At 66.9% G+C, this 53,809-nt stretch carries 57 protein-coding genes and 1 tRNA gene (2 of these 58 cut by a window edge); 27 read left to right on the top strand and 31 right to left on the bottom strand.

The features are described 5' to 3' along the window. Together ade and C0V75_RS18425 are read left to right on the top strand one after the other, a co-directional pair. Positions 1-1,462, top strand: partial view of an adenine deaminase gene (ade, locus tag C0V75_RS18430; protein WP_101922422.1) — the 3' portion only. Its footprint begins 251 nt before the window's first position; only the last 1,462 of its 1,713 coding nucleotides appear in the window; its start codon lies off the left edge, out of view; the stop codon is at positions 1,460-1,462. 86 nt (positions 1,463-1,548) lie between these two features. Next, a complete protein-coding gene (locus C0V75_RS18425; RefSeq protein ID WP_101922421.1) occupies positions 1,549-2,208 on the top strand; it encodes an exopolysaccharide biosynthesis protein in 660 nt (219 codons plus the stop codon). Here C0V75_RS18425 and C0V75_RS18420 read toward each other — a convergent pair. Both C0V75_RS18420 and C0V75_RS18415 read right to left on the bottom strand, forming a co-directional pair. Further along, complete coding sequence (locus C0V75_RS18420; protein ID WP_101922420.1) at positions 2,205-3,593, bottom strand: sensor histidine kinase; 1,389 nt, start codon at positions 3,591-3,593, stop codon at positions 2,205-2,207. The genes C0V75_RS18425 and C0V75_RS18420 overlap by 4 nt on opposite strands. Beyond that, complete coding sequence (locus C0V75_RS18415) at positions 3,590-4,264, bottom strand: response regulator transcription factor (protein WP_101922419.1); 675 nt, start codon at positions 4,262-4,264, stop codon at positions 3,590-3,592. The genes C0V75_RS18420 and C0V75_RS18415 overlap by 4 nt, the downstream gene beginning before the upstream one ends. A 76-nt stretch (positions 4,265-4,340) precedes the next feature. Here C0V75_RS18415 and C0V75_RS18410 point away from each other — a divergent pair, with 76 nt between their 5' ends. The 4 genes from C0V75_RS18410 (at position 4,341) to C0V75_RS18395 (ending at position 8,464) form a co-directional block, all read left to right on the top strand. Then, positions 4,341-5,402, top strand: a complete 1,062-nt coding sequence (locus tag C0V75_RS18410) for an ABC transporter substrate-binding protein (protein ID WP_101922418.1) — start codon at positions 4,341-4,343, stop codon at positions 5,400-5,402. 113 nt (positions 5,403-5,515) lie between these two features. Then, positions 5,516-6,460 carry a tripartite tricarboxylate transporter substrate binding protein gene (locus C0V75_RS18405; protein ID WP_101922484.1) on the top strand — a complete coding sequence of 315 codons (945 nt, stop codon included), beginning with the start codon at positions 5,516-5,518 and terminating at the stop codon, positions 6,458-6,460. Beyond that, complete coding sequence (locus C0V75_RS18400) at positions 6,457-6,945, top strand: tripartite tricarboxylate transporter TctB family protein (RefSeq protein WP_101922417.1); 489 nt, start codon at positions 6,457-6,459, stop codon at positions 6,943-6,945. Before C0V75_RS18405 ends, C0V75_RS18400 begins: the two co-directional genes overlap by 4 nt. 1 nt (position 6,946) lies before the next feature. Continuing rightward, the gene (locus tag C0V75_RS18395; protein ID WP_101922416.1) at positions 6,947-8,464 is read left to right on the top strand and encodes a tripartite tricarboxylate transporter permease; all 1,518 of its coding nucleotides are present in this window, start codon (positions 6,947-6,949) and stop codon (positions 8,462-8,464) included. A gap of 251 nt (positions 8,465-8,715) precedes the next feature. On the opposite strand, the gene C0V75_RS18390 is transcribed toward C0V75_RS18395, so the two are convergent. The 3 genes from C0V75_RS18390 to C0V75_RS18380 all read right to left on the bottom strand — a co-directional run bounded on the left by C0V75_RS18390 (position 8,716) and on the right by C0V75_RS18380 (position 10,266). Beyond that, a complete protein-coding gene (locus tag C0V75_RS18390; RefSeq protein WP_101922415.1) occupies positions 8,716-9,447 on the bottom strand; it encodes a hypothetical protein in 732 nt (243 codons plus the stop codon). A gap of 256 nt (positions 9,448-9,703) precedes the next feature. Then, a tRNA-Ala gene (locus C0V75_RS18385) sits at positions 9,704-9,779 on the bottom strand. Positions 9,780-9,930: 151 nt separating this feature from the next. Continuing rightward, positions 9,931-10,266: a TIGR02300 family protein gene (locus C0V75_RS18380; RefSeq protein ID WP_101922414.1), complete on the bottom strand. Its 336-nt coding sequence runs from the start codon at positions 10,264-10,266 to the stop codon at positions 9,931-9,933. A gap of 178 nt (positions 10,267-10,444) precedes the next feature. Between C0V75_RS18380 and C0V75_RS18375 the strand changes: the two genes are divergently transcribed. The 3 genes from C0V75_RS18375 to C0V75_RS18365 are packed head-to-tail and all read left to right on the top strand — an operon-like array spanning position 10,445 to position 12,947. Continuing rightward, positions 10,445-11,131, top strand: a complete 687-nt coding sequence (locus C0V75_RS18375; RefSeq protein ID WP_101922413.1) for a M48 family metallopeptidase — start codon at positions 10,445-10,447, stop codon at positions 11,129-11,131. Positions 11,132-11,164: 33 nt separating this feature from the next. Then, a complete protein-coding gene (locus tag C0V75_RS18370; RefSeq protein WP_101922412.1) occupies positions 11,165-11,815 on the top strand; it encodes a GntR family transcriptional regulator in 651 nt (216 codons plus the stop codon). Between the two features lie 4 nt (positions 11,816-11,819). After that, the gene (locus C0V75_RS18365; protein ID WP_101922411.1) at positions 11,820-12,947 is read left to right on the top strand and encodes an MFS transporter; all 1,128 of its coding nucleotides are present in this window, start codon (positions 11,820-11,822) and stop codon (positions 12,945-12,947) included. 99 nt (positions 12,948-13,046) lie between these two features. Here the strand turns inward: C0V75_RS18365 and lpdA are convergent, their stop codons facing one another. From lpdA to mdh, 14 genes are all read right to left on the bottom strand, one after another. Then, on the bottom strand, positions 13,047-14,435 hold the full coding sequence (gene lpdA, locus C0V75_RS18360; protein ID WP_101922410.1) for a dihydrolipoyl dehydrogenase: 1,389 nt from the start codon (positions 14,433-14,435) through the stop codon (positions 13,047-13,049). 86 nt (positions 14,436-14,521) lie between these two features. Then, positions 14,522-14,917, bottom strand: a complete 396-nt coding sequence (locus C0V75_RS18355; RefSeq protein WP_101922409.1) for an MAPEG family protein — start codon at positions 14,915-14,917, stop codon at positions 14,522-14,524. Continuing rightward, positions 14,914-15,915 carry a glycosyltransferase family 2 protein gene (locus C0V75_RS18350; protein WP_101922408.1) on the bottom strand — a complete coding sequence of 334 codons (1,002 nt, stop codon included), beginning with the start codon at positions 15,913-15,915 and terminating at the stop codon, positions 14,914-14,916. The genes C0V75_RS18355 and C0V75_RS18350 overlap by 4 nt, the downstream gene beginning before the upstream one ends. Before the next feature lie 112 nt (positions 15,916-16,027). Beyond that, the gene (gene odhB / locus C0V75_RS18345; RefSeq protein WP_254216521.1) at positions 16,028-17,254 is read right to left on the bottom strand and encodes a 2-oxoglutarate dehydrogenase complex dihydrolipoyllysine-residue succinyltransferase; all 1,227 of its coding nucleotides are present in this window, start codon (positions 17,252-17,254) and stop codon (positions 16,028-16,030) included. Between the two features lie 77 nt (positions 17,255-17,331). Then, positions 17,332-20,298: a 2-oxoglutarate dehydrogenase E1 component gene (locus C0V75_RS18340; RefSeq protein ID WP_101922407.1), complete on the bottom strand. Its 2,967-nt coding sequence runs from the start codon at positions 20,296-20,298 to the stop codon at positions 17,332-17,334. Between the two features lie 88 nt (positions 20,299-20,386). Beyond that, positions 20,387-21,691, bottom strand: a complete 1,305-nt coding sequence (locus tag C0V75_RS18335; RefSeq protein WP_143710451.1) for a glycosyltransferase family 4 protein — start codon at positions 21,689-21,691, stop codon at positions 20,387-20,389. Between the two features lie 43 nt (positions 21,692-21,734). Continuing rightward, complete coding sequence (locus tag C0V75_RS23070; RefSeq protein ID WP_158241879.1) at positions 21,735-21,887, bottom strand: hypothetical protein; 153 nt, start codon at positions 21,885-21,887, stop codon at positions 21,735-21,737. A 14-nt stretch (positions 21,888-21,901) separates the two neighbouring features. Continuing rightward, positions 21,902-22,786, bottom strand: coding sequence for a succinate--CoA ligase subunit alpha (sucD, locus tag C0V75_RS18330; protein WP_101922405.1), 885 nt, complete (start codon positions 22,784-22,786; stop codon positions 21,902-21,904). A gap of 73 nt (positions 22,787-22,859) precedes the next feature. After that, positions 22,860-24,053: an ADP-forming succinate--CoA ligase subunit beta gene (gene sucC / locus C0V75_RS18325; RefSeq protein ID WP_101922404.1), complete on the bottom strand. Its 1,194-nt coding sequence runs from the start codon at positions 24,051-24,053 to the stop codon at positions 22,860-22,862. Between the two features lie 210 nt (positions 24,054-24,263). Further along, on the bottom strand, positions 24,264-24,932 hold the full coding sequence (locus C0V75_RS18320; RefSeq protein ID WP_101922483.1) for a class I SAM-dependent methyltransferase: 669 nt from the start codon (positions 24,930-24,932) through the stop codon (positions 24,264-24,266). A 25-nt stretch (positions 24,933-24,957) separates the two neighbouring features. Beyond that, positions 24,958-26,196, bottom strand: coding sequence for a peptidase T (gene pepT / locus C0V75_RS18315; protein ID WP_101922403.1), 1,239 nt, complete (start codon positions 26,194-26,196; stop codon positions 24,958-24,960). Between the two features lie 253 nt (positions 26,197-26,449). Further along, the gene (locus C0V75_RS18310) at positions 26,450-27,646 is read right to left on the bottom strand and encodes a hypothetical protein (protein ID WP_101922402.1); all 1,197 of its coding nucleotides are present in this window, start codon (positions 27,644-27,646) and stop codon (positions 26,450-26,452) included. A gap of 22 nt (positions 27,647-27,668) precedes the next feature. After that, positions 27,669-27,836 carry a hypothetical protein gene (locus C0V75_RS23185; protein WP_173861096.1) on the bottom strand — a complete coding sequence of 56 codons (168 nt, stop codon included), beginning with the start codon at positions 27,834-27,836 and terminating at the stop codon, positions 27,669-27,671. Between the two features lie 73 nt (positions 27,837-27,909). After that, positions 27,910-28,872, bottom strand: coding sequence for a malate dehydrogenase (gene mdh / locus C0V75_RS18305; RefSeq protein WP_101922401.1), 963 nt, complete (start codon positions 28,870-28,872; stop codon positions 27,910-27,912). 175 nt (positions 28,873-29,047) lie between these two features. On the opposite strand from mdh, the gene C0V75_RS18300 reads away from it, so the two are divergent. The 12 genes from C0V75_RS18300 (at position 29,048) to C0V75_RS18245 (ending at position 37,777) form a co-directional block, all read left to right on the top strand. Continuing rightward, on the top strand, positions 29,048-29,791 hold the full coding sequence (locus C0V75_RS18300) for a sulfite exporter TauE/SafE family protein (protein ID WP_101922400.1): 744 nt from the start codon (positions 29,048-29,050) through the stop codon (positions 29,789-29,791). 96 nt (positions 29,792-29,887) lie between these two features. Beyond that, positions 29,888-30,736 (top strand): CoA ester lyase, encoded by an 849-nt coding sequence (locus tag C0V75_RS18295; RefSeq protein ID WP_101922482.1) that lies wholly within the window; start codon positions 29,888-29,890, stop codon positions 30,734-30,736. A gap of 40 nt (positions 30,737-30,776) precedes the next feature. Then, the gene (locus tag C0V75_RS18290) at positions 30,777-31,325 is read left to right on the top strand and encodes an NnrU family protein (protein WP_101922399.1); all 549 of its coding nucleotides are present in this window, start codon (positions 30,777-30,779) and stop codon (positions 31,323-31,325) included. Positions 31,326-31,341: 16 nt separating this feature from the next. Continuing rightward, on the top strand, positions 31,342-31,545 hold the full coding sequence (locus C0V75_RS18285) for a DUF1737 domain-containing protein (protein WP_101922398.1): 204 nt from the start codon (positions 31,342-31,344) through the stop codon (positions 31,543-31,545). A 39-nt stretch (positions 31,546-31,584) separates the two neighbouring features. Beyond that, complete coding sequence (locus tag C0V75_RS18280; RefSeq protein WP_101922397.1) at positions 31,585-32,616, top strand: MaoC family dehydratase; 1,032 nt, start codon at positions 31,585-31,587, stop codon at positions 32,614-32,616. 61 nt (positions 32,617-32,677) lie between these two features. Next, positions 32,678-33,484, top strand: coding sequence for a DUF4344 domain-containing metallopeptidase (locus C0V75_RS18275; protein WP_158241878.1), 807 nt, complete (start codon positions 32,678-32,680; stop codon positions 33,482-33,484). A gap of 195 nt (positions 33,485-33,679) precedes the next feature. Next, entirely contained in the window at positions 33,680-34,063 is a 384-nt protein-coding gene (gene sdhC, locus C0V75_RS18270) for a succinate dehydrogenase, cytochrome b556 subunit (protein WP_101922395.1), read from the top strand. Between the two features lie 12 nt (positions 34,064-34,075). After that, positions 34,076-34,447 (top strand): succinate dehydrogenase, hydrophobic membrane anchor protein, encoded by a 372-nt coding sequence (gene sdhD / locus C0V75_RS18265; protein ID WP_101922394.1) that lies wholly within the window; start codon positions 34,076-34,078, stop codon positions 34,445-34,447. Between the two features lie 14 nt (positions 34,448-34,461). After that, positions 34,462-36,264: a succinate dehydrogenase flavoprotein subunit gene (sdhA, locus tag C0V75_RS18260; protein ID WP_101922393.1), complete on the top strand. Its 1,803-nt coding sequence runs from the start codon at positions 34,462-34,464 to the stop codon at positions 36,262-36,264. 122 nt (positions 36,265-36,386) lie between these two features. Further along, positions 36,387-36,704, top strand: a complete 318-nt coding sequence (locus C0V75_RS18255; protein ID WP_101922392.1) for a hypothetical protein — start codon at positions 36,387-36,389, stop codon at positions 36,702-36,704. Then, positions 36,701-36,997 (top strand): hypothetical protein, encoded by a 297-nt coding sequence (locus C0V75_RS18250; RefSeq protein WP_371410706.1) that lies wholly within the window; start codon positions 36,701-36,703, stop codon positions 36,995-36,997. Before C0V75_RS18255 ends, C0V75_RS18250 begins: the two co-directional genes overlap by 4 nt. A 3-nt stretch (positions 36,998-37,000) precedes the next feature. Beyond that, positions 37,001-37,777, top strand: a complete 777-nt coding sequence (locus tag C0V75_RS18245; protein WP_101922391.1) for a succinate dehydrogenase iron-sulfur subunit — start codon at positions 37,001-37,003, stop codon at positions 37,775-37,777. Between the two features lie 121 nt (positions 37,778-37,898). Here C0V75_RS18245 and C0V75_RS18240 read toward each other — a convergent pair whose 3' ends face one another. The 3 genes from C0V75_RS18240 to C0V75_RS24155 all read right to left on the bottom strand — a co-directional run bounded on the left by C0V75_RS18240 (position 37,899) and on the right by C0V75_RS24155 (position 41,224). After that, the gene (locus tag C0V75_RS18240; protein ID WP_101922390.1) at positions 37,899-38,414 is read right to left on the bottom strand and encodes a DUF6653 family protein; all 516 of its coding nucleotides are present in this window, start codon (positions 38,412-38,414) and stop codon (positions 37,899-37,901) included. A gap of 71 nt (positions 38,415-38,485) precedes the next feature. Beyond that, positions 38,486-39,790, bottom strand: a complete 1,305-nt coding sequence (locus C0V75_RS18235) for a UDP-glucose/GDP-mannose dehydrogenase family protein (RefSeq protein ID WP_101922389.1) — start codon at positions 39,788-39,790, stop codon at positions 38,486-38,488. 132 nt (positions 39,791-39,922) lie between these two features. Next, entirely contained in the window at positions 39,923-41,224 is a 1,302-nt protein-coding gene (locus tag C0V75_RS24155; RefSeq protein ID WP_143710450.1) for a DUF2793 domain-containing protein, read from the bottom strand. A gap of 142 nt (positions 41,225-41,366) precedes the next feature. Here C0V75_RS24155 and galE point away from each other — a divergent pair, with 142 nt between their 5' ends. Continuing rightward, on the top strand, positions 41,367-42,344 hold the full coding sequence (galE, locus tag C0V75_RS18225) for a UDP-glucose 4-epimerase GalE (protein WP_101922388.1): 978 nt from the start codon (positions 41,367-41,369) through the stop codon (positions 42,342-42,344). Positions 42,345-42,361: 17 nt separating this feature from the next. Here galE and C0V75_RS18220 read toward each other — a convergent pair whose 3' ends face one another. After that, positions 42,362-43,405 (bottom strand): aldo/keto reductase, encoded by a 1,044-nt coding sequence (locus C0V75_RS18220; protein ID WP_101922387.1) that lies wholly within the window; start codon positions 43,403-43,405, stop codon positions 42,362-42,364. A gap of 109 nt (positions 43,406-43,514) precedes the next feature. Here C0V75_RS18220 and C0V75_RS18215 point away from each other — a divergent pair, with 109 nt between their 5' ends. Beyond that, positions 43,515-44,336 (top strand): ImuA family protein, encoded by an 822-nt coding sequence (locus C0V75_RS18215; RefSeq protein WP_254216520.1) that lies wholly within the window; start codon positions 43,515-43,517, stop codon positions 44,334-44,336. Between the two features lie 235 nt (positions 44,337-44,571). Here C0V75_RS18215 and C0V75_RS18210 read toward each other — a convergent pair whose 3' ends face one another. Further along, positions 44,572-45,207 (bottom strand): NUDIX domain-containing protein, encoded by a 636-nt coding sequence (locus tag C0V75_RS18210; protein WP_371410705.1) that lies wholly within the window; start codon positions 45,205-45,207, stop codon positions 44,572-44,574. After that, positions 45,204-45,617: a DUF983 domain-containing protein gene (locus C0V75_RS18205; protein WP_101922385.1), complete on the bottom strand. Its 414-nt coding sequence runs from the start codon at positions 45,615-45,617 to the stop codon at positions 45,204-45,206. Before C0V75_RS18205 ends, C0V75_RS18210 begins: the two co-directional genes overlap by 4 nt. A gap of 197 nt (positions 45,618-45,814) precedes the next feature. Between C0V75_RS18205 and C0V75_RS18200 the strand changes: the two genes are divergently transcribed. The 4 genes from C0V75_RS18200 (at position 45,815) to C0V75_RS18185 (ending at position 48,046) form a co-directional block, all read left to right on the top strand. Beyond that, complete coding sequence (locus tag C0V75_RS18200; RefSeq protein ID WP_254216519.1) at positions 45,815-46,351, top strand: EF-hand domain-containing protein; 537 nt, start codon at positions 45,815-45,817, stop codon at positions 46,349-46,351. 77 nt (positions 46,352-46,428) lie between these two features. Further along, positions 46,429-47,037: an RNA polymerase sigma factor gene (locus C0V75_RS18195; protein ID WP_101922384.1), complete on the top strand. Its 609-nt coding sequence runs from the start codon at positions 46,429-46,431 to the stop codon at positions 47,035-47,037. After that, positions 47,021-47,431: a dihydroorotate dehydrogenase gene (locus tag C0V75_RS18190; RefSeq protein WP_254216518.1), complete on the top strand. Its 411-nt coding sequence runs from the start codon at positions 47,021-47,023 to the stop codon at positions 47,429-47,431. The genes C0V75_RS18195 and C0V75_RS18190 overlap by 17 nt, the downstream gene beginning before the upstream one ends. A 3-nt stretch (positions 47,432-47,434) precedes the next feature. After that, positions 47,435-48,046, top strand: coding sequence for a periplasmic heavy metal sensor (locus C0V75_RS18185; RefSeq protein WP_101922382.1), 612 nt, complete (start codon positions 47,435-47,437; stop codon positions 48,044-48,046). A 60-nt stretch (positions 48,047-48,106) separates the two neighbouring features. Here the strand turns inward: C0V75_RS18185 and sctU are convergent, their stop codons facing one another. The 6 genes from sctU to C0V75_RS18160 all read right to left on the bottom strand — a co-directional run. Continuing rightward, a complete protein-coding gene (gene sctU, locus C0V75_RS18180) occupies positions 48,107-49,225 on the bottom strand; it encodes a type III secretion system export apparatus subunit SctU (protein WP_101922381.1) in 1,119 nt (372 codons plus the stop codon). A 21-nt stretch (positions 49,226-49,246) separates the two neighbouring features. Beyond that, positions 49,247-49,687, bottom strand: a complete 441-nt coding sequence (locus tag C0V75_RS18175; protein ID WP_101922380.1) for a CesT family type III secretion system chaperone — start codon at positions 49,685-49,687, stop codon at positions 49,247-49,249. 45 nt (positions 49,688-49,732) lie between these two features. Next, entirely contained in the window at positions 49,733-50,641 is a 909-nt protein-coding gene (locus C0V75_RS18170; RefSeq protein ID WP_101922379.1) for a hypothetical protein, read from the bottom strand. An 84-nt stretch (positions 50,642-50,725) separates the two neighbouring features. After that, positions 50,726-51,175: a type III secretion system chaperone gene (locus C0V75_RS18165; RefSeq protein ID WP_158241877.1), complete on the bottom strand. Its 450-nt coding sequence runs from the start codon at positions 51,173-51,175 to the stop codon at positions 50,726-50,728. Positions 51,176-51,186: 11 nt separating this feature from the next. Next, on the bottom strand, positions 51,187-52,770 hold the full coding sequence (locus tag C0V75_RS23065; RefSeq protein WP_158241876.1) for a hypothetical protein: 1,584 nt from the start codon (positions 52,768-52,770) through the stop codon (positions 51,187-51,189). A gap of 4 nt (positions 52,771-52,774) precedes the next feature. Then, positions 52,775-53,809, bottom strand: the 3' portion of a protein-coding gene (locus tag C0V75_RS18160) for a hypothetical protein (RefSeq protein WP_101922378.1). Its footprint extends 858 nt past the window's final position; the window shows 1,035 of its 1,893 coding nt (coding positions 859-1,893); its start codon lies off the right edge, out of view — the gene reads right to left on this strand; its stop codon occupies positions 52,775-52,777.

The following is a 53,809-nucleotide window of genomic DNA, read 5'->3' as shown; positions in this document are numbered from 1 at the left end:
AAGCTCGCTGGTGACGCCGTTTGAATTCGACCGTTGCGTGACCCCGCGGGGGGTGACGACGGCGATCTGCGATCCGCATGAGATCGCCAATGTCTGCGGGCTGGAGGGGATCGGCTATTTCCTGGAGGCGTCAAGCCGGACGCTGATGGACATACGGGTGCAGTTGTCGTCCTGCGTGCCGTCCACGCATATGGAAACGGCGGGGGCGCGGCTGGAGGCGGCGGACCTGATCCCGCTGATGGATCATCCGCGGGGCATCGGGCTGGCAGAGTTCATGAATTTTCCCGGTGTCCTGATGCAGGACGCGGGCTGCATGGCCAAGCTGGAGGCCTGGCAGGGGCGGCATATCGACGGCCATGCGCCGCTTTTGCGGGGGAATGACCTGAACGGCTATATCGCGGCGGGGATACGGACGGAGCATGAGGCGACCAGTGCCGAGGAGGCCTTGGAGAAGCTGCGCAAGGGGATGCGGGTGCTGATCCGCGAGGGATCGGTGTCGAAGGACCTGCATGCGCTGGCCCCGCTGCTGGTGGAGCGGTATGCGCCCTATCTGTGCCTTTGCACGGATGACCGGAACCCGCTGGATATCGCGGAGCATGGGCATCTGGATCACATGATCCGCACGGCGATTGCCTTGGGGGCGCAGCCTCTGGCCGTCTATCGGGCGGCGAGCCTGTCGGCGGCCGAGGCGTTCGGGTTGAAGGACCGGGGGCTGATCGCGCCGGGGAAGCGGGCGGATATCGCGGTGCTGGATTCGCTGGAGGGGTGCCATGCGGCGATTGTCTTTGCGGGCGGGGTGGAGGTGACGGAGGCGGCCTTTGCCGCGCGCGAGGTCATTCCTCCGGTAGCGCGGCATTCGGTGAAGGCGCCGAAGGTGGAGGCGCATCACTTCCGCTGTGGTGGGAACCGGGTGGAGACGCCGGTCATCGGCATCCTGCCGGGAAAGATCATCACCGACCATCTGACCTTCGACATCGCCCCGGTGGATGGCGACAAGCGGCCCGATCTGACGCGCGACCTGATCCGCATCGCGGTGATCGAACGGCATGGGAAGAATGGCAACCGCGCGACGGGATTCGTGCAAGGCTTCGGGTTGAAGCGGGGGGCGATCGCCTCCACCGTCTGCCATGACCATCACAATATTGCAGTGGTCGGTGCGGATTATGCCGACATGGCGCTGGCGGCGAACCGTCTGGGCGAGATCGAGGGGGGATTCGTTGTGGTCGAAGGGGGGCGGGTGCTGGCGGAACTGGCGCTGCCGGTGGCGGGGCTGATGAGCCTTGAGCCCTTCGAGGTGGTGCGCGAGAAGCTGGTCGCGCTGCGGGCGGCGGCGGCGGGGCTGGGCGTGGTGCTGGAGGAGCCTTTCCTGCAACTGGCCTTCCTTGCGCTGCCGGTGATCCCGCATCTGAAGATCACCGATCATGGCATGGTGGATGTGGACCGGTTCGAGGTCATCCCCTGACAAGCCCGTCATGGGGCGGCGGGCCGGGGTTGCATCCGGCGGCGGGAATGCCGAGGTTGGGTGGGCAGGGAAGAGGATCACCTTCGATGGGTCGGGGACGGAAGATCGCAAAACGCTTTCGCGGGATCGAAGGCCCGCAGCCCGAGGGCAAGAAGCGGTTTTCCCAGATCCTTGATGCCATCGGCGCGGATGAGCGGCGCGAGCGGGTGTCGGTCTCTGATCTGATGCGGGCGATGGATGCCCGGGCGGTGGCGGCGCTGATCCTTCTGTTTGCCTTGCCGAACGTGGTGCCGACGCCTCCGGGGACGTCCTCTATCCTAGGGCTGCCGCTGCTTTACCTGACGGCGCAGATGATGCTGGGCAAGCTGCCCTGGCTGCCGGCGATCATTGCCGACAGATCCATGACCCGGGCGGATTTCAATTCCTTTGTCGGGCGGGTGACGCCCTTGCTGGCGCGGGCGGAGCGGTTGTTGAAGCCGCGGCTCCTGTTCATCACCTCGGCCACGGGGGAGCGGATCATCGGCGGGTTGTGCCTTGTGCTGGCCATCGTGCTGGCGATGCCGATCCCGCTGGGCAATATGCTGCCAGCCTTTGCGATTTCGCTGATGGCGCTGGGCGTGCTGGAGCGGGACGGGCTTTGGGTCATGATCGGGGCGGTCATGGGCGTGCTGTCGATGATCGTGGTGTCGGGCGTGGTCTGGGCCCTGGCGAAGGCGACGATCTTCCTGATCGTGAACGCGTTCTAATCGGCCTCTGGCTGCGGAAAGCGGCAGCGGATGACATGGCCCTTGCCGGAGGCGGCAGGAGCGAAGTCGAGCGTGGCGCCGAAGAGCCGGGCGATTTCGGCCACCACGGCGAGGCCGAGGCCATGGGTGCCTTGCGTGGCATCAGCGCGCAGGTCCTGACGGGCGATCAGGCGGGGGATGGCGTCGGGGGGCAGGCCGGGGCCGTCATCCTCTACCTCCAGCACCGGGCCTTGGGGTGTGGTGCGGGCGCGGACGGTAATCGTGGCGCGGGGGCCTGCATAGCGGATGGCGTTGTCCACGAGGTTGGTCAGCAGTTCGGCGCAGAGGACGGGGTCGGCGCGGACGGTGAGGCTGTCTTCACCTTCGAAGCCAAGGTCATGGCCGAAGCGGGTGGCTTCGGGGATCGCTTCGGCGGTGGTGGCGCGGGCGATGGCGGCGATGTCGGTGTCGGGCAAGGCGCGGCGGGCGGCGGCGGCGTCGATGCGGGCCAGCATCAGGAGTTGCGCAAGCACCCGTTCGGCCCGGATCAGCGCGCTTTCGGCCTTGGCGATGCCGTCGCGGCTTTCGGGGCCACCGCGGGCGATGAGGGCAAGCTGGGCGCGGACGGTGGCGAGGGGCGTGCGAAGCTGGTGGCCCGCATTGCCGGTGAAATTGCGGAGCGCGGCTACGGCACCGTCGAGCCGCTGCATGAAGCTGTTCATCGCCTCAATCGGGCCTGCGACTTCGGACGGGATATCGGCCTGAAGCGGGCTGAGGTCATCGGGGGCGCGGGCGGCAAGCGTCCGGGTCAGCCGGTCGAGAGGGCGCAGTGCGATGGTCACGATGACCCAGACGATCAGCGCGGCCCCGGCGGCGAGGCCCGTCATCCGCAGGGCGGAGCGGAAGAGGATGGATTTCGCCAGCGCATCGCGGGCGCGGGTGGATTCGGCCACGGTGACGGAGAAGGGCAGCACATCCGCGCCGGTGGAGACCTGCCCGTAGCGCGTGGCGATGCGAAGGCGCGTGTCGCCGAAGGTGCCGTCGGCAAAGCCCGTTTCGGCCCCGTCCAGCCGGGGGGCGAGGGCAAGGCCTTCATATCCGGTGAGAAAGCCGTCGGGGCCATCGACGCGGTAGAAGACCTGATCCTCGGCGGCGGAGGCCAGCATGTCGAGCGCGGAATAGGGGATGTCCACCTCGATCGCGCCGGAGAGATCGACAGTTACCCGTTCGGCGATGGCAAGGGCAGAGCCGGCGAGGACGCGGTCCGACACGCCTTGCGCGGTGCGGCGCGCCTCGGCCCAGGTGTCGGCGAGGGCGATCAGGCCGAGGAAGAGGGTGGAGACGAGCAGCCAGCCCAGAAGGCGGCGGCGCAGGGACCCGCGGGCGAAGACGGGAAGCGCTGTCATGCGCCGGGGCCTTTGTCGATATAGTAGCCGATCCCGCGCGCAGTGCGCAGCGTCACGCCATGCGGGGCAAGGCGGCGGCGCAGGCGCGAGACATATTGTTCGATGGCGTTGTCGGACAGGCTGTCATCGAGCGAGGTCAGGGACTGGACGATGGTTTCCTTGCTGACCACCTTGCCCGCGCGGGTGAAGAGCAGTTCCAGAAGCGCGAGTTCGCGGGCGGGCAGGTCGATGGCGCCGTCGGGGGTGAAGAAGCGGCGCGAGATAAGGTCGAAGGTCACTTCGCCAAGGGTGAGGCTGGAGGCCCGCAGCCCTGCCTGGCGGCGCAGGAGGGACCGCACCCGCGCCTCGAATTCCGCCACGTCGAAGGGTTTGGTGAGATAGTCGTCGGCGCCGAGGTTCAGGCCGCGCACCCGATCTTCGGGCGCGCCGCGTGCTGTCAGGATCATCACGGCGGCATCGTCCGACCGCGCGCGCATGGCGCGCAGGACGGCGAGGCCGTCCATTTCCGGCAGGTTGAGGTCGAGGATCACGAGGTCGAAGCGCTCCACGGCCCCCAGCGCCTCGGCCGAGGCGCCGTCATGGACGGTGTCCACGGCATAGCCCGCTGCGACCAGAAGCGTGGTCAGCGCCTCGGCCAGTGGGCGGTCATCCTCGACAAGCATGATGCGCATGGGGTCCTCCGGCGCGGCAGAGTAGGGGGGAATGGCGGCGTTGTGAACCGGGGCGGGTTGGGGCAAGCTGTGCGACATGAGGGGGATATTGCCGTTCCTTTTGGCCCTGGCCTTCGCGTGGCCCGCGCGGGGGGAAGTGTTCCTGTTTCAGGCCCCGTCAGGCGCGGCGGCACGGGAGTTGACCATCTATTCCACGCTGGACGAGGGGCTTGCCGCGCCGATGATCGAGGCGTTTCAGGCGCGGTATCCGGATGTGGCGGTGCGCTATGAGGACCTTCTGACAGGCCAGATCCGAGACCGCGTGCGGGACGAGACGGATGGCGGGGGCGTGACGGCGGATTTCGTCTTTTCCTCCGGCATGGATTTGCAGATGAGCCTTGCGAATGACGGCTATGCCCTGGCCGTGCGGCCCGAGGCGGCGCGGGACTGGCCGGATTGGGCGCAATGGCAGGATCGGGCCTATGCCCTGACCTTTGAGCCTGCGGTGCTGGTCTATCACCGGCCCAGCTTTCCGGATGGCCCGCCGCAATCGCGGCTGGCGCTGATGGATTGGCTGAAGGCGCAGCCTGCGGGGGCCGGGGGCGCTGTGGGGACCTATGACATCACGCGGTCGGCGCTGGGCTATCTGTTCCTTGCCCGCGACGAGGAACGCTTTGCCGATATCTGGACGCTGGTGGGCGCGATGGCGCGGGCGGGGCTGGAGGTCTTTCCCACCAGTCAGGACATCATCGACCGGGTGGCGGATGGTCGGTTGAAGATCGGCTACAACATCCTTGGGTCCTACGCCGCCGATCAGGCGCGGCAGCGACCGGAGATTGGCTTGGTGCTTCTGAAGGATTTCACGGTGGTCGTGTCGCGCGTCGCGCTGGTGCCGAGGGCGGCACGGAACCCCGATCTGGGCGAAGCCTTTCTGGGGTTCCTGATGAGCCGCGAGGGGCAGGAGGTTCTGGCGCGCAAGCTGCGCCTGCCTGCGGTGTCGCTGGAAGTGTCGGATGGCAACAGCGCGCGGATGATGCAGGCGGTGCTGGGCGCGCAGTTGCAGCCGGTGGGGGTGAGCCCCGGCCTGCTGGTCTATCTGGATCAGGCCAAGCGGCGGCGGCTGCTGGCGCGGTGGGAAGAGGCGCTGACGGGGCGATAGGCCGTGTCAGGTTGATGACAGGTTTCTGTGATTGCTTCATCCTCGGGAGGCACGAGGAGGTGCCCACCAAGGGAATCATCCCGGACATGATCCGGGACAAGGGAGGAAAGCACATGAAACACGCCCTTTTCGGCGCGATGGTTGCGGCTGCGCTGGCACTGCCGGCCTTTGCCAATGATTACAGCATCATGGCCCCGGCAAGCCCCGGCGGCGGCTGGGATTCCACCGCGCGCACCATGCAGGAAGTGATGCAGGCGGAAGGCATTTCGTCCAGCGTCCAGGTGACGAACGTCCCCGGCGCGGGTGGCACGGTGGGCCTTGCGCAATTCGTGGCGAGCGCGTCGGGCGATCCGTCGCAACTGATCGTCGGTGGCTATGTGATGGTGGGCGCGATCCTGACCAATGCCTCGCCCGTGTCGCTGGCCGATGTCACGCCCATCGCGCGGCTGACCGGTGAGGCGGTGGCGATCGTGGTTCCGGCCGCCTCGCCGATCCAGGACATCAAGGGTCTGGTCGATGCGATGGCCGCCGATCCGGGCGCCGTGAGCTGGGCCGGCGGGTCTGCGGGCGGCGTGGACCACATCACCGTGGGCCTTCTGGCCAAGGCGGCGGGCGTGGACCCGACCAAGATCAACTATATCGCCTTCTCGGGCGGTGGCGAGGCGACGGCGGCAATCCTGGGCAATCAGGTGACGGCGGGCATCTCGGGCCTTGGCGAGTTCCTGCCGCAGGTGCAGGCGGGCACGATGCGGCTTCTGGCCGTGTCTTCGGATGCACGGATCGAGGGCGTGGATGCGCCGACGCTGTCGGAGGCCGGCTATGACGTGGTGGTGCAGAACTGGCGGATGGTCGCCGCGGCGCCGGGCCTGAGCGACGAGCAGAAGGCGCAGGTTTCGGCCGATATCGAGAAGCTTGCGAAATCGGCGGGCTGGCAGAAGGCGCTGGCCGACAAGGGCTGGGCCGACACCTACCTCGCCGGGGCCGACTTCGAGGCGCAACTCGCCAAGGAGATCGAAGCCACGACCGCGATCCTCAAGGATATCGGTCTGGTGCAATGACACCGAATGGTGCATCCGGACGCCGCCCCGACGGGGCGGCGTTCATCATCGCGCTGGCGCTGATCGGCCTTGGCGCGTTGCTGATCTGGGATGGTGCGCGGATACCTGACAAGGCGGGCTATTCCGGCGTCGGGCCGGGAGATGTGCCGAAGCTGATCGGTTATGTCCTTGTCCTGCTGGGGATCGGGACGGGGATCGAGGGGTGGCGCAATCCGGGGCCGAAGCGGCCGAAGCAGCATCCAGTCCCGCTTTTGTGGTTGCTGGGCGGGATGGTGGTGATGGTCGCCAGCATCCACAGCATCGGTTTCGTCCTTGGGGCCACGATCCTGTTCACCTGCGCGGCGGCGGCTTTCGGCGAGCGGCGGTTCCATGTCGCCATCCCGTCGGGGCTGGTTCTGGGTCTTTTCATCTATGCCGTCTTCGACGTCCTGTTGCAGTTGAACCTGCCGGCCGGACCGATCGAGATGGCGATCTTCGGGCGCTGAGATGGATACGTTTTCCTTTCTTCTGCAAGGGCTTGCGACGGCGTTCGAGCCGATCATGCTGCTTTATGCGCTGATCGGGGTGACGCTTGGTACGGCGGTGGGCGTGCTGCCCGGGATCGGGCCCGCGCTGACCGTGGCTCTGCTCTTGCCGGTGACCTATGGGCTGGATGCGGCCGGGTCGCTGATCATGTTCGCGGGGATCTATTACGGGGGGATGTATGGGGGATCGACGACGTCGATCCTGCTGAACACGCCCGGTGAAAGCGCATCGGTCATCACGGCGCTGGAAGGGAACAAGATGGCGCGGGCCGGGCGTGGCGGGCCTGCGCTGGCGACAGCGGCCATCGGGTCTTTCGTGGCCGGGCTGATCGCGACGCTGCTGCTGGCCTTCCTTGCGCCGCATGTGGTGAAGCTGGCGCTGGTCTTCGGGCCGAGGGAGTATTTCGCGCTGATGGTGCTGGCCTTCGTCACCGTCTCGGCCGCTTTCGGGGAAAGCGCGATCAAGGGATTGGTGTCTCTTTTCATCGGCTTGGCGCTGGCAATGGTGGGGATCGACCAGTTGACGGGGCAGACGCGGCTGGCCTTCGGGGTGCCGCAGCTGCTGGACGGGATCGAGGTGACGACGCTGGCGGTGGCGATGTTCGCGCTGGGCGAGGCGCTGTTCGTGGCGGCGCAGGGGCCGGGGAATGACGGTGCCGTGCTGGCGATCAAGGGGCGGGTCAAGATGACGGCGCAGGATTGGTCGCGGTCCTGGAAGGCCTGGTTGCGGGGGACGGGGATCGGTTTTCCCATCGGGTCGATGCCTGCGGGCGGGGCGGATATCGCCTCCTTCCTGTCCTATGCGACGGAGCGGAACCTGACTAAGCATCCGGAAGAATTCGGAAAAGGCGCGATTGAGGGGGTGGCGGGGCCGGAGGCCGCGAACAATGCCGCAGCCGCCGGGACGCTGGTACCGTTGCTGACGCTGGGCCTGCCGACGACGGCGACGGCGGCGATCATGCTGGCCGGGTTCCAGCAGTTCGGGTTGCAGCCGGGGCCGCTCCTGTTCGCCACGGCGCCAGACCTTGTCTGGGGGCTGATCGCGTCGCTTCTGGTGGCCAATGTCATGCTTCTGGTGCTGAATCTGCCGCTGATCCGGTTCTGGATCCTGCTGCTGAAAATCCCGCAGCCCTGGCTTTACGGGGGTATCCTGGTCTTTGCCACGCTGGGCACGCTGGGGGTGAACCCGTCGCCTGTGGAGCTGACCATGCTCGTTCTTTTCGGGACGCTGGGCTATCTGATGCGGTTGTACGGCTATCCGATCGCACCGGTTGTGGTGGGGCTGATCCTCGGGCCGATGGCGGAACAGCAGTTGCGGCGGGCGCTGTCGATCTCGCAGGGCGATCCGATGACCTTGGTGCAGTCGCCCATCGCGGCGGTGCTGCTGGCGCTGGCGGCGGTGGCCTTGATCCTGCCGATGATCCTGCGGGCGCGGGGACGGGGGGATGTGCTGGCGCAGGTGGGGCAGGCGGAGGATTGAGGGCGTGCGCCGGCATGGTTAATTCTGCCGCCTGCCAAGGGGTTACCCCGAAATCGGTTGTGTCCCGTCCTGTGCCGCTTTCTGTGCAGCAAACTGTGGCCACGCGCGGCGGCGCGACGGGGCGTTAAGCTTTTGGGCAGCAGGAGGATGCTGACCGGAAGACGTGAAGAAGGCGCAACGACGCGCAGGCCGCCAGAGGCCGCTAGCATTACAAGAAGCCGTTTAGGCCATAAGGGTAGTGGCGAGGGGCTTTATGCCCCTCCTTCGCTCGGCAGTGTTGCCATAACCTCGTGAAAAGTCTCCTCGACCTTCGAAATGCACTCCTCGCAGAACTCGACGGCATTTCTTGCGATCGTAACCCCGTGTCGATCGGTTATCGAGATTGTCTGTTCTAGGCGCAGTCCGAAGTCAGCGAAGGGCCTTGCGACCGCACCCTGTTCCGGTGTGGCAGACGCTCCATCAATTCGACCTGCTTGATCCGTAGCCTCACCGCCACCGGAGGCCCGGTCTGCCTCTGGGACCGCATTCCGAGGGATGATGTGCAGCTTTGCTTTCAGGTCAACGTAACCTTTGTGTCTGGTCCTAGCGTGGTCGCGCAGGTGCGTGAGCCAGTCGTTTTCTTCCCTCAAGAAGGGCTGCCGCGACCGAATAGCTTCGTAAGCAGCTCTGTTTGTGATTGCTAAGTTGCCAAGCTGCGCGTCAATGAGTTCATCTTCAAAGTCGTCAGATGATAGCCAAATCGGAAAGTAAGGCTTGTATTTCCTTTTTCTGCGGCGGGGCGCGGCGAGGTCCCTGTGCGCAAGCCAGACTGCTTCCATCGCCGTATCAAGTATGTCGCGGCTTCGGGCGAGAACATTGGTAACCACGATGTCGTCTTGCGGGCTAAGCGTTGCCTCATGCCCGCGCTCAAGTAGGGGCTGTAGGCTTCCCTTCATGCCTTCGATCTCCATAGAAACTCGAAAAATCAGATGCTTGTATGGCATTTAGGTCCTTCGTGAGTAGCCTACAGCGACGCGAAATATTTTGCATCTTGGCAGTCAGATGAAGCACCGAATCCCCGCAGGGAGGCAACGGGGTAACGGGCCGGGGTAACGCCTGCGATGACGACTCGGGTATTGCAGCCGGGTCGCGGCCCGTCCGGGTAAAGCTACCCCGCGACGTTGTTCCCCCTGGCGTTACCCCAAAGCGAAAAGGCCCGGATCAGACCGGGCCTTTTTCTCGCGAACCACTTGTTTTTGTTGGTGGAGCCACGGGGAATCGAACCCCGGACCTCTTGAATGCCATTCAAGCGCTCTCCCATCTGAGCTATGACCCCACCGGAGGTCGAAGCGTTGCCGCTTCGATGGGCAAGGCGTCGCCGCCTTGTTGGGCCGCTGTCTAGTGGAGGGCGCGGTGGCGTGCAAGGGGAAAAACGCGGGGTCTTTCCGACTTTTGCAGGGCACCGCAGCCCCCCGCCGGATGGCGGTTCAGACTTCCTCCTCGTCGCCGGCCACATCGGCCAGATCGTCGAGCGAGACGTTGTCATCGGCATCGTCTTCGAGCAGATCGTCGTCGAGTTCGGTGTCGTCGGCGACCCCGGCCTCGAGCAGTTCGTCATCGGCTTCCAGATCATCGACCAGGACGTCGTCATCCTTTTCCGGGATCACGCGGCTGATCGCGGCGGCGGCCATCTTGCGGCGGGCGGATTCGATATCCACCACCTCGCCGGTATAGGGCGAGACGATCGGGTTGCGGTTCAGGTCATAGAAGCGCTTGCCGGTGGTCGGGCAGATGCGCTTGGTACCCCATTCTTCCTTGGGCATGGTCGTTCCCTTCTGTGGCGGCCCCGATCCCCGTGGAATCAGGCGCGCCGATGGTCAGGCTGGGTTGTCCAGAGTCGTGGTCGCTTGCCACACCGCAGGGCGGGTGTCAAAGGCTTTTGCAGCCGTTGCGGCCAACGTCCAAGTGGCTATCCTTGGCGGGCAAATCAAGAGGTTCCGCATGCCCATCCTGCCCGGACCGCCGCCGGTGGAGATTGTGCTGAAACGGTCGGCCCGTGCGCGGCGGTTTTCGCTGCGCGTGTCGCGGCTGGATGGTCGGGTGACGCTGTCGCTGCCCGCCCGCGCGCGGGAGGCGGAGGCGATGGCCTTTGCGCGGGCGCAGGAGGGGTGGCTGCGCGAGACGCTGGCCGGGATGCCGCGGCGCGAGGGCGTGGGGATCGGATCGGTGATTCCGGTGGAGGGGCGGCTGCTGCGGCTGGTTCCCGGCACGGGGCGCGGCGTGCGGGTGGAGGGTGAGGCGCTGCTCATTCCCGGCGATCCGGCGCAGGCGGGGGTGCGGGCGGGGGCCTTTCTGAAGGCGCTGGCGCGGGATCGGCTGGTGGCGGCCTCGGATCGTCATGCGGCGGTGATCGGGCGGCAGGTGACGCGGGTCACCCTGCGGGACACGCGGTCGCGCTGGGGGTCTTGCGCGGCGGACGGGGCGCTGATGTATTCCTGGCGGCTGGTGATGGCGCCGCCGGCGGTGCTGGATTACGTGGCCGCGCATGAGGTGGCGCATCTTGTGGAGATGAACCATTCGGATCGGTTCTGGGCGGTGGTGGAGCGGCTTTATCCCGGCTGGCAGGCGCAACGGAAATGGCTGCATGCAGAGGGGCAGGCGCTGCATGGCTTTCGTTTCGGGGATTGATTTCCGCGCCATGGCGGTGCTTGGCTGTGCCCCATGCCGATAGTTCCGCGCCAGACCGACCCCAATGCCGCCGCGCATGAGCGGCTGTACCGGACGCTGCGCCAGCAGGTGATGCATGGCGAATTGCCGCCCGGTCAGGCGATGACGCTGCGGGGCCTGGGCAAGCAGTTCGGGGTGTCGATGACGCCTGCGCGCGAGGCGGTGCGGCGGCTGGTGGCGGAGGGGGCGCTGACGCTGTCTTCCTCGGGGCGCATCTCGACGCCGGAGCTGACGCCGGAGCGGATCGAGGAACTGGCGGCGATCCGGGCGCTTTTGGAGCCGGAGATGGCGGCGCGGGCGTTGCCACGGGCGCATTTCGCGCTGATCGAGCGGCTGGCGGCGATCAATGCGCTGAATGCGGAAGCCGTGGTGAAGCAGGATGCGGTGGCCTATGTGCGCACCAATCTGGAGTTTCACCGCACGCTGTACCTGCGCGCGCAGGCCCCGGCGATGCTGGCCATCTGCGAGACGGTCTGGCTGCAACTGGGGCCCACGATGCGGGCGCTCTATTCCAAGCTGCGCCGGAAGGAGCCGCCGCAGCATCACCGCATGATCCTGGCCGCGCTGAAGGCGGGGGATGAGCCGGGGCTGCGGCTGGCCGTGCGGACGGATGTGACGCAGGGGCTGCGGCATCTGGCGGGATGACGGAATGAGCGTGTCGCCCCTTGCGCTGCTGATGGCGGCGGTGACGATTGTCGGGTCCAATTCGCTGGCACTGTCGCCCGTTGCTCTGGAGATCGGGCGGGGATTCGGGGGGGCATCGGCGCAGGAGGTGCTGGTGGCGGCCTCGCTCTTTGGCGCGGGGACGGCGGTGGCGGCGGTGGGGATCGCGCCTTTCGCGGACCGGATCGGGCTGTCACGCGCGCTGTTTCTGGCCCTTGCCGTGCTGGTGCTGGGGATGGTGGGGACGGCGGTTGCGCCGTCCTTGCCCGTGGTCTGGGCGGCGCAGGCGGTGGCGGGGCTGGGGTCGGGGGTGGCGCTGCCGGCGACCTATGGGCTGGCCGCCGAGATCGCGCCGAAGGGGCGGGAGAGCACCTTTCTGGGCCGGGTGCTGATGGGTTGGACGCTGTCTTTGGTCTTTGGCGCGTCAGCGGCGGCGCTGATCGCGGAAGTGGCGGGGTGGCGGGCGGTGCATGGGGTGCTGGCGGCGCTGGGGCTGCTGGTGCTGCTGGCGATGGCGCTGTCGCCGCGGATGGGCGAGGTGCGGGCGGCGCAGGGGGCATCGCCCTGGGCTGCGCTGCGGGTGCCGGGGATCGGGGCGGCGCTGGGGGTGGCGGGGGGCTATATGGCCGCCTTCTACGGGCTTTATGCCTATGTCGCGCCGCATTTGCAGGCCGGGCTGGGCTGGCCGGTCTGGATGGCGGGGGCGGTGCCGCTGGTCTATGGGATCGGCTTCGGGTTGGCCTCGGTCGGCGATCCCTGGATCGACCGGTTCGGGCCGCGCCGGGTGGCGCCTTGGGTCTTTGGCGTGCTGGTGGTGCAGTATCTGGCGCTGGCGGCGGTGGCGGGGAGCGCCTGGGCGCTGGTGGCGCTGTGCCTGAGCTGGGGGATGATCAACCACCTTGGCCTGAACCTGATCGTGGGGCGGCTGGCGGCGCTGGACCCCGCGCGGCGGGGGGCGGTGCTGGGGTTGAATTCCGGGATCACCTATATGGCGATGTTTCTGGCGACGGCGGGTTTTGGCTGGGTGGAGGTCGGGCTGGGCTTTGCCGCCTGCGCGGTGCTGTCGGCCGGGCTGGTGCTGCCTGCGCTGGGGGATGCCTTGCGGCGGCGCTAGGGGCGGCTGTCTCTGGCGAAGGCCCCGGCGGCGCCTGGGGTGGCCGCCGGAGATTTTGAGTATTTGGGCCAAGATGAAGGGGCTTGGCCCTTTTGGGGATCAGGCGTGGATCGGGCCGTCGCCGCAGGCCAGCGCCGCCTCGCGCACCGCTTCGGAATAGGTCGGGTGGGCGTGGCAGGTCAGCGCAAGGTCCTGTGCCGAGGCGCCGAATTCCATCGCGACGCAGATCTCGTGGATCAGGTCGCCCGCCATCGGGCCGATGATATGCGCGCCGAGGATGCGGTCGGTCGCCTTGTCGGCGAGGATCTTGACGAAACCGTCGCCCTGGAAGACGGCCTTGGCGCGGCCGTTGCCCATGAAGGAGAACTTGCCGACCTTGTAGGCGCGGCCTTCTTCCTTGAGTTGTTCTTCGGTCTTGCCGACCGTGGCCACTTCGGGCGTGGTGTAGATCACGCCGGGGATCACGCCGTAATTCACATGGCCGGACTTCCCGGCGAGGATTTCGGCCAGCGCCATCCCCTCATCCTCGGCCTTGTGGGCGAGCATGGGGCCGGTGATGGCGTCGCCGATGGCGTAGAGGCCCGTGATATTGGTGGCGAAATGGCTGTCGGTCTTGACCTGGCCGCGCGGCAGCATCTCGACCCCGAGCGCCTCCAGCCCGAGGCCCGCGACATAGGGGCGGCGGCCGGTGGCGACGAGGACGGTGTCGGCGTCGAGCGTGGCTTCGCTGTCATCCTTGCGCAGCTTGTAGCGGATGGTGGCGCCCTTTTTCCCCTTGTCCACGCCCTGCACGGCGGCACCGAGGATGAACTTCAGGCCCTGCTTTTGCAGGATGCGCTGGAAGGTCTTCGCCACCTCGGCATCCATGCCGGGGGTGATGGCGTCGAGATATTCGATCACCGTCACCTCGGCCCCGAGGCGGGCATAGACGGAGCCCATTTCCAGCCCGATCACGCCGGCGCCGATGACAACCAGTTTCTTCGGGATCGCCTTCAGCGTCAGCGCGCCGGTGGAGGTGACGACCACCTCTTCGTCGATGGTGACGCCGGGGAGGGGGGAGGATTCGGAGCCTGTCGCGATGACGATGTTTTTCGCGCTGTGGACCTCATCCCCGACCTTGACCTGGCCGGGGGCGGGGATGCTGCCCCAGCCTTTCAGCCAGGTGACCTTGTTCTTCTTGAAGAGGAATTCGATGCCCTTGGTGTTCTGGCCGATGACATCGTCCTTGTAGCCCAGCATACGCGCCCAATCGACCGTGGGCTTGGCGCCCATGATGCCCATTTTTTCAAAGTTCTCATGCACTTCGTGCAGGTGATGGGTGGCGTTCAGCAGGGCCTTCGAGGGGATGCAGCCAACGTTGAGGCAGGTGCCGCCGAGCGTGTCGCGGCCTTCGACGACCGCGGCCTTCAGGCCCAGTTGCGCGCAGCGGATGGCGCAGACATAGCCGCCGGGGCCGCCGCCGATGATGATGACGTCAAACTCAGCCATGGGTCGGTTCCTTCCTTTGGGGTCCGTCTGCGCCTGTGCGCCTTTTGTGCAGCATTATGTGCAGACGGTTGTGCATACAAATCATGTCAGATCAGCGCGGCCAGCATCAGGCCGAGGGTGGCGCACCAGCCCACCGTCCAGATGGCCGAGCGCCAGGGACGCCAGCCCCAGGCATAGGCGGGGATGTAGAGGATCCGCGCGCCGAGATAGGCCCAGGCGCAGGCGGCGGTGAAGGGGGTGGACTGGTCCGAGACGGTGATGACCAGCACGGCGAGGGAGAAGAGGATCAGCCCTTCGAAATGGTTGTTCATCGCCCGTTGCAGGCGGCCCGTGAGGGTGGAGAAGGGCCGTTCCGGCGGGCGGTCGCGCGGGCCGGAGGTGTAGCGGGTGCCGAGTTCCATGTTGGCGGGCACGGCGAAGAGGATGAACTGCGCCATTTGCAGCAGCCCGGCGAGGGCGAGGGCGGTGAGTTCGGGGGTCATGGCCGCGCTTCCTCTTGCGGGGTGGTGGTGGTCCAGGCGCGGCGGCGGGCTTCGGTCAGGTGGCGGGCGCGCTGATCGCGGAACCAGTTCTGCGCGGCGCGGTCAAGCGGGCCGAGCACGGGATCGGCGAGGTAGCGGTCCCAGATCGCCCGGGTGGCAGGCAGGTGGCGGAGCATGGCGCGATCCTCGCGCCGGTTGCGGTCGCCGCGTTTCCAGAAGAGCGAGCCGAGGTGATACTTGTCCGAGACGATCCCCATGCCGTCGCCCCGGATGTTCTTCATCAGGAAGACATCTTCGGATTTCACGGCGTAATGGCGCAGGCTTGCATTGGCCCAGGTCAGGGGGACGGCGCGGTTGCGGCGGAACTGGCTGTGGGTCGGATGGAAGAGGGCGCGGGGATCGAGGCGGCGGCCTTCGGTATCCTTGAGGGTCAGGCTGTCGCGCCGGGGGGCCTTGGGCATGTGGTCGATCGCCTCGGCGAAGAGGGCGGGGCGGAACAGGCTTTTGTGCCGTTCGGAATCGCGGCGGGCCTTGCCGGCGGTGCGGGTGAAGGTTTCGATCACGCTGCCGCCGGGCCAATCCTTCAGCCCGCCGCTGCCCATCGGCTGCCAGCAGATCGCGATGACATCGGCGGGGTCGTCGGCGGGGGAGAGGGCGGCGGTGAGATCGGCCACCCGGCCCGCGCCGAGGGTGACATCGAGGAATTCGTCGGCGTCGCAATGGAGGAGCCAGGCGATATCGGCCATGGCCGGATGAGCGAGGATGCGCCGCATCCCCGAGACCTGCGGCGGGATGCCGGGGGTGACGTGGTTGCGGATGTGGTGGATGTCGTCGATTTCCGAAAGCCGGTCGAGCATGGCATCGGTGCCGTCGGTGCAGTCATTGGTTGCCACGAAGACGCGGTCAAAGCCGATGGCGCGGTGATAGGCCACCCATTCCAGAAGGAACTGGCCTTCGTTGCGCATGCAGGCGGCGATGGCGTGCAGGGGGGCGGTCATGGGGCCTTCCGTGGCCGTGGGAGAGGCGGCGGGGTGAACCCCGCCCTACAGGGCGGGGCGTAGGGCGGGGTGAAGCCCGCCATCCGTAGGGCGGGGTTCACCCCGCCATCGCTCAGAGATCCATCAACAACCGGCGCGGGTCTTCCAGCGCCTCTTTCACGCGGACGAGGAAGGTCACGGCGCCCTTGCCGTCCACGATCCGGTGATCGTAGCTGAGCGCGAGATACATCATCGGGCGGATGACGATCTGGCCGTTCACCACGACGGGGCGATCCTGGATCTTGTGCATGCCCAGAATGCCCGATTGCGGCGGGTTCAGGATCGGCGAGGACATGAGCGAGCCATAGACGCCGCCGTTCGAGATGGTGAAGCTGCCGCCCTGCATTTCGGCCATCGACAGTTTCCCGTCGCGGGCGCGGATGCCGAGTTCGGCGATTTTCTTCTCGATCTGGGCGAAGCCCATCTGATCGGCATCGCGCAGGACGGGGACGACGAGGCCCGAGGGCGTGCCGACGGCCACGCCCATATGGACGTAGTTCTTGTAGACGATGTCGGTGCCGTCGATTTCGGCATTGACCTCGGGCACCTCTTTCAGGGCGTGGCAGCAGGCCTTCACGAAGAAGGACATAAAGCCCATCTTCACGCCGTGCTTCTTCTCGAAGGCGTCCTTGTAGGTGTTGCGCAGCTCCATGATGCCGGACATGTCCACCTCGTTATAGGTGGTCAGCATGGCGGCGGTGTTCTGCGCGTCCTTCAGGCGGCGGGCGATGGTCTGGCGCAGGCGGGTCATCTTGACCCGTTCCTCGCGCGCGGCGTCGTCGGCAGGGACGGGGGCGCGGGGGATGGCGGCGGGGGCGGGCGCGGGGGCCACGGCGGCGGCGGCGGCCCCGGTGGCGCCGGCCACGGTGCGGGCGACGTCTTCCTTCATCACGCGGCCATCGCGGCCGGTGGGCTGCACCTGATCACGGGACAGCCCGGCTTCGGCCATCGCCTTCTTGGCGGCAGGGGCGTCTTCGACATCCTTTGCGGCGGCGGGCGCGGCGGCAGGGGCCGGGGCCGCGGCGGGCGCGGATTTGGCGGCGGGGGCGGGAGCAGCCGCTGCGCCGCCTTCGGTCATGATGGCGAGGCGGGCATTGGCCGCGACGGTCGCGCCTTCGGGGGCGAGGATTTCGGCCAGCGTGCCGGAGACGGGGGCGGGCACTTCGACCGAGACCTTGTCGGTCTCGAGCTCGCAGAGCATTTCGTCCTGTTTCACGTAATCGCCGGGCTTCTTGAACCAGGTCGAGACGGTCGCTTCGGACACGCTTTCGCCCAGGGCGGGCACCATAACATCGGTCATCTTCGGTTCCTCCGCGCCACTATGGGGCGCCTTGCAGGGGTCTGGCCCGCGCCGGGGGTGGCGCGGGCGGGATGGGATCAGGCGGAAACGCCCAGGGCTTCGTTCACCAGCGCCTCCTGCTCGGCCTTGTGGCGCGAGGCGAGGCCCGTGGCGGGCGAGGCGGAGGCGACACGACCGGCATAGGCGGCGCGGCTGTTCTTCGCGCCGATGCGGGTGAGCACCCATTCGAGATTGGGTTCGACGAAGCTCCAGCCGCCCTGGTTCTTGGGTTCTTCCTGGCACCAGATGATGTCGGCGCCCTTGAAGCGTTCCAGTTCCTTGACCATCGCCATGGCGGGGAAGGGGTAGAACTGTTCCAGCCGCAGGAGATAGACGTCGTCGAGCCCGCGCTTGTCGCGTTCGGCGAGCAGGTCGTAATAGACCTTGCCCGAGCAGATGACGACGCGCTTGATCTTGGCATCGGGTTTCAGCTTCAGCTCCGAATGGCCCTTCTGCGCATCGTCCCAGAGGACGCGGTGGAAGGTGGAGCCGGTGGTGAAATCCTCGGCATCCGAGATGCAGAGCGGGTGGCGCAGCAGGGATTTCGGCGTCATCAGCACCAGCGGCTTGCGGAAGCTGCGGTGGATCTGGCGGCGCAGGATGTGGAAGTAGTTCGCCGGGGTGGAGCAGTTGGCGACGATCCAGTTATCCTCGGCCGAAAGCTGGAGGAAGCGTTCGAGGCGGGCGGAGGAATGTTCCGGACCCTGGCCTTCGAAGCCATGGGGCAGGAGCATGACAAGGCCCGACATCCGCAGCCATTTGCGTTCGCCGGAGTTGATGAACTGGTCGAACATGATCTGCGCGCCATTGGCGAAATCGCCGAACTGCGCCTCCCACATCACCAGCGCGTTGGGTTCGGCCAGCGAGTAGCCGTATTCGAAGCCCAGCACCGCATATTCGGAGAGCATGGAGTCGATCACCTCATACCGCGCCTGTCCGGGGCGGATGTGGTTCAGGGGGTAATGCCGTTCCTCGGTCGTCTGGTCGATGAAGGCGGAGTGGCGCTGCGAGAAGGTGCCGCGGGTGCAATCCTGCCCGGAGAGGCGGACGGGGAAGCCTTCGACCGCGAGCGACCCGAAGGCCAGCGCCTCGGCCGTGGCCCAGTCGAAGCCCTTGCCGCTGTCGAACATCTGCTTCTTGGCTTCGAGTTGCCGGGCCACCGTCTTGTGGATGTCGAAGCCATCGGGGACGCGGGTGAGGGCGGCGCCGATCTCCTTCATCGTTTCGGGTTTGATGGCGGTCGCGCCGGGGGTGTATTCCTCTTTCTCGCGGTCAAGCCCGGACCAGCGGCCATCCAGCCAGTCGGCCTTGTTCGGCTTGAAGTTCTTGCCGATCTCGAATTCCTCGTTCAGGCGGGCCTGGAAGGCGGCCTTCATATCCTCGATCTCGCCTTCCGGGATGAGGCCGTCCTTCACCAGACGTTCGGTGTAAAGTTGCAGCGTGGTCTTCTGCTTCTTGATGCGGGTGTACATCGCCGGGTTGGTGAACATCGGCTCGTCGCCTTCGTTATGGCCGAAGCGGCGATAACAGAAGATATCCAGCACCACGTCCTTGTGGAATTTCTGGCGGAATTCGGTGGCCACGCGGGCGGCGTGGACCACGGCCTCCGGGTCGTCGCCATTGACGTGGAAGATGGGCGCCTCGACCATCAGGGCGATGTCGGTGGGGTAGGGGCTGCTGCGCGAGAAGTGGGGCGCGGTGGTGAAGCCGATCTGGTTGTTCACCACGATATGGATGGTGCCGCCGGTGCGGTGGCCGCGCAGGCCCGACAGGCCGAAGCATTCGGCCACCACGCCCTGACCGGCGAAGGCCGCGTCGCCATGCAGCAGGATCGGCAGGACGGAGGAGCGGGTGGTCTGATCGCCCAACTGATCCTGTTTCGCGCGGACCTTGCCGAGGACGACGGGGTTGACCGCCTCGAGGTGCGAGGGGTTGGCGGTCAGCGACAGGTGGACGGTGTTGCCGTCGAAGGTGCGGTCAGAGGAGGCGCCGAGGTGGTATTTCACGTCGCCGGAGCCATCCACATCCTCGGGCTTGTAGGAGCCGCCCTGGAATTCGTGGAAGATGGCGCGATAGGGTTTCTGCATCACATTGGCGAGGACCGAGAGGCGGCCGCGGTGCGGCATGCCGATGACGATGTCCTTCACGCCGAGCGCGCCGCCCCGCTTGATGATCTGTTCCATCGCGGGGATGAGCGCCTCGCCCCCGTCAAGGCCGAAGCGTTTTGTCCCCATGTATTTGACATGGAGGAATTTTTCGAAGCCTTCCGCCTCGACCAGCTTGTTGAGGATGGCGCGGCGCCCCTCTCGCGTGAAGGCGATTTCCTTGCCATAGCCTTCGATCCGTTCCTTCAGCCAGGAGGCCTGTTCCGGGTCGGAGATGTGCATGTATTGCAGGGCGAAGGTGCCGCAATAGGTGCGGCGCACGATCTCGATGATCTGGCGCATGGAGGCCATTTCGAGGCCGAGCACCTTGTCGATGAAGATCGGGCGGTCGAGGTCGGCCTCGGAGAAGCCGTAGGAGGCGGGGTCAAGCTCGGGGTGCAGCTTCTGGTCGCGCATCCCCAGCGGATCGAGATCGGCCACCAGATGGCCGCGGATGCGGTAGGCGCGGATGATCATCAGCGCGCGGATGCTGTCCAGCACGGCGCGCTGAAGCTGGGCGTCGGAAAGGGAGACGCCCTTTTCGGCGGCCTTTTCGGCGATCTTGGCGGCGGCGGCCTTGGCTTCCTTGACGGGGGCGGCGGGCCATTCGCCGGTGAGCGCGGCGGTCAGGTCATCGGCGGGGGCGGGCGGCCAGTCGGCGCGCGCCCAGGAGGGGCCTGCGGCCTGCCGCTTGGCATCCATCTCGCTGTCGCCAAGGGCGCGGAAGAATTCGGCCCAGGCCGCATCGACCGAATTGGGATCGGTGGCATAGCGGGCCTGAAGCTGGTCGATATATTCCGCGTTATGGCCTTGCAGGAAGCTGGAGGCGTGGAACTGGTCGTTCGGCGTGTGCTCGGTCATGGATGCACCTCGGGGGATGGGGGATTGGGGGCCGCTGCCGCGCGGGGCGCGACAGGACGCGGGCTGTCGGGGGCGAAGGTCGGTTCCATCAGGCAGGCACCTTCGGCAAGGGGCGCGATTGCGCCATCACATCGGTCAGGGTGGTGACGATGAGCCGCTCCACCGCATCGCGGGAATGGGTGGCCTGCTGCAACTGGTGCAGGGCGGCCCCTTGGCGGGCGGCGCGGGCGGGATCGGCGAGCAGGTCGATGCAGGCCTGCACGAAGCCGGGCGCATCGGTGGCGACGGAGAGGGCGGCTTCGATCGCGGGGCCGAAGCCGCCCGAGGCGAAGGCGGTGGTGACGACGGGACGGGCGAAGGCGCAGGCCTCGATCACCTTGATCTGCGACCCGGCCCCTTCGCGGATGGGGCAGATGGCGGCGCGGGCGAGGGCATATTCGGCGGAAAGATCCTCGACCGTGCCGACGACCTGCACGCCGGGCTGTTCGGTGAGGTCGGCAGGCAGGGCCGACCAGTCGCCGAGGCCGACGATGCGGAAGGTGGCGGAGGGCCGCGCGGCCCGGATGGCGGGCCAGCAGGCGCGCAGGAACCAGGTGACCCCGGCGAGGTTGGGGCGGTGGCCGGCGCTGCCGACAAAGAGGATGGTTTCCGCAGTCCCCGCGACGGGCACGATTTCTGCCGCGTCCGGGGCGAGGAAGGGCACGTTGGGCACCACCACCTGCGGCGGCTCGGTCAGAGGGAAGCGGTCCTCCGGCTTTGCCAGATAGACAAGCGATGTCTGCGTCAGGGTGTTGTGCAGGGTCTGCGTGAAGCGATTGCGCCAGAGGAGGCGCGCGAGCGTGCCGAGCAGATTGCCAAGCCTGCGGCGGATCTGGAGGTCGATCTTCTGGTCATCGCGGTCGTCGATGTCGAGACAGGTCAGCAGGCCTTGCGCGGGCTGGCTGCGCAGGCCGGTGACGGCGAAGGTCCGGGCGTAGCGGGCCGCGACGAGGCGCTGGCCGGTCCAGGCCGTCTGGCCGTCCCAATGGGTGAACTGGTGAAGGATCGCATCGGACAGTCCGGCCTGCGGCGCGAAGGTGCGTCCGGGGAAGAGGAAGCGGTTCACCGCCTGTGCCGCCCGGATCACCGCATTGCGCGACGGGGCCGCCATGGCGGGGGTTGCGAAGGAGACCACGCGGCGGGCGCCGGGGAAGAACTCCTCGGCGCCGGTGACCGGGGTTTCGGCAAGGATCAGGACCACGACATCGCCGATCCGCTTGAGTGCCTCGAACAGGATGGCAGAGCGCTGGCCGCCGCCGCTTTTCGGGTGGATGGCCCCCACTGGCAGCACCAAAACGACCGCTGCCGCCTCGGGGGCGGCGTCGCGTTGCGGTTGGAGGCTGGACTGGGTCATCTGCGGGTCCATCGCGTGGCGTGAGGCCTTTTCCTTTTGCCTGTCACTTCGTCTGCCCGAACAGCGCGCCTTGCAGCGCGCGGTTGGGTTCGGCGTGGCCGAGGGAGGCCCAGGCGGCGAGGGCCAGCAGGGCCAGCAGGGCGAGGAAGGAGGCCATGACGGTTTTCGTGCGGATGTCCATCGTCGTCTCCTCCATCGTCTTCGCGCTCCTTACCGGCCGATCGCCTTCATCACTGCCTCGCCCAGATGGGCGGGGCTGTCTGCGACGACGATGCCTGCGGACTTCATCGCTTCGATCTTTGACTCGGCGTCGCCCTTGCCCCCTGCAACGATCGCGCCAGCATGGCCCATGCGGCGGCCGGGAGGGGCGGTGCGGCCTGCGATGAAGCCGGCGGTGGGCTTCCAGCGGCCGCGCTTCTTTTCATCGGCGAGGAACTGGGCGGCCTCTTCTTCGGCGGAACCGCCAATTTCGCCGATCATGATGATCGAGTGGGTGTCGGGGTCGGCGAGGAACATCTCGAGGATGTCGATATGTTCGCTCCCCTTGATCGGGTCGCCGCCGATACCCACGGCGGAGGTCTGGCCGAGGCCCACATCGGTGGTCTGCTTGACCGCCTCATAGGTCAGCGTGCCGGAGCGGGAGACGACGCCGACGGAGCCCTTGGAGAAGATGCTGCCCGGCATGATGCCGATCTTGCATTCGCCGGGCGTCATCACGCCGGGGCAGTTCGGCCCGATCAGGCGGGATTTCGAATTCAGCAGGGCGCGCTTCACCCGCATCATGTCGAGCACGGGGATGCCTTCGGTGATGCAGACGATCAGCGGGATTTCGGCATCAATCGCCTCGAGGATCGAGTCGGCGGCGAAGGGCGGCGGGACATAGATGACGGTGGCATTGGCGGCGGTCTTTTCCACCGCGTCATGGACGGAGTCGAAGACGGGCAGGCCCAGATGTTCTGTGCCGCCTTTGCCGGGGGTCACGCCGCCGACCATCTTGGTCCCGTAGGCGATGGCCTGTTCCGAGTGGAAGGTGCCCTGGCTGCCGGTGAAGCCCTGGCAGATGAGGCGGGTGTCTTTGTTGACGAGAACGGACATTTCGTTGTCTCCGTAGGGCGGGGTTCACCCCGCCGTTGATCTGTCGCAGGCGGGGAAACCCCCGCCCTACGGGTTATCCCTTGACGGCCTTGACGATCTTTTCCGCGCCATCCTTCAGGTCATCGGCGGCGATGACATTGAGGCCGGATTTGCGGATGATGTCCTTGCCAAGTTCCACATTCGTCCCTTCCAGCCGGACGACCAGCGGCACCTTGAGGCCCACTTCCTTGACCGCCGCGATCACGCCTTCGGCGATGATGTCGCAGCGCATGATGCCGCCGAAGATGTTGACGAGGATGCCTTTGACGTTCGGATCGGAGGTGATGATCTTGAAGGCCTCGGTCACCTTCTCCTTGGTCGCGCCACCGCCCACGTCGAGGAAGTTGGCGGGTTCGGCCCCGTAGAGCTTGATGATGTCCATGGTCGCCATGGCAAGGCCCGCGCCGTTGACCATGCAGCCGATTTCGCCATCCAGCGCGATGTAGTTCAGGTCGAACTTCGAGGCGGCGAGTTCCTTGGGGTCTTCCTCCGTCTCGTCGCGCAGGGCGGCGATGTCGGGGTGGCGGTAGAGGGCGTTGCCGTCAAAGCCCATCTTGGCGTCAAGCAGTTTCAGGCTGCCGTCCTTGAGCACGCAGAAGGGGTTGATCTCCAGCATGTCCATGTCCTTGTCGGTGAACAGGCGGTAGAGATCGCGCACGATCTTGACGCATTGCTTGACCTGGTTGCCAGAGAGGCCGAGCGCGAAGGCGACGCGGCGGCCGTGGAAATCCTGGAAGCCGGTGGCCGGGTCGATGGTGAAGGTGTGGATCTTCTCGGGCGTGTCGTGGGCGACGTCCTCGATGCTCATCCCGCCTTCGGTGGAGGCGACGATGGAGATGCGGCTGGTCTGCCGGTCGATCAGCAGGGCGAGGTAGAATTCGCGGTCGATGTCGGAGCCGTCTTCGATATAGATGCGGTTGACCTGCTTGCCTTCCGGCCCGGTCTGGACCGTGACGAGCGTGCGGCCGAGCATCTGGCGGGCGAACTGGCTGGCCTCTTCCACGGAGCGGGCGAGGCGGACGCCGCCCTTTTCACCGGCCTCGGGTTCCTTGAAATGGCCCTTGCCGCGGCCGCCGGCATGGATCTGGGCCTTGACGACCCAGAGCGGGCCGTCGAGTTCGCCCGCCGCCGTCTTGGCCTCTTCGGCCTTCAGCACCACGCGGCCATCGGACACCGGAATGCCGTAGGAGCGCAGCAGCGCCTTGGCCTGATATTCGTGGATGTTCATCGCAACCGTCCCATCGCTGTGGTTTTGCGGGGTGAATGCCACGGAAATGGGCAGGGGTGAAACGGTATTCTATGGTATGCAGTCGTTTCCGGGGAAAAATCGTCATTTTGTGATCACACGCGGAAAACGTGTGATCACAAGTTGGAAACCGTTAGCGATAAAGGCTGATTCGCGGCGGGCCATCCGTCCGGATGGGCCATACAGCCTATCCTATGGGGTGGCGGGATCGGCCGTGAACATCACCTGACCACGGGGCAGGCGGTGGGGCAGGGGCCGGGCGGTGAAGCCTGCGGCGGCGGTCAGGGCGAGGACCTGCGCTTCGGCCATGTGCCAGGGGAAGCGGTCGGGATGGGTGACCACGCCGTCCTTCTGCCGGTGGGGGCCGATCTGGCCTTCGGGGGCGAGGAAGACCGTGAAGAGGATCCGGCGCAGGTGCGGGAAGCGCGGGCGGAGATTGGTTAACGCTTTGTGAAGATCGGAGGCCGGGAGATGGGTGAAGACGGCGAAGGCGAGGGCGAAGGTGATGGTTTCGGGGATTTCGGGATAGGCGAAGGCGGCGTCTTCGATCAGGCGCTGTTGCGGGAGGGTCTGCCGGACAGCGTCGTCGAGTTCGGTTTCCCAACCCTTAAGCATCAGGGCGCGGGAGGCGTCGGTCGCCCAATAGGCGGCGACCATGGGCGCGAGGTGGCGGCCGAGGCGGAGGCTGCCTGCGCCGATGTCGAGCAGGTGGTCGGTGGCGGTGAGGCCGTGCTGTGCCAGCAGGGGCAGGACGATGCGGGGGGTTTCGTCCCAGCGGCCCCCGACGATGTCGCGGTGGCGGCCGTCGCGCAGGGCCTTGTCGTAGAAGCCGGGGGCGGCATAGGGCGAGGGGTGTTTCATCGCAGGATGGGCAGGATTGCCCATCCTACGGCTGCGCCGCGGCGCGGCGCAGGAGGGCGAGCATCAGGTCCGAGGCGCGTTCCATGTCTTGCACCGAGACCCATTCCAAAGGTCCGTGAATCTCCTGCATTCCGGTGAAGAGGTTGGGGCAGGGGACGCCCATTTCCGTGAGGCGGGAGCCGTCGGTGCCGCCGCGGATGGGGACGGAGACGGGATCGAGGCCGATGTCGCGGCAGGCCTGGGTTGCCAGTTCGACGGGGCGCATATCCTTCTCCAGCCAGTAGCGCATGTTGCGATATTGCGGCGTGATGGTGCAGGTGATGGTGGCGCGGGGTTCGGTGGCCTGCACGGCATCGCAGACGGCGCGGAGGATTCTGCCTTTCTCCTCAAGCCCTTCGCGTTCGAAATCGCGGAGGATGAAGCGGAGTGTCATGGCAGAGGAGCCGCCCGTCATTTCGGTTGCGTGGATGAAGCCGTCGCGGCCATCGGTGAGTTCGGGAAGCATCGTCTGCTGCGGCAGGGCGGCGATGATCTTGGCGGCGAGGTGGATGGCGTTGACCATCTTGCCCTTGGCCCAGCCGGGATGGATGGAGACGCCTTCGATGCGGATTTCGGCGCCGTCGGCGGAGAAGGTTTCATACTCGATCTCGCCCGCCTCGCCGCCGTCGAAAGTATAGGCCCAATCGACCTTCAGGTCTTCTGGAAGGCGTTTGTCGACGCCGCGGCCGATTTCCTCGTCCGGGGTGAAGGCGAGGCGGATGGGGCCGTGGGGGATGGTGGGGTCTTTCAGCAGGGTGGCGGCGGTGTGGAGGATGATGGCGATGCCGGCCTTGTCATCGGCGCCGAGAAGGGTGGTGCCGGAGGCGGTGACGATGTCGTGGCCCAGCTTTTTCAACAGGTTGGGCGAGGCGTCGGGGGTGAGGGTCAGGGTTGGGTTGTCGGGATAGGTGATGGCGCCGCCATTGTAGCCCTTGATGAGGCGGGGTTTCACGCCGGTCGCGTTGAACTGGGGCGCGGTGTCCATATGGGCGAGGAAGCCGATGGTGGGGCCCTCTGCCGTTGCGGGGATGGTGGCCAGGACGGTGCCGTAATCGGTGAGGGTGACGTCGGATGCGCCAATGGATTCAAGCTCTTGCACCAGAAGGCGGGCGAGGGTGAGCTGGATCGCGGTGGAGGGTTGGCTGGGGCTGTCGGCATCGGACTGGGTGTCGATGGCGCAATAGCGCATGAGGCGGGCGGCGAGGTCTTCGGTGCGTGTGGTCATGGTGGCTCCCCTGTCCTGGGGATGTGGCCGTGGGGGCGGGGAGAAGTCAATGGTGGCAGGGGGTTGGGTGAAATCGGCTGTGCCGGATGTTGTGCCGCTTTCTGTGCAGCAAAGTGTACATACAAGTTTGGAGAGAGTGGGGTGGGGAGTCGTGGTTAAGGGTGCGTGGATGCACAGGGGGGGCATGGGCCGGATGGCCCATCCTACCCCTGACGTCGCGCTGTAGGATGGGCCATCCGGCCCATGGCCCCTCTCAGTTCAGCCAGATCGACATGAGCATCGCATCGCCGCCCATCAGGCCTTCGAAGGCCCGCCAGTTTTCGGCGCTGACGGTGGCGCCCTGTTCGAGATAGGGCAAGGCGCCGGTGCCCTGGATCCAGTCCTTTACGTCGATGGGGGCGGGGTCGGTGAAGAGGCGGGCGAGGTTCACGCCGCCGCCATCGCCCAGACGCCAATAGGGGATGAGCTTCTCGCCTTTCAGGAGCGCCTCGCCATCGGCGAGAACGGCAAGCCATGTGGCCCCCGTCTCGGGCGGCAGCGTGAGGCCGAGGGCGGAAGTCTGGCGGGCATTCGGGAGCCATTCGGCGTCATTGTCCGCCTCGCCTTCGACGGCGGCCCAGAAGGCGCGGTTGTCGGCGATCATGGCGAGGAAATGGTCGCGGGCCTGCATCAGGCGGGCGGCGTCGGGCTGCTGGTCCAGCGCGTCGAGCATGACCCAGAGCGCATCGACCCAGGGGCGGATGACGAAAATCTCTTCGGCATAGGGGGGAGAGATGGCCTGCATCGCCGCGCGGGCAGAGGCGGCGCGGGTGAGGGCATCGGTGGGATCATAGGCGAGGATGATCTTCGCCACGCCTTCGAGGAGGTGGGTATAGGCGGAGAGCCAGGCCGCATCGGCGCGGTCGAAACGGATCACGGGCGCGGGGGCGGCGGGGTCGCGGTCGAACCAGCGCCAGCCCATGAGGGTGGGGCCGAGGAGTTGCATCAGGTCTTCGTCAGGCGTGCGGGTGCCGTCGGCATTGACGTCGAACCAGAGGTCGGCGAGGCGGATTTCCACGCTGAATTCGGGGCCTTCGGCGAGGCCCGCGAGGGGGGCGCGGGCGGAGGCCATGTCGGTGGCGGCCTGCGCGAAGAGGGCGGCGACGTCGCCGGGGGAGGAACTGGCCTCGGGCGAGACGCCCTGTTCGAGGCGCAGGAGGGGGACCATGCCTGAGGGATCGTCAAGGCCGGTGCGCCAGCGGGTCTGATAGGTGGTCTCGATAGCGCGGAGAAAGCGGAGGCCAGCGAGGGCGAAGCGGTCGCCTTCGCTGGGGGTGGGGAGGGCGGCGAGTTCCGCCTCGGTCGCGGCGAGGCCCTGCGCGGCGATCCGGGCGGAGAGGTCCTGCGCCGTGGCGGGGAGGGGGGCGAGGAGGAGCGCGGCGAGGAAAAGGGCTTTGCGGAAAAGGGTCATCGGCGCCTCCGGGAGTGGCGGGTCAATCCTTGGATTTGCGCGCCTCGGCGGCGGCCTTCATGCGGGCGAGGAGTTCGGCCTTTTTCTTCGCGGCGGCATCGTCGCCCTTGGGCGCGCCGCGGCGGGGTTGATCGAGTGGGTGGTGGCTGTCCTTGGCGGCTTTGGGATTGCCGTTCTTGCCATAGTCCATGGGGCGGGCCTTTCGGGAAAGAAGAAGGGCGTTCCTTGCGGAACGCCCCTTTGGGTTAGCATGGCTTTGACGATCAGGCCAGCGACGGGTCGATGCCCTTGCAGGCGGCGACGAGGCCTTTCACGGCGTCGATGGATTTGTCCATCATCGCCTGTTCGGCGGCGTTCAGCTTGATGTCCACGATGCGTTCGATGCCGCCCGCGCCGATGATGGTGGGAACGCCCACATACATGCCGTCAAGGCCATAGGCGCCCTTCACATAGGCCGCGCAGGGCAGGAGGCGTTTCTGATCCTTGAGGAAGGCTTCGGCCATTTCGATGGCGGAGGTGGCGGGGGCGTAGAAGGCGGAGCCGGTTTTCAGCAGACCCACGATTTCCGCGCCGCCGTCGCGGGTGCGCTGGACGATGGCATCAAGCTTTTCCTGCGTGGTCCAGCCCATCTGGACGAGGTCCGGCAGCGGGATGCCCGCGACGGTGGAATAGCGGACCAGCGGGACCATCGTATCGCCATGGCCGCCGAGGACGAAGGCGGTGACGTCGCGCATGGAGACGTTGAATTCCACCGAGAGGAAGTGGCGGAAGCGGGCAGAGTCGAGAACCCCCGCCATGCCCACGACCATGTGGTGGGGGAGCCCTGAGAATTCGCGCAGCGCCCAGACCATCGCGTCGAGCGGGTTGGTGATGCAGATGACGAAGGCCTTGGGCGCATGGGCCTTGATGCCTTCGCCCACGGATTTCATGACCTTGAGGTTGATGCCGAGAAGATCGTCGCGCGACATGCCCGGCTTGCGCGGCACGCCGGCGGTGACGATGCAGACATCGGCGCCCGCGATATCGGCATAGTCATTGGTGCCTTTCATCACGGCGTCGAAGCCTTCCGACGGGCCAGACTGGGCGATATCCAGCGACTTGCCCTGCGGGGTGCCTTCGGCGATGTCGAAAAGCACCACATCGCCGAGTTCCTTGATGGCGGCGAGATGGGCGAGCGTGCCGCCGATCTGGCCGGCGCCGATGAGGGCGATCTTGGGTCGTGCCATGGTCCGGGTCCTCCGTTCGGAATGAGTCGCGTGGTTTGCTACGCCCCTCTGCGCCGTCTGGCAAGCGTTCCGGTGGCTGTTCGGTATACAATGGCATGCGGCAAAAGCGGCAGGGGTGGTGGTCGCGGTGTTCCGTTTGCGCTAAAGCCCGGAGCGGGGCTTGCGCGGGGCGGGGATGGACGGTCCGGGATTCTGGATGGCGGCGGTGGCGGCGGCGGTCTGCGTGGGGGCGGGCAAGGGGGGTATTCCCATCGTGGGGATGCTGAGCGTGCCGATCCTTGCGCTGACGATCAGCCCTGTGACGGCGGCGGGGCTCTTGCTGCCGGTCTATGTGGTGTCGGACATGTTCGGGCTTTGGGCCTATCGGCGGGATTTCGACGGGCGGGTGCTGGCGATCATCCTACCGGGCGCGATGGCCGGGGTCGCGGCGGGATGGGCGGCGGCCTCGATGGTGCCGGAGAACTGGGTGCGGATTCTGGTCGGGCTGATCGGGGTGATCTTTGCGCTGAACCTGATCCTGCGGGGCAATCCGGATGGCCCGCCACGGCGGGCGGCGCTGGGGCCGGGGCTGTTCTGGGGGGCGGTGACGGGATTCACGAGCTTTGTCAGCCATTCGGGCGGGCCGCCCTATCAGGTGTACACCCTGCCGTTGAAGATGACGAAGACGGTCTTTGCGGGCACCTCGACCATCGCCTTCGCGGTGATCAATGCGGTGAAGCTGATCCCCTATTGGCATCTGGGGCAGTTGAGCGCGGCCAATATGAAGGTGGCGCTGATGCTGATGCCGATTGCGGCGGGGGCGGTGTTTGCGGGGGTCTGGCTGGTGAAGATCCTGCCCGACAAGCTGTTCTTCCGGCTGGTGATCTGGGCGCTGCTGATTCTGTCGCTGCAACTGGTCTGGACCGGCTGGCGGGGGTGACCTGAGGGAAGATGCTGCGTTGCGGCATTTTTGGGCTTGCTGAATCTTCCGGAATGGTGCCTTTGTGCGAAAGAATCTTTCGTGGAGGCGAATCCGATGATGCGGCCCTACCGATCTGTCCTCTATATTCCCGGATCGAAGGAGCGGGCGCTGGAAAAGGCGCGCGAGCTGCCGGTGGATGCGATCATCTTCGATCTGGAGGATGCGGTTGCGCCGGAGGAGAAGGTGGCGGCGCGGGAGACGCTGGCGCGGTTCCTGGCGGAGGTGGACTATGCGCCCCGCGCGCGAATCCTGCGGATCAACGGCTTTGACACGGATTGGGGGCGGGCGGATGCGGCGGCCTTTGCCGGGCATCCGGGGGTGGAGGCGATCCTTGTGCCCAAGGTGAACGGGCCGGCCGATCTGGATGCCGTGGCGGCCGTGGCGGGGGACAAGCCGCTTTGGGCGATGATGGAGACGGCGGCGGGGATGTTGAACGCCGCGGCGATTGCCGCCCATCCCCGGTTGCAGGGGATGGTGATGGGGACGAATGATCTGGCCAAGGAACTGGGCAGCCGGTTCCGGGCGGACCGGGCGCCGCTGATGGCGGGGCTGGGGCTGTGCCTGCTGGCGGCGAAGGCCTTTGGGCGGGTGATCGTGGACGGGGTCTATAATGCCTTCCGGGATGAGGCGGGGCTGCGCGCGGAAGCGGAGCAGGGGCGCGACATGGGGTTTGACGGCAAGACGCTGATCCATCCCGCGCAGGTGGAGATCGCCAATGCGGCCTTTGCGCCGAGTTCGGAGGAGATCGACCTGGCAGAGCGCCAGATTGCCGCCTTCAACGCGGCGCAGGCGCAGGGGCAGGGCGTGGCGGTGCTGGACGGGCGGATCGTGGAGAACCTGCATGTGGCGAGCGCGCAGGCGGTGCTGGCCAAGGCGCGGGCAATTGCGATGCTGGCCGATTGAGGGCAGGGTGCGCGGCGTCGATAGCCGGGAGGAATGAGCGATGACCCTGTTGATCCTTGGCGTGGCCCTGTGGTGGGCGGCGCATCTGTTCAAGCGTGTGGCGCCGGGGGTGCGGGCCGGGCTGGGCAATCCCGGCAAAGGGATCGTGGCGGTGGCGGTGCTGGCCTCGGTCGTGATGATGTATTTCGGCTATGGCGCGGCGAAGGCGGAGGCGGCGGTCTGGTGGGGGCGTCATCCGGCGCTGGTGGGGATCAACAACCTGCTGATGGTCCTTGCGGTCTATCTTTATGCCGCCTCGGGCGCGAAATCGGCGCTGGCGCGGAAGATCCGGCATCCGCAACTGACGGCGGTGAAGACCTGGGCGGTGGCGCATCTGCTGCCCAATGGCGATCTGCCGTCGGTCATCCTGTTCGGGGGCCTGCTCGCCTGGGCGGTGGTGTCGGTGATCCTGATCAACCGGGCGCAGCGGGATTGGGTGCCGCCGGTGGCCAAGCCGGGCGCGGAGGTGAAGGCGATTGTGGCGACGGTGGTGGTGACGGTCGTGATCATGCTGATCCACAACTGGCTGGGCTATCAGCCCTGGGGCTGATCTGGGGGATGACGCGATGAAGCTGTATCGGTTCCTTTCGGAGGATGACACCTCGGCCTTCTGTCACAAGGTGACGGCGGCGCTGAACAAGGGGTGGGAGCTGCATGGCGCGCCGACCTATGCCTTTGATGCGGCACGGGGCGTGATGCGCTGCGGGCAGGCGGTGGTGAAGGAGGTTCCGGGCAGCTACAGCCCGGAGGTGAAGCTGGGCGAGATGTAGGATGGGCCGGCTGGCCCATGCTGCGGGTGGAGACAGGTGATGAAGACCAATCCGGGGCGGTTTTTCGAGGATTACAGGCTGGGCGAGACGATCGTCCATGCCGTGCCTCGCACGATTTCGGGCGGGGAGCGGGCGCTTTACCATGCGCTTTATCCGGCGCGGGGGGCGATTCATTCCTCGGACGAATTCGCCCGCGGCTGCGGGCTGCCTGCCGCGCCGGTGGATGACCTGATCGCCTTCCATGTGGTCTTTGGCAAGACCGTGCCGGATATCAGCCTGAATGCGGTGGCCAATCTTGGCTATGCCGAGGGGCGCTGGCTGGGGCAGGTCTATCCGGGCGATACGCTGCGGTCGGAATCGACGGTGATCGGGCTGAAGGAGAATTCCAACGGCAAGTCGGGCGTCGTCTATGTGCGGACGCGCGGCATCAACCAGCGCGATGAGGTGGTGCTGGAATATGTCCGCTGGGTGATGGTGAAGAAGGGCCGTGCGGATGCGCCCGCGCCGGGGGCGGTGGTGCCGTCGCTGGCCCCGGTCGTGGTGCCGGAGGCGCTGGTCGTGCCGAAGCGGCTGGATTTCAGCCGCTATGATTTCGCGCTGGCGGGGGAGCGGCATCGCTGGGCCGATTACGCGGTGGGCGAGAGGATCGACCATGTCGATGGGGTGACGGTGGAAGAGGCCGATCACCTGATGGCGACGCGGCTGTGGCAGAACACGTCCAAGGTGCATTTCGACGTGACGCAGCGCGAGGATGGGCGGCGGCTGATCTATGGGGGCCATGTGATTTCGCTGGCCCGCGCCCTGAGTTTCAACGGGCTGGCCAATGCGCAGATGATCGTGGCGCTGAATGCGGGGGCGCATGCCAACCCCTGTTTCGCGGGGGATACGGTGCGGGCCTGGTCGGAGGTGCTGGATCGGGCGGAGACTGCGGCGCCCGGGGTGGGCGCGCTGCGCCTGCGGCTGGTGGCGGTGAAGGAGGGTGCTGCGCCCTTCGCCTTGAAGGGGGCGGATGGGAAATACCTGCCCGAGGTTCTGCTGGATCTGGATTACTGGGCGCTGGTGCCGCGGTGAGGGGCTTTGTGATCACAAAATCCCGCTTGATCGGCGTTTTTCTTTCGGCATGATGCCCGGCATGTTGCGCGTGTTCTGGTCCCTGATCCTGTTCCTGTGGCTGGCCTTCGGGGCGGCGGCGCAGACCCTTGGCGTGAAGGGGCCGGCCGAGGGCACGGACGGCGAATCCCTTGCGGGGGAGGAGCTGGAGCTGACGGATGCGGAATGGCATGTCCGCGACGTGATGCTGGCGATCTTTTACCACGAGCTGGGCCATGCGCTGATCGACGTGATGCAGTTGCCGGTGCTGGGGCTGGAGGAGGATGCGGCGGATGTGCTGTCGGTCGTGATGATCGACCGGCTGTGGGATGCCGAATCCTCGGAGGCGAAGGTGGCGGCGGCGGCGCAGTTCTGGGCGGCGAGCGCGGCCGAAAGCGCGGAAGCGGGCTATGAACCGGCCTTCTGGGGTGTGCATTCGCCGGATGAGCGGCGGTATTTCACCTATCTCTGCCTGTATTACGGCGGTGCGCCGGAGGAACGCGAGGCGCTGGCGGTGGAGTTCGGCCTGCCCGAGGATCGCGCGGTGACCTGTCCGGAGGAATTCGACATGGCCGCCTCGTCCTGGGGCGTGTTCCTGGACGAGCTGGAGGCGGCGGGGCCTGGCGAAACCCTGGTCTGGCTGGGCGAGGGGGAGCCTGCGGATTACGTCGAGGCGGCGATTCTGGAGGAGGTGGAGTATCTGAATTCCATCTGGACCCTGCCGGAAGATGTGGGCGTGCGGGTTGGCCCCTGCGATGAGGCGAATGCCTTCTATGACCCGGAAGAGAAGGCCATCACCATGTGCCGCGAGATGGCGGAGTATATCCTGTCCAGCGCCCCGGGTGAGTGAAAAACTGTGATCACGAATTTTCAGCGCGTGATCACAAACTGAAAATTTTCGCGGATTTAGCGCCAACATGCTGCAACTGCGGCGTTCTGAAGCGTGACTTGCCTGTAAAAACCGCTATTCAAACACGTCATAAAGCCAAGAGAGCGCGCCCGCCGGTCCTGTCGGACGGGCAAGCCAGCGACGAAGGGAACCGAGATGGCTGATGTGAAGCGGGTCGAGCGGCCCCTTTCCCCGCACTTGCAGATTTATCGCCCGCAATTGACCTCTGTCACCTCGATCCTGACGCGGATCACCGGCAATGGGCTGATCGTGGGGACGGTGCTGGCGGTGTGGTGGCTGCTGGCGGCGGCGACCTCGCCCGAATACTTCGCGATTGCGGATGCGGTGGCGACGAGCTGGTTCGGCGATCTGGTCTTTACCCTGTCGGCCTGGGCGCTGTGGTATCACTACCTGGCTGGCATCCGGCATCTGATCTATGACGCGGGCAAGGGGCTGGACATTCCCACGGCGGAAAAGCTGGGCTGGGCCTGCATCATCGGGTCGGTCGTGTTGACCGTCCTTACCGTCATCATCGTGTAAGGGGGGCGGGGGATGCGTTACCTGACCGACCGCAAGCGCGCCATGGGCAAGGGCGCGGGGCATAGCGGGACCGAACATCACTGGTACATGCAGGTGAGCGCGGTGGCGTTGGCCTTCCTGCTGCCGGTGTGGGTCTATATCTTCGGCAGCGCCCTGGGGCAGGGGCATGAGGCGGTGCTGGCGACCTTTGCGCGGCCCTTCCCGGCCATCGTGACGGGGCTGGTGCTGTTCGTGTCGATGCGCCATTTCGCCAAGGGCGCGCAGATGATGATCGAGGATTACGCGCGGGGGCATACCAAGAAGGCCCTCGTGATCGCGGCGATTTCGCTTTCCTACGTGGTGATGGCGACGGGGTTCTATGCCCTTGTCCGCATCGCGCTTTGAGATTTGGGGCTGAGATGACGGCTTATCCGTATGAAGTGCATGACTATGACGTGGTCGTGGTTGGGGCCGGTGGGGCCGGCCTGCGCGCGACGCTGGGCATGGCGGAGCAGGGGCTGCGCACGGCCTGCGTGACGAAGGTGTTTCCGACGCGGTCGCATACGGTGGCGGCGCAGGGGGGGATTGCGGCCTCGCTTGGCAATATGGGGCCGGATTCGTGGCAGTGGCACATGTATGACACCGTGAAGGGGTCGGACTGGCTGGGCGACACGGATGCGATGGAGTATCTGGCGCGCGAGGCGCCTAAGGCGGTGTATGAGCTGGAACATTACGGGGTGCCGTTTTCCCGCACGGAAGAGGGGAAGATCTACCAGCGTCCCTTTGGCGGCCATACGACGGAGTTCGGCGAGGGCCCGCCGGTGCAGCGCACCTGCGCCGCCGCCGACCGGACGGGGCATGCGATCCTGCACACGCTTTATGGGCAGAGCCTGAAGAACAATGCGGAGTTCTTCATCGAGTATTTCGCGCTGGACCTGATCATCACGGATGGGGCCTGCACGGGGGTTGTGGCGTGGAAGCTGGATGACGGGACGATCCATGTTTTCAACGCGAAGATGGTGGTGCTGGCGACGGGCGGCTATGGGCGCGCCTATTTCAGCGCGACCTCTGCCCATACCTGCACCGGGGATGGCGGCGGGATGGTGGCGCGGGCCGGGTTGCCATTGCAGGACATGGAATTCGTGCAGTTCCATCCGACGGGGATTTACGGGTCGGGCTGCCTGATCACCGAAGGCGCGCGGGGCGAGGGCGGCTATCTGACCAACGCCAATGGCGAGCGGTTCATGGAGCGCTATGCGCCGCATTACAAGGATCTGGCGCCGCGCGACTATGTCAGCCGCTGCATGACGCTGGAGATCCGCGAAGGGCGGGGGGTTGGTGCCAATGGCGACCATATCCATCTGCACCTGAACCACCTGCCGAAGGAAACGCTGGAACTGCGCCTGCCGGGGATTTCGGAATCCGCGCGCATCTTTGCGGGTGTGGACCTGACGAAGGAGCCGATCCCGGTTCTGCCGACGGTGCATTACAACATGGGCGGCATCCCGACGAACTATTGGGGCGAGGTGCTGAATCCCTCGGCCGAGGATCAGGACCGCATCTTCCCCGGCCTGATGGCGGTGGGCGAGGCGGGCTGTGCGAGCGTGCATGGGGCGAACCGGCTGGGGTCGAATTCGCTGATCGACCTTGTGGTCTTCGGGCGCGCTGCGGCGATCCGGGCGGGGCAGATCGTGGACCCGAAGACGCCCGTGCCGCCGGTGAACCGCGCCGAGGTGGACAAGGCCCTGACGCGCTTTGACGCGATGCGCCATGCGAAGGGCGCGACGCCCACGGCGGCGCTGCGGCTGGAGATGCAGAAGACCATGCAGTCGGATGCTGCGGTCTTCCGCGCCGAGGCGACGCTGGCGGAAGGCGAGCGGAAGATGACCGCGATTGCCGGGAAGATGGGCGATCTGAAGGTCACGGACCGGTCGCTGGTCTGGAACAGCGACCTGATGGAGACGCTGGAACTGGCCAACCTGATGCCCAATGCGCTGGCCACGATCTATGGCGCGCATGCGCGGACCGAAAGCCGTGGTGCCCATGCGCATGAGGATTATCCGAACCGGGATGATGCGAATTGGCGCAAGCACTCGCTGGCCTGGGTGGATGGGGACAAGGTGACGCTGGGCTATCGCGGCGTGCATGTGGACCCGCTGACGACGGAAGCCGAGGGCGGCATCAGCCTGAAGAAGATCGCCCCGGCGGAGCGGAAGTTCTGATGGGGCATGGGCGGTCATCGGCGGGGATGCGCCGCCCCGGTCGCGCCATGGCGCGGCGGGGCTGCGGTGCGGGCCGTGGGCGTGGCAGGATGCGGGAAATCCCTGCAACCGGAGGCCCGACCATGCGCCCGACCCTGATGCTTGCCCTTCTTCCCCTGACACTGGCCGCCTGTTCACCGCAGGACATGGCCGACAAGGTGGCGCGGCGGACGGCGGAGACGGTGGTGCGGCCCATCGTGGATGACCGGCTGGCCGGACCGCAGGCGGGGGCCGCCACGGCGTGCGTGGTGCAGAATGCCAGCGCGGCGGAGATACAGGCGCTGGTGCGGGATGTGGGGGTCTATGCCGGAACCTCGACCGAGGCCACGGTCTGGGCCATCGTGGCGCGGCCCGAGACGCAGTCCTGCCTTGCCGCCAATGGCGTGGCGCTGGGGGGATGATGCGGGCGCTGTGGCTTCTTCCCCTGCTGCTGCTGACGGCCTGCGGGCCGATCCCGGTGGACCGGGCCGAGCGGCAATGCCTTGACCGCGCGCAGCTTGCGGCGAAGCCGCGGGGGATGGTGAGTGCGGGCGTCACCTCCAGCGGCGACACGCGGGCCGGGCTGCGGCTGGAAGTGTCTTCGGATTATCTGCTGGGTCGTGATCCCTCGGCGGTCTTCGATGCCTGCGTCTATCAGAAATCAGGCGTGCCGCCGACGCGGCCGCTTTATTCGTTCCCGGAATGGAGGGGATAAGTCATGGTCCAGTTCACCCTGCCCAAGAACAGCAAGGTCCGCACCGGCAAGACATGGCCGAAGCCTGAGGGCAAGAATGTGCGGAAGTTCCAGATCTATCGCTGGAACCCGGATGACGGGGAGAATCCGCGGGTCGATACCTATTTCGTGGATATGGATAGCTGCGGGCCGATGGTTCTGGACGCGCTGATCAAGATCAAGAACGAGATCGACCCGACGCTGACCTTCCGCCGGTCCTGCCGGGAAGGGATTTGCGGGTCCTGCGCGATGAATATCGACGGGATCAACACGCTGGCCTGCATCTATGGGCTGGATGAGGTGAAGGGGGATGTGAAGATCTATCCCCTGCCGCATATGCCGGTGATCAAGGACCTGATCCCCGACCTGACGCATTTCTATGCCCAGCATGCGAGCATCATGCCCTGGCTGGAGACGAAGACGAACCGCCCGGCCAAGGAATGGCGGCAGTCGATCGAGGATCGCAAGAAGCTGGATGGGCTGTATGAATGCGTGATGTGCGCGTCTTGCAGCACCTCCTGTCCGTCCTATTGGTGGAACAGCGACAAGTATCTGGGCCCGGCGGCGCTGCTGCATGCCTATCGCTGGATCATCGACTCGCGCGATGAGGCGACGCCGGAGCGGCTGGATCAGTTGGAGGATCCGTTCAAGCTTTATCGCTGCCACACGATCATGAACTGCGCCAAGACCTGCCCCAAGGGGCTGAACCCGGCCAAGGCGATTGCGGAGATCAAGAAGATGATGGTGGAGCGGGTGGTGTGACCACCGACTTCACCGAGGCGGCAAAGGCCCCTTGGGAATGTGTTGAAGAGAGAGCGCCCTGCGGTTCTGCTGCGGGGCGTTTTCCTTATGGTGGGCGCGGTCTGCTGCAAGTCGCGCCCGTCTATGGGTGGGCTGAGGCATAACGCCTGTCGGGGCGATCCTTGACGATGTCTTCGTAGAGGATTGCCATCCTGTCGATATACCAAAGCTTGCCGCCGATGATGAGAACCATGCCCATGATCGTGGGCCAGACCTGCAAGGCGGTAAGGCCCCAGACGACGAATGGCAGGCCAAGCAGCGCAACCGCGTTCAGGATATGGGGGAGTGTTCGGTGCCTTTCCGGCACCGGGTCTGTTGCGCGCAGCGACCAGAATCTTTCGCCGAAGACCCCTTTCGTGATCCATGCGCTGTCGTCTCGTGCGGGGCCGAAGGCGCGCGGGTTTATCCATATCCAGACGAGTGCGAGGGAGATGGGTGCGAGGCTCCACCATCCGAGCCATGTCCTGCTCCATATCGCGAGAACAAGCAGTGGCAGACAGGTGGTGAATCTGGTCCAGCCGCTCCATGGATTGGCGTGGCGTGCCCAGCCCTCAGCGTCCAAACCGAAGGCGCTTGCGATGCGGGACTCCGTGGTCATCGGTCAGGTTCTCATCGCTGAAACTCTTGAGGCAGATTGCTGCGCGCCGGGGGCAAGACCCGGCGTAGCCTTCAGCGCCCCACGCCTTCGTAGATGTCGAAGCCGGCTGCCAGCGCGTCCTTGCGGCTGTAGATGTTGCGCAGGTCGGCCATGCGGGGAGTGTTCATCTTGCGGGCGAGCTTTTCGAGGTCGAGCGCGCGGAATTCGTTCCATTCGGTCAGGATCACCACCACATCGGCGCCCTGCGCGGCCTGATAGGCACTGTCCACCCAGCGGACATGGGGCAGCAGTGCCTCGCCTTCGCGCTTGCCTTCGGGATCGGTGACGCGGACCTTGGCGCCCATGCCCACCAGCGCCGGAACGATGGTCAGCGACGGGGCGTCGCGCATGTCATCGGTGTTGGGCTTGAAGGTGACGCCGAGGATGGCGACCGTCTTGCCGTTCACCTGGCCATCCAGCAGGTCGATGATCTTGTCGAGCATGCGCTGCTTGACCTGATCATTGACCTTGATGACGGTTTCCACGATCTGCATGGGCACCGCATGTTCCTGCCCGATGCGGGCGAGCGCCTTGGTGTCCTTGGGAAAGCAGGAGCCGCCATAGCCGGGGCCGGCATGCAGGAACTTGTTGCCGATGCGGCCATCGAGGCCGATGCCCTTGGCCACCGATTTCACATCCGCGCCGACGCGTTCGCAGAGGGCGGCGATTTCGTTGATGAAGGTGATCTTGGTCGCGAGGAAGGCGTTGGCGGCGTATTTGATCATCTCGGCCGATTCGAGGCCGGTGAAGACGATGGGGAATTCGCGCAGGAAGAGGGGGCGGTAGATGTCGGACATCACCTTTTGCGCGCGGTCATTCTCCACCCCCACGACGACGCGGTCGGGGCGCATGAAATCGTCGATGGCGGCGCCTTCGCGCAGGAATTCGGGGTTGGAGGCGATGTCGAAATCGGCGGTCGGGTTGGCGGCGCGGACGGCTTCGGCGACCTTGCGGTTGGTGCCGACGGGGACGGTGGATTTGGTCACGACCACGGTGTAGCCGGTCATGGCGCGGCCGATCTCTTCTGCCGCGGCCATGACGTAGCGCAGGTCGGCATGGCCGTCGCCGCGCCGCGTGGGGGTGCCGACGGCGATGAAGACGGCATCCGCGCCATCCACGGCCTGCGCGAGGTCGAGCGAGAAGGACAGGCGGCCTGCGGCCACGTTCTTGGCCATCAGGTCCTGAAGGCCGGGTTCGAAGATCGGCACTTCGCCGGCGAGGAGGCGGTCGATCTTGGCCGGGTCCTTGTCCACGCAGATGACGTCATGGCCGAAATCGGAGAAACACACACCGGATACGAGCCCGACATATCCCGTCCCGATCATCGCAATCTTCATCTGCCCGCCACCTTGTTCACGCTGGCCCCGTGCCAGCCGCCCCTTCCGGGCCACCTGTGTAGGACAGGGCGATTCGCGCTGTCAAATGCCGCAGCGCGGCACATTGGGGCAGAGCGCGCAGTGGCGGGCGGATCAGGCCTGGCGCAGCCAGATGGCGGTGGCGTTGGCGCTGGAGATTTCGGCGGCGTTCCAGCCCCAGAGGGCGGGGGCGGGGCTGGACCAGGCGACCGAGCGGCGCAGCACCTTGCGCGCGGTGGTTGCCGGGGCGGTGCCGCCGTTCAGGTCGGGCGTGGCGGTGGGCGCCCAGGTGGAGAGGGTGGCGGTGGCTGAGTGGCGCAGGCCGAGCCAGACGGTGCGCCCCTGCCGGAGGGCGAGGCTGACGGTGGCGGACTTGGCTCCGACCGTGCCGAGGTCGAGATCGTCGGTTTCGAGGATCAGCGTTTCGGGGCGGCCCTGGGCATCGGCGGCATAGATGGCGATGCGGGCGAGGGCGCCGGCGACGGCGGCGGTGCAGTTCACGAGCAGGCGGTCGAGCGTCAGATCGGCGCGGGGCAGGAAGGGGAAGATGTCGAAGCGTCCGGCGGAGCCTGCCACCGTGCTGGTCGTGGTGCCGCCTGCGCCGGTGGTGGAGAGGATCAACTCGCCGCTGGGTGGGGTGAGGACGGGGATATGGCCCTGCCCGTCAAGGCGCAGCGTCTGGCCGGCGAGGCGGGCGGAAAGCTGGCCATCCGCATGCCAGAGCGCGCCATCGGGCAGGGCTGCGGGCGGTGTGCCCTGATCTTGCAGGACCATTGGGCGGGCGATTGTGGCGCGGCCGGTGGCGGGATCGGCGGTGAGGACGGGTTGGAAGGCGGTGCCATCGGCGCTGACCTTGAGGGAGAAGGCATCCTCGCCGACAAGGCCGATTTCGGCCCGGCCCGACCAGCCGGTCTGGAACAGGAAGCTGGCCGTGTCGCCGGGGGTGGCCTTGTTCAGCTTGACCTGATGGCCCTGGCCCGCATGGGTGAAGAGGCTGGCGGGCGATGCGACGGCAAGGCGGTTGGTGGCATCCGGCGCGGTGGCGATGCCGAGGCGGGGCTGCATCTCGGGCGCGGTGAAGGCGGGCTGCCAGGTCGTGCCGTCATGGCAGAGCGCCAGGTCTTCGGCCAGAACCCGCGCCTGCCAGCCGGCGCGCGGGTCGAGAAAGACCCAGACCCCGTCCCAGAAGGCGGCGACCTTGCCCGACTGCCCGGCCCAGGCGCCGGTTGCGCCGGGGGCGACGATATGGCGGTCGCCTTCGCCGGGCAGGGCGGGTGCGGCGCTGCGGTCACGGTCCAGCACTGCGAGATGCAAGAGGATGTCGAGCAGGCGGAGCGCCTCGTTATGGGTGACGTGTTTCTGCGCCTGGGCGGGCAGGATCAGGGGCAGAGACAGGAGCGGGGTCGCATCGGACATCGGTTTTCCTTTCGGCAGGGCGATCTGCCGGGAGGATGGGTGGCGATGGTGAACGGTTTCCGAAGACGGCGCGCGGGGGCTACCGCTCTTCTGCGGCTGCGGATAGCATCCGGCGCGGGGCGATTGAGAAGGGAGCGTATCCTTGGCGGAACATGTGCTGGTGACGGGAGGGGCGGGCTATATCGGGTCGCATGCCTGCAAGGCGTTGAAGCGGGCGGGCTATGTGCCGGTGGCCTTTGACAACCTTTCGACGGGCTGGGAGGCGGCGGTGAAGTTCGGGCCGCTGGCCAAGGGCGATCTGATGGATCGCGCCAGCATCGACGCCGCGCTGGCGGAGTGGAAGCCGGTGGCGGTGATGCACTTCGCGGCGCTGTCTCTGGTGGGCGAGTCGATGTCGGACCCCGGTCGATACTGGCGGGTGAATGTGGGGGGGGCGCTGAACCTGATCGAGGCCTGCGTGGCGGCGGGGGTGGGGCAGTTCGTCTTTTCCTCTACCTGCGCGACCTATGGCGATCAGGATGGGGTCGTGCTGAACGAGGACACGCCGCAGCGCCCGATCAATGCCTATGGGGCGTCGAAACTGGCCATCGAGCAGATGCTGGGGAATTTCGGGGCGAGCCACGGGCTGCAATCGGTGATCTTCCGCTATTTCAACGTGGCCGGGGCCGATCCCGAAGGCGAGGTGGGCGAGCGGCATGAGCCGGAGACGCATCTTATTCCGCTGATGCTGGATGCGATCGAGGGGAAGCGGGCGGCGCTGACGCTGCATGGCACGGATTACGCGACGCGGGACGGGACCTGTTTGCGGGATTACGTGCATGTGAGCGATCTGGCGGAGGCCCATGTGCGCGGCCTGCGCTGGTTGCAGGGCGGCAAGGGGGGACGGGTCTTCTGCCTTGGCACGGGGACGGGCTATTCGGTGCGCGAGGTGATCGACCATGCCCGCGTGGTGACGAACCGCGCGGTGCCGGTGGTGGAAGGACCGCGCCGCGCGGGGGATGCGGCGGCGCTGGTCTGCGGATCGGCGCGGGCGCGCGAGGAGCTGGGCTGGGAGCCGGAGCGGGGGCTGGAGGCGATGATCCGCGATGCCTGGCGCTGGTCGCAGGGGCCGGGGTTCTGAGCCTCGGTCCGATCCCGTCAATAGGGCTGTGGATGGGCGCGGTGGGCGGTGTCGATCTCGGCCAGCACATCGTCTGAGAGGGTGAGGTTCGCTGCGCCGAGGGCGATGCGGAGCTGGTCGAGCGTGGTCGCGCCGAAGATCGGGATGCAGGGGAAGGGGCGCTGGCGGCAGAAGGCGATGGCCATCTGTGACGGGTCGAGCCCGTGGCGCGCGGCGATGCCCAGATAGGCGGCGACGGCGGGAAAGACCTGCGGGGTGACGCGGCCCCCAAGCGCCGGGTTCACGCTGCGGCGCGAGCCGTCGGGGATGACATCGCCCGCGTATTTTCCCGTGAGCAGCCCCGTGGCGAGGGGCGAGAAGGCGAGGAGGGGGAGGTTTTCGGCGACCGAAAGCTCTGCCCAGTCGCTGTCGAACTGGCGGCAGAGGAGGGAGTATTCGTTCTGCACCGTGGCCATGCGGGGGAGGTTGTGCATCTCGGCCAGATGCAGCCAGCGGGCGGTGCCCCAGACGGATTCGTTGGACAGGGCGATGTGGCGGATCTTGCCCGCGCGGATCAGATCGGCGGCGGTGTGGAGGATGTCGAGCATGTGGGCCGTCACCTCGGCCTTGTCGAGCGGGCGGGGGTCGTAGTCCCAGATCTGGCGGAAATGGTAGCTGCCGCGATTGGGCCAGTGCAGTTGATAGAGGTCGATCACGTCGGTCTGGAGGCGTTTGAGGGAGGCATCGACCGCGGCGCGCATCGTGGCCCCGGTGATGGGGGCGCCGTCGCGGACGGCATTCTGCCCTTCGCCGGTGACCTTGGTGGCGATCACCACCCGGTCGCGGCCCTTGCGGGAGGCGAGCCAGGTGCCGATGATTTCCTCGGTCCGGCCGACGGTTTCGGCGCTGATCGGGTTCACGGGATACATTTCCGCCGTGTCCCAGAAGGTGCAGCCGTGATCGAGGGCCAGGTCCATCTGGGCATGGCCTTCGGCTTCGCTGTTCTGGGTGCCCCAGGTCATGGTGCCGAGGCAGAGTTCGGAGACCGTCAGGTCGGTTTCGCCGAGGCGGATCTGTTTCATGGTGAGGCATCCTTTCCGTTGCCGCCAAGCCTAGCGGCGGGTGGGGCGGGGGCAAGGGGGGTGCGGCTGCGGATTGAGAACGAATGGTGAACATGATAGGATCATGGGCATGAGTCTGTCGATCCTGTCCGATCATGGGCCGCGCGCGCGCGGGATGGTGCCGATGCCCGGCGGGGCGGCGGCGGGCATCGGGCTGGCGCGCGGGCGGGTGCATGAGTTTCGCGGCCCGTCGCGCGTGGCGCTGGCGGTGCAGGTGATGGCGGAGTGCAGGGGGCCGGTGCTGTGGATCACCCCCGGCTGGCAGGCGGAGCGGATCTATCCCGACGGTGTGGCGACCTTTGCCGACCCGTCACGGCTGATCTGTGCACGGGCGCGGCGGGTGGAGGATATCCTCTGGGCGATGGAAGAGGGGCTGCGGTCGGGCGCGGTGCCTCTGGTGGTGGCGGAGATGCCTGCCGCGCCCGGGCTGACCCCGGTGCGGCGGCTGCAACTGGCCGCCGAGGCGGGGGCGGAGGCGGCGCATCACGCAGGGCGCGGGATCGTGCCTCTGGGCGTGATGCTGACGGGGGGCGAGGAGGGCGCGGCGGGGGTGGAAAGCCGCTGGAGGATGGCGCCCCTGCCGTCGGAGTCGTCGCTGCTGGAGGAACGGGGGGCGATGTGGCGGCTGGAGCGGGAGCGCGCGCGGGGCGCGGGGCCTGCGGCCTGGGTGCTGCGCCGCGAGGGGGGGCGGGCGGTGATGGAGGGGGCGGCGGGGAGACCCCCGCCCTACGGGTGTTCTTCGGGGCGCGGGGCCTGCGGCCCGGGTGCTGCGCCGCGAGGGGGGGCGGGCGGTGATGGAGGGGGCGGCGGGGTGAACCCCGCCCTACGGGTGTTCTTCGGGGCGCGGGGCCTGCGGCCCGGGTGCTGCGCCGCGAGGGGGGGCGGGCGGTGATGGAGGGGGTGGCGGGGTGAACCCCGCCCTACGGGTATCCTTCGGGGCGCGGGGCCTGCGGCCTGGGTGCTGCGCCGCGAGGGGGGGCGTGGCGGTGATGGAGGGGGTGGCGGGGTGAACCCCGCCCTACGGGTGTTCTTCGGGGCAGGCGTGGTGCGGGGGGCTGCGTCGGAGGTGAGTATTTGGGCCAAGATGAAGGGGCAGTGCGGTCTTTGTCCCCTCACGCGGCGCGGGATCAGCGCAGGCGGCGGAAGGTCGGGATGGGGCCGGAATTGTCGAAGAAGGGGGTGCCTTCGTCGGGATGGCCTGCCGCGAAGGCCGTGATCTCGGCCAGCACGACCTCGGTGATGAAGGGCAGGTCAAGGGCGCGCGCCTCGCCCGTGCCGATCCAGTGCAGATGCGAGAGTTCGTCCGAGGCGGCGGAGAAATCCTCGGGGTCGCCGGCGATGCGGTCGGCCTCGATCAGGAAGAAGCGCGCATCGAAGCGGCGGGAGCGGCCGGGCGGCGTGATGGCGCGGAAGATGAAGCGCAGCGCGGGGGTATCCTCGCCTTCCGGGGCGGGGATGAGGGTGAGACCCGTCTCCTCTTGCAATTCGCGCAGCGCGGCGGCGGCGAGGGCGGCGGGCGAGGGCGCGGGGGTGGGCAGGTGCTGGCCCAGTCGCGCGATGCAGGGCTGGGCAAGCAGGCCGGGGGCGAGGGGGCGGTGATCGGCCGGGTCCACGCCGCCGCCCGGAAAGACGTATTTCGACGGCATGAAGGCCGCGCCCGCGCCGCGCTGGCCCATCAGGACCTGCGGTCCGTCGGGCGTGCGGCGCAAGAGGACCGTGGTCGCGGCGGGGCGGATCGGCTCTGCCACTGCCGCTTTGGTCACTGCCTGCCCCCGAATCCGTGCATCCGTTTCGCCCATTGCACCGCCACCAGTGCCCCCTTCAGACGTGGCAGAAGGTAGAGCGAGAGCGCCACCGTGCCTACCGAAAAGATCGAGGCGAGGATCAGCGGATCGGGCCGCCAGGTGGTGAAGGCCCAGAGGATGATGGGGGCCATCAGATGGCCTACGATCAGGATCGTCAGATAGGCCGGGCCGTCATCGGCGCGCTGGTGATGCAAGGCCTCGCCGCAGACCGGGCAGCTTTCGCGGACCTTGAGATAGCCGCGCAGCATCGGACCGGCGCCGCAGCAGGGGCAGCGCCGCCGCCAGCCGCGCAGCATGGCCTGGCCGAGCGGGCGGTCTTCGAGAAGGTCTTCGCGCAGGTCATCCTGCGGGAACTGTCCGTCGGGCATGAGGTCACCAAGGGGCCGGGAGAGGGCCGAAGGCGCCTTGCTAGCGCAGCGACCCCCGTCCGGGGGAGGGGACAGATCGCCACAGCGGCGGAGGCCTGCGGATTTTTGCGCGCGGCGGCGACGGAACCGGCCTCGCTGGGCGTTTGATGGTCAGAAGGGCGGCAGAGGCGCCTGCCCGCGACAAGGAGAGACCCGAGATGACACAGCAACGCAACGCCCTTGTGGTTCTGGCCCTGGCCGCCGTGACCGGGGCAAGCCTGTCGACCGCCGCGATGGCGGACCGGATGGGCGAGGGACCGATGGGCATGGGGCCGGGCATGGGCTTTGGCGCGATGGATTTCGCGGCGATGGATGCGGACAAGGATGGCAAGGTCACGCAGGCCGAGATCGACGCCTTCCGCGCGGCGGAGGTGACGGCGGCGGATGCCGACAAGGATGGCAAGCTGTCGGCGGCGGAACTGTCGGCGATGCATCTGAAGCGGATGCAGGTCCGGGCGGACGAGATGGCGGCGCGGATGGTGGAGCGGCATGATGCCGATGGCGATGGCGCGCTGACGGCGGCGGAACTGGCCACGCGCCCCGCGCCGGACCGGATGTTCGGGATGGCCGATGCCGATGGCGACGGCGCCTTGACCGAGGCGGAGATCGAGGCTGCGCGCGCCGAGATGGCCGAGATGCGCGAGGGGCGCGGGCATGGCGGCAAGGGCGGCCATCGCTGGTTCTTCGGCGACTGATCCAAGCGGCACGCGCCCCCGCTGCGGGGCGCGTGCCATTTGCGCCGCGCCGGTTGACCCGTTAAGCCCGAGGCAGGATGGACATGCCCCGCGACATGCAGGCCGAAGACCTGGCCGCCGCCTCGGACGAGGTGGTTCTTGCCCGCTATGCGGCGGGCGATCCGGTTGCGGCGCGGGTTCTGACGCTGCGGCTGGTGCCGCGGGCGCTGGGCTATGCGGGCCGATTGCTTGGCGATGCGGCCGAGGCCGAGGATGTGACGCAGGAGGCGATGCTGCGGCTGTGGCGGGCGGCGCCGGGCTGGCGCGCGGGAGAGGCGCAGGTGTCCACCTGGCTGTACCGCGTGGTGACCAACCTGTGCACCGATCGGTTGCGGGCGCGGCGGCGGCGGCCTGCGGCGGCGCTGGACGAGGCGCCGGAGGTGCCGGATGGCGCCAGGGGGGCCGAGGCGGGGATGATCGAGGCGGATCGCCTTGGGGCCTTGCAGGCGGCGCTGGCGGCGCTGCCGGAGCGGCAGAGGCAGGCGGTGGTGCTGCGGCATATCGAGGGGTTGGGTAATCCCGAGATCGCCGCCGTGATGGACATCGGCGTGGAGGCGGTGGAAAGTCTGACCGCCCGCGCCAAACGGGCGCTGACGGCAATCCTGTCGGGGCGGCGCGAGGAGCTGGGTTATGACGGCGAGGAATGACGGGATGACGCGCAAGGACGGGGGGGCGGCAGAGGGGGGTCTGGACGATCTCTTCGCTGCGGCACGGGCTGCGACACCTGCGCCTTCCGAGGCGCTGATGGCGCAGGTTCTGGCCGATGCTCTGGCCGAACAGCCACGGGCGGCGGCGGTTCCGGCCTCGCCCCCGGTTTTCGCGCCGGTCCGGCGGCCGGGCCGGGCGCTGTGGGCGCGGCTGGTCTGGGCGCTGGGCGGGGCCGGGGCGCTGGCCGGGATGGGGACGGCGGCGGCGGCGGGGCTTTACATCGGTTTCGCACAGCCGTCCGGGCTGGCGGGACTGGACGAGGCGATGCTGGGCGCGCCGCTGGAGACGGTGGAACTGATCCCCGGCGTCGATGCCTTTCTGAGCGGGAACTGAGCGATGACCGGGACGGATGACATGGCGAAGGCGGGTGGGGTCGGGCCGGGCGGGGTGGCGCCGTCGCCCGAACCGCCGCGGGAGAAGGGCGGCGCGAGCCGCGGCATCCGGATCGCGCTGGGGGTTTCGCTGGCGCTGAACCTGCTGGTCATGGGCGCGGTGGCGGGGGCCCTGCTGCGGGATGGCCCGCCGCGCGAACGTCTGGTGCGCGATCTGGATTTCGGGCCTTTCACCGAGGCGCTGTCGCCTTCGGACCGTGAGGCGCTGCGTGAGGATTTCGTGTCGCGAATGCCCGATCTGCGCGACACGCGCCGTGCCATGCGGGCGGATCTGGATGACCTGCTGGTTGTCCTGCGGGCCGAGCCTTTCGATGTGGACCTGGCGCGGCGCGTGATGCAGGGCCAGCGGGAGCGGATGGAAGAGCGGATCCTGCTGGGGCAGGATCTGATGCTGGAACGGCTGGCGCAGATGTCGCCAGCGGCGCGGCAGGGCTTTGCCGACCGGCTGGAACGGCGGTTGCGGCGCGGGCCACTGACGGAAGGCGAGCGCCATGACCGTGGCGGGGCGGCCGAAGGCGAGGGCCACGGGCAGGGGCGCGACGAGGCTGGCGACTAGGGGCGGGCGACTAGGGGCGGGCGACTAGGGGCGGGCGACTAGGGCCGGGCGAGGGGCGGGTCAGCCTGACGGGGGGCGGTGGTCGCCGCGCAGCATGTCGATATCGCCATGCGGGAGCGGACCCTTGTAGAGCAGCGCCTCGTTCCTTGCGACCCAGGCGAGGATTTCGGCCACCACGTCGAAGACATCCTCGGGGATGAAGCCGTGCAGTTCGGCATCGGCATAGAGGTGGCGGGCGAGCGGGACATTGTGGAAGATCGGGACGCCGGCGCGTTCCGCCTCGGCCCGCATATCCACGGCGAGGGTGCCCGCGCCCTTGCCGCTGACCACGGGAAGCGGGGTTTCGCCGGGCTTGTAGAGCAGGGCGATGGCAAGATGGGTGGGGTTGACGATCAACGCGCTGGCCTTGCGGGCCTGGGAGGGGCCGTCGCTCATCACCAGTTCCATGGCGACCTGCTTGCGGTGACCCTTCACATGGGGGTCGCCTTCGCTTTCCTTGTATTCGCGCTTGATCTCTTCCTTGGACATCATCAGCGATTTGGTATGGGCGTAGCGCTGATAGTAGAAATCCGCGACGCCCACGATCACGAAGGCCACGGCAGAGATCAGCAGGATGCGGCGGGTGACGCTGTCGGTCACGGTGGCGATGCAGTCCATCCCGCAGGAGACGGCAGAGATGAAGGGACCGATCGCCTCGTTCAGGACGTAGTAGAGCAGGACCGTCAGGAAGACGATCTTGAGGATGGATTTGAGCAGTTCCACCAGTTGCTTGCCCGAGAAGATGCGCTTGAACCCGCCGATGAGGGAGATGCGTTCGAGTTTCGGCTGGACCGCCTCGAGCGAGGCGAGGACGCCGAACTGCATCATGTTCGAGGCGATGGCGAGGAAGATCACCGTGGCAAGGATCGGCAGCGTTATCGCGACGCCCATATCCCAGGTCAGGGCCAGCCCTTCGCTGAGCGAGACGTTTTCGCGGCGGGCGGCGATGGCGGCGATCTGGTCGATCAGGACAATGAGGCGGTTCCAGATCACCCCGCCCATGGCGAGGATCACGGCGATGGTGCCGAACATCGAGATGGTGGTCACAACCTCCTGGCTGCGGGCGACCTGGCCCTTCTGGCGGGCGTCGCGTTCCTTTTTTGGTGTCGGCTGTTCGGTCTTTTCGCCGCCCTCGCTCATCCTGCGTGACCTTTCGCGGGGCTAAAGACGGAGAAAGCCTTCGGCCGGCGGGTCGTCGCGGCCGAGTTCGTCTTGCAAGAGGCGGATGCCTTCGCTGCGCCAGAAGTCGAAATAGAGCGAGACGTCGATGAAGCGGAGTTGAAACTGTTCGAGCGTCATTTCGCGCAGGTCGAGGACATCGCGATAGCCGAGCGCGCCATCCTCGCGCAGGCACATTGCGCCCATGCCGGTTTCCAGGCCCTGAAGATTCGCTTCCAGCAGGCGGCGGAGCAGGCGGTCTTGCGGCAGGTCGTCGGGCAGGGTGAGGGCGGCGAAGATCGCGAGCGTATGGGCGTCGATCTCGGTCAGGGAAAAGGGGAAGGGCATGTCGAACAGGTATTCGGCATCGCCTTCGGCGGTTGTGCCGAGCGTCGAGAGGCCGAGTTCCGCGATGAGGAAGCTGATGGCGTCACGGGCCAGCATCGTATTTTCCTTCGTCGGTCCGGGCCGGGATGTTCTGCAAGGGGATCATGTCTGCGGTCCGTCCTGTGGCCCGAAACCCGGCAGGCCGAGGGTGGAGAGGACGGCATCGAACCGCTGGTCGAGGCTGCCTTGCAGCGGGGCGAGTGCGGTGGCGAGGTCGGGCGACAGCCGATCCGTGCCGGTTTTGCCAAGGAGGGCGTGGAGGGAAAGCACTGCCGCGTCGAGGCCTTGGGGACTGTCGGGCCGGCCTGCGAGGCCGAGGAGTTCGGGCAGGAGGGCGCGCTGGAAGATCACCTCGCGGGCGAGGGAGCGGGTCGCCTCGGCCCGGTCATCGCCGGAGAGACCGGCGGTGACCTTCTCCGCCTCGGCGCGGAGGCGGGTCAGCACGGGCTGCGGCAGGTGGTCGACGAGGCCGCCGCCTTTGCCTTCCGCCCCGAAGAGTTGGTCGAACAGGGAGGCGGTCAGGTCGGTGACGCGGCGAGCATCGTCAGGGCCCATGCTGCGCAGCGAAGGATCGGCGAGGGGTGTGGGGCCGGAGGTCGGAAGGCTGCGGAGGAGATCGCCGACCGGCAGATCCCGGCGCAGGAGATTGGCGATTTCCCCGCGGCTGTCGGTCTGGCCGGGGCCGGAAGGGCCGGAGGCGACCTGACGCAGGAGCGCGGCAAAGCCGAGGGTGCCTGCGGTGAAACCGGGCCAGAGCCGGGAGAGGCGGCTGCTGCCATCGGAGAGGCTGTTGCGGAGGTGATCGAGCCGCCGCCCGGCCTCCGTTCCGCCCGAGGGTGCCGTCTGCCCCGGGCCGAGGCGGGTGGTGAGGCGGCCCCTTTCGGTGCCGTCGCGCTGTGACAGGATGCTGTCGAGCGCGAGGTCCGGCCGCCCCGGCGCACCGCCGATCGCGGTGCTGCCCGTGGTCGGGGGAAGGCGGGGACTCTCGGGGCCCTTGATGTTGCCGGTCACGGATTTACCCACTGCTGAACGCGCATGGTTGTTCCTGCCACCTTGCCGCCGGGGAATGGATTGCCCTGTGTCATATGATATGGGTCACAGCCGCAAACCGGGGGGAAAGGCCTCTCCCCCGGTCTGCCCGTGTCGCATGACACGCTGGACCAGCGCCTCGGCCCCGTGGCGGCGCCAGTCCGCGGCGGCGTAGAGGAAGGCTTCGACCGCCTCGGCGATGCGGGCCTCGCCGAGGGTGCGGATGTCGAGGCGGCGGCCCAGAACGATGCCGGGCCGATCCGCTTCGAGGGCGAAGCGCAGGCCGTGGAAGCGGGCGTTCCAGCGCATCAGCTCTGTGATCAGGGCGGGGGAGAGGTGGTCGTCGAGTTCTGTCAGGCGGGCGGACAGTTCCAGTTCGTATTCGTCGGCCTGGCGGAGGAAGATCGGCAGGACATCGGCCACGACGATTTCGGCAAAGCCGTCGGCATTCGGCTGGATCTGCGCGAGACCCAGCCTGTCGGCCACTGCCGCGAGGGCGGCATGCATCGTTCGCATCGGGCCTTCCTTCAGTTCAGGATCGAGCGCAGGATTTCGGTCATCTTCGTCACCGTTTCTGTCGCCAGTTCGTAATGTCGGTTCTTTTCCTTGGCGACCCGGTTGATCGCATCCATCCGCGCCTCGCTGTCGGCGCTGAGGACCTTGGATATCTTGGAAAGGTCCTGCGAGAAGAGATCCCATTCCTGCTGGGTATAGGCGACCAGAACGCTGCTTGCGGCAGGGTTGGTGATGGGAAAGGTCGGCCGGGTGGAATTGGTTTCGCGTTCGATGGGCAGAAAGCTGTTGCCATTCGCCGGGGCGAAGGTGCGGTCGAACATCGAGACGACCAGCAGGTCCTGTGTCGAAAGGTTCAGGCTGGCGGTGTTGGCGACGTTCATGAAGGACTTGCGTTCGACGGCGTCGGGGTTGTTTTCGTTGTCCTTCTGGAATTGCGTCGGATCGAAGCTGCGGATCGTGTCATTCACGAATTGCTGCATCTTGGCATAGGCTTCGAGCAGGGATTTGGTCTGGTTCAACTCTTCGCTGCGGGCCTGGGCATCGGCTTCGTCGGAATAGTTTTCCTGGGTCTGGAAGAGGAAGACCATGAGGGGCGTATCGACGGCGCGGTTCTGGAAGGTGCCGTCGAAGACGATGACGTCGTTGGTGGCGAGGATGTCGCGCTGACGCAGTTCGGATTGCAGGAAAATCTGGAGCGCGCGGTTGATGCCGGCGAGATTGTCGATGCTGTTGACAGAGGTGGTGAGCCGGCTGGTGGCATCGGTGGTGCCGGGCGGGGTGACGGTGGAATAGGACTGGAGGCGGGTGAAGCGGGTGTTCAGGTCGGCGACCATCTGGCTGATGACGTCGGGGTTGAAGACGGCCATCCGGTCCAGGCGGCGGCGGAGCGAGGCGATCTGGTCGAGGAACAGGTTCGGGTAGAGCGCGGCGAGGTTTTCGGCGGTGATGGTTTCGTTGCGGCGGGTGGGATCGGCGGCGGCGAGGACCAGGGTTTCGAACGGGGCGAGGATCTCTGTTTCGATGCGGGCGCGCGCCTCATCCACCGTGGCCGGGGGGGCGGTGCCGCCGCTGGCGGCGAGGTTGAAGATATCGTCGGCAGGCCAGAGGCCCATCGGATTGGCATGCAGCTCGCGGAAGGCGGGGAGCATGGCCAGCCGTTCCTGATCGGCGAGAGCAAGCCGGGCGATTTCGGTTGGCTGGAGGGTGGCGATGCGCAGCACCTGCTTGCCATCGGCAGTGAGGAGGAAGGTTTCGTTCTGCGTCGGATCGACCGACGTGCCGAAGGTGAGGAGGCGCAGATCGCCCGCCGTCCAGTTCGGGGCCTGATCCTTGAGGTATTGCACCTGATGCGCGCTGTGCCAGTTCAGGAAGGAGGCGAGGCTGGGGCTGGCATAGTCTGCGGGCAGCGGCAGGGCCAGTTGGGTGAGGCCGTCGAATTCCGGAAAGATCGCGGCGGCATCGTCCAGCACCTTCTGGGCCATGCCGTTGGCACCTTCGGAGAGGCGCGTGTAGGGGCGCGTGTCCACCCCGGTGATCCCGAGGGCAGAGGCGCCGTTGAACCCCATCCGTTCCCAGAGCGTTGAATCGGCGGGCATCGCGTCACATCCGGCCGATGGACATGAGCATCTCGTTCATCTTGCGCAGGGCGTTGGTGCCGAGATCGAAGTGGCGGTTGCCCTGCTTTGTGTCGTTTTCGATGTCGTTCTGCTTGAGCTGGTTCTTCTGGTTGAGGATGGTGACGGTATCGGCAAGCTGGGATGACCACTTGTCCCAATAGTCGCGCCGTTGCAGCGCGAGGCTGCCATAGCCTTCATTGGTGTCATCCGAGAGGTTGGTGCGTGGCCGGGTCGCGCCATAGAGGAGTTCTATCGGGTGGGCCTGATAACGGCCACCGTCGCCGGAACCCCAGGAATCGTTCGAGAACATGCCGACGATCCGCATTTCTTCCGCGGTGAGCCCGCCCGAGCGGACGAAGACGTTCGATTCGTCCGGGGCGAAGTAGTTGTAAACCTCGCCGTTGATGGAATCGTCTGCATCGTTGGATTCGATGTAGCCGGGATCATCTCCCCTGAACTGGTAGATCCGGCCGTCGCCGATGCGGGCATTGTCTTCGGTTCCGGCGAGCATGTACCAGTGATAGGCAGGGGCGTGATCGAAGCCGTCGGAGTCGTTCGGCGGGGTGGTCCAGACAGACCAATTGGCCGAGGAATTCGCGAAGAACGTGTACTGGATGTAGTTGTTTCCCGAACTGTCCCGCGCGGATTGGGCCGCAGCATTGGCCTGGACATTGCCATTGGCCTGCGCGCCGAGGTTCATGAAGCGCCGCTCTTCCGCGGCCTCCTTGGGGTTGTAGGCCTTGAGCGTTTCATTCACGAGCCGCTGGATGATCGCGTAATCCGACAGCAGGCGGTGTAGCTGTGCCATTTCTTCGGTGCCGGCATCGCCGCGGGCCTCGGCCTCGGCCTGGTAGAGAAGCTGAAGCTGGTAGATGAGTTGGGCGGCATCCATCTTCGGGTCGTAGATGCCGGTGGTGCGGCTGATCGCGTCGCGCCGCAACTGGGCGCTGAGGATTTCCCGTTCGGCGCGCATGAAGGCCTGATAGCCGGACCTCACGGTCTGAGAGTTGTCGGAGGA

It is taken from the genome of Tabrizicola sp. TH137, from assembly GCF_002855575.1.
Lineage (GTDB): Bacteria > Pseudomonadota > Alphaproteobacteria > Rhodobacterales > Rhodobacteraceae > Paragemmobacter.
This window is presented reverse-complemented; position numbering and strand designations above follow the sequence as displayed.

What these genes read in the sequence shown, in the direction of transcription:
- C0V75_RS18425 (WP_101922421.1), top strand. Translation starts at nt 1,549, where the DNA reads ATGGGTCGGGGACGGAAGATCGCAAAACGCTTTCGCGGGATCGAAGGC.
- C0V75_RS18420 (WP_101922420.1), bottom strand. Translation starts at nt 3,593, where the DNA reads ATGACAGCGCTTCCCGTCTTCGCCCGCGGGTCCCTGCGCCGCCGCCTT.
- C0V75_RS18415 (WP_101922419.1), bottom strand. Translation starts at nt 4,264, where the DNA reads ATGCGCATCATGCTTGTCGAGGATGACCGCCCACTGGCCGAGGCGCTG.
- C0V75_RS18410 (WP_101922418.1), top strand. Translation starts at nt 4,341, where the DNA reads ATGAGGGGGATATTGCCGTTCCTTTTGGCCCTGGCCTTCGCGTGGCCC.
- C0V75_RS18405 (WP_101922484.1), top strand. Translation starts at nt 5,516, where the DNA reads ATGAAACACGCCCTTTTCGGCGCGATGGTTGCGGCTGCGCTGGCACTG.
- C0V75_RS18400 (WP_101922417.1), top strand. Translation starts at nt 6,457, where the DNA reads ATGACACCGAATGGTGCATCCGGACGCCGCCCCGACGGGGCGGCGTTC.
- C0V75_RS18395 (WP_101922416.1), top strand. Translation starts at nt 6,947, where the DNA reads ATGGATACGTTTTCCTTTCTTCTGCAAGGGCTTGCGACGGCGTTCGAG.
- C0V75_RS18390 (WP_101922415.1), bottom strand. Translation starts at nt 9,447, where the DNA reads ATGCCATACAAGCATCTGATTTTTCGAGTTTCTATGGAGATCGAAGGC.
- C0V75_RS18380 (WP_101922414.1), bottom strand. Translation starts at nt 10,266, where the DNA reads ATGCCCAAGGAAGAATGGGGTACCAAGCGCATCTGCCCGACCACCGGC.
- C0V75_RS18375 (WP_101922413.1), top strand. Translation starts at nt 10,445, where the DNA reads ATGCCCATCCTGCCCGGACCGCCGCCGGTGGAGATTGTGCTGAAACGG.
- C0V75_RS18370 (WP_101922412.1), top strand. Translation starts at nt 11,165, where the DNA reads ATGCCGATAGTTCCGCGCCAGACCGACCCCAATGCCGCCGCGCATGAG.
- C0V75_RS18365 (WP_101922411.1), top strand. Translation starts at nt 11,820, where the DNA reads ATGAGCGTGTCGCCCCTTGCGCTGCTGATGGCGGCGGTGACGATTGTC.
- lpdA (WP_101922410.1), bottom strand. Translation starts at nt 14,435, where the DNA reads ATGGCTGAGTTTGACGTCATCATCATCGGCGGCGGCCCCGGCGGCTAT.
- C0V75_RS18355 (WP_101922409.1), bottom strand. Translation starts at nt 14,917, where the DNA reads ATGACCCCCGAACTCACCGCCCTCGCCCTCGCCGGGCTGCTGCAAATG.
- C0V75_RS18350 (WP_101922408.1), bottom strand. Translation starts at nt 15,915, where the DNA reads ATGACCGCCCCCCTGCACGCCATCGCCGCCTGCATGCGCAACGAAGGC.
- odhB (WP_254216521.1), bottom strand. Translation starts at nt 17,254, where the DNA reads ATGACCGATGTTATGGTGCCCGCCCTGGGCGAAAGCGTGTCCGAAGCG.
- C0V75_RS18340 (WP_101922407.1), bottom strand. Translation starts at nt 20,298, where the DNA reads ATGACCGAGCACACGCCGAACGACCAGTTCCACGCCTCCAGCTTCCTG.
- C0V75_RS18335 (WP_143710451.1), bottom strand. Translation starts at nt 21,691, where the DNA reads ATGACCCAGTCCAGCCTCCAACCGCAACGCGACGCCGCCCCCGAGGCG.
- C0V75_RS23070 (WP_158241879.1), bottom strand. Translation starts at nt 21,887, where the DNA reads ATGGAGGAGACGACGATGGACATCCGCACGAAAACCGTCATGGCCTCC.
- sucD (WP_101922405.1), bottom strand. Translation starts at nt 22,786, where the DNA reads ATGTCCGTTCTCGTCAACAAAGACACCCGCCTCATCTGCCAGGGCTTC.
- sucC (WP_101922404.1), bottom strand. Translation starts at nt 24,053, where the DNA reads ATGAACATCCACGAATATCAGGCCAAGGCGCTGCTGCGCTCCTACGGC.
- C0V75_RS18320 (WP_101922483.1), bottom strand. Translation starts at nt 24,932, where the DNA reads ATGAAACACCCCTCGCCCTATGCCGCCCCCGGCTTCTACGACAAGGCC.
- pepT (WP_101922403.1), bottom strand. Translation starts at nt 26,196, where the DNA reads ATGACCACACGCACCGAAGACCTCGCCGCCCGCCTCATGCGCTATTGC.
- C0V75_RS18310 (WP_101922402.1), bottom strand. Translation starts at nt 27,646, where the DNA reads ATGACCCTTTTCCGCAAAGCCCTTTTCCTCGCCGCGCTCCTCCTCGCC.
- C0V75_RS23185 (WP_173861096.1), bottom strand. Translation starts at nt 27,836, where the DNA reads ATGGACTATGGCAAGAACGGCAATCCCAAAGCCGCCAAGGACAGCCAC.
- mdh (WP_101922401.1), bottom strand. Translation starts at nt 28,872, where the DNA reads ATGGCACGACCCAAGATCGCCCTCATCGGCGCCGGCCAGATCGGCGGC.
- C0V75_RS18300 (WP_101922400.1), top strand. Translation starts at nt 29,048, where the DNA reads ATGGACGGTCCGGGATTCTGGATGGCGGCGGTGGCGGCGGCGGTCTGC.
- C0V75_RS18295 (WP_101922482.1), top strand. Translation starts at nt 29,888, where the DNA reads ATGATGCGGCCCTACCGATCTGTCCTCTATATTCCCGGATCGAAGGAG.
- C0V75_RS18290 (WP_101922399.1), top strand. Translation starts at nt 30,777, where the DNA reads ATGACCCTGTTGATCCTTGGCGTGGCCCTGTGGTGGGCGGCGCATCTG.
- C0V75_RS18285 (WP_101922398.1), top strand. Translation starts at nt 31,342, where the DNA reads ATGAAGCTGTATCGGTTCCTTTCGGAGGATGACACCTCGGCCTTCTGT.
- C0V75_RS18280 (WP_101922397.1), top strand. Translation starts at nt 31,585, where the DNA reads ATGAAGACCAATCCGGGGCGGTTTTTCGAGGATTACAGGCTGGGCGAG.
- C0V75_RS18275 (WP_158241878.1), top strand. Translation starts at nt 32,678, where the DNA reads ATGTTGCGCGTGTTCTGGTCCCTGATCCTGTTCCTGTGGCTGGCCTTC.
- sdhC (WP_101922395.1), top strand. Translation starts at nt 33,680, where the DNA reads ATGGCTGATGTGAAGCGGGTCGAGCGGCCCCTTTCCCCGCACTTGCAG.
- sdhD (WP_101922394.1), top strand. Translation starts at nt 34,076, where the DNA reads ATGCGTTACCTGACCGACCGCAAGCGCGCCATGGGCAAGGGCGCGGGG.
- sdhA (WP_101922393.1), top strand. Translation starts at nt 34,462, where the DNA reads ATGACGGCTTATCCGTATGAAGTGCATGACTATGACGTGGTCGTGGTT.
- C0V75_RS18255 (WP_101922392.1), top strand. Translation starts at nt 36,387, where the DNA reads ATGCGCCCGACCCTGATGCTTGCCCTTCTTCCCCTGACACTGGCCGCC.
- C0V75_RS18250 (WP_371410706.1), top strand. Translation starts at nt 36,701, where the DNA reads ATGATGCGGGCGCTGTGGCTTCTTCCCCTGCTGCTGCTGACGGCCTGC.
- C0V75_RS18245 (WP_101922391.1), top strand. Translation starts at nt 37,001, where the DNA reads ATGGTCCAGTTCACCCTGCCCAAGAACAGCAAGGTCCGCACCGGCAAG.
- C0V75_RS18240 (WP_101922390.1), bottom strand. Translation starts at nt 38,414, where the DNA reads ATGACCACGGAGTCCCGCATCGCAAGCGCCTTCGGTTTGGACGCTGAG.
- C0V75_RS18235 (WP_101922389.1), bottom strand. Translation starts at nt 39,790, where the DNA reads ATGAAGATTGCGATGATCGGGACGGGATATGTCGGGCTCGTATCCGGT.
- C0V75_RS24155 (WP_143710450.1), bottom strand. Translation starts at nt 41,224, where the DNA reads ATGTCCGATGCGACCCCGCTCCTGTCTCTGCCCCTGATCCTGCCCGCC.
- C0V75_RS18220 (WP_101922387.1), bottom strand. Translation starts at nt 43,405, where the DNA reads ATGAAACAGATCCGCCTCGGCGAAACCGACCTGACGGTCTCCGAACTC.
- C0V75_RS18215 (WP_254216520.1), top strand. Translation starts at nt 43,515, where the DNA reads ATGAGTCTGTCGATCCTGTCCGATCATGGGCCGCGCGCGCGCGGGATG.
- C0V75_RS18205 (WP_101922385.1), bottom strand. Translation starts at nt 45,617, where the DNA reads ATGCCCGACGGACAGTTCCCGCAGGATGACCTGCGCGAAGACCTTCTC.
- C0V75_RS18200 (WP_254216519.1), top strand. Translation starts at nt 45,815, where the DNA reads ATGACACAGCAACGCAACGCCCTTGTGGTTCTGGCCCTGGCCGCCGTG.
- C0V75_RS18195 (WP_101922384.1), top strand. Translation starts at nt 46,429, where the DNA reads ATGGACATGCCCCGCGACATGCAGGCCGAAGACCTGGCCGCCGCCTCG.
- C0V75_RS18190 (WP_254216518.1), top strand. Translation starts at nt 47,021, where the DNA reads ATGACGGCGAGGAATGACGGGATGACGCGCAAGGACGGGGGGGCGGCA.
- C0V75_RS18185 (WP_101922382.1), top strand. Translation starts at nt 47,435, where the DNA reads ATGACCGGGACGGATGACATGGCGAAGGCGGGTGGGGTCGGGCCGGGC.
- sctU (WP_101922381.1), bottom strand. Translation starts at nt 49,225, where the DNA reads ATGAGCGAGGGCGGCGAAAAGACCGAACAGCCGACACCAAAAAAGGAA.
- C0V75_RS18175 (WP_101922380.1), bottom strand. Translation starts at nt 49,687, where the DNA reads ATGCTGGCCCGTGACGCCATCAGCTTCCTCATCGCGGAACTCGGCCTC.
- C0V75_RS18165 (WP_158241877.1), bottom strand. Translation starts at nt 51,175, where the DNA reads ATGCGAACGATGCATGCCGCCCTCGCGGCAGTGGCCGACAGGCTGGGT.
- C0V75_RS23065 (WP_158241876.1), bottom strand. Translation starts at nt 52,770, where the DNA reads ATGCCCGCCGATTCAACGCTCTGGGAACGGATGGGGTTCAACGGCGCC.